Origin of the sequence: Escherichia sp. WS338 (assembly GCF_046486405.1) — a bacterium.
GTDB lineage: Bacteria > Pseudomonadota > Gammaproteobacteria > Enterobacterales > Enterobacteriaceae > Escherichia > Escherichia coli.
Genome location: NZ_JBJQLL010000015.1, coordinates 1 through 57,671, shown reverse-complemented (window position 1 = coordinate 57,671; position 57,671 = coordinate 1). Strand labels below are relative to the sequence as shown.

At 52.6% G+C, this 57,671-nt stretch carries 52 protein-coding genes and 3 pseudogenes (1 of these 55 running past the window's edge); 37 read left to right on the top strand and 18 right to left on the bottom strand.

What is annotated here, in order from left to right; genetic code table 11:
* Positions 1-762 carry the 3' portion of an EAL domain-containing protein gene (locus ACJHWT_RS14900; protein WP_000146391.1) on the top strand. 327 nt of this gene lie to the left of the window's left edge, so the window shows 762 of its 1,089 coding nt (coding positions 328-1,089); its start codon lies off the left edge, out of view; the stop codon is at positions 760-762.
* Positions 763-803: 41 nt separating this feature from the next.
* On the opposite strand, the gene ACJHWT_RS14895 is transcribed toward ACJHWT_RS14900, so the two are convergent.
* On the bottom strand, positions 804-1,736 hold the full coding sequence (locus ACJHWT_RS14895) for a LysR substrate-binding domain-containing protein (protein WP_001084390.1): 933 nt from the start codon (positions 1,734-1,736) through the stop codon (positions 804-806).
* A gap of 91 nt (positions 1,737-1,827) precedes the next feature.
* Positions 1,828-2,325, bottom strand: a complete 498-nt coding sequence (locus ACJHWT_RS14890) for a DUF1097 domain-containing protein (RefSeq protein WP_001013882.1) — start codon at positions 2,323-2,325, stop codon at positions 1,828-1,830.
* Positions 2,326-2,582: 257 nt separating this feature from the next.
* Between ACJHWT_RS14890 and ACJHWT_RS14885 the strand changes: the two genes are divergently transcribed.
* From ACJHWT_RS14885 to yahM, 14 genes and pseudogenes are all read left to right on the top strand, one after another.
* Positions 2,583-3,188, top strand: coding sequence for an ankyrin repeat domain-containing protein (locus ACJHWT_RS14885; RefSeq protein ID WP_000153095.1), 606 nt, complete (start codon positions 2,583-2,585; stop codon positions 3,186-3,188).
* A 39-nt stretch (positions 3,189-3,227) separates the two neighbouring features.
* Positions 3,228-4,091: a DUF2877 domain-containing protein gene (locus ACJHWT_RS14880; protein WP_001317645.1), complete on the top strand. Its 864-nt coding sequence runs from the start codon at positions 3,228-3,230 to the stop codon at positions 4,089-4,091.
* A complete protein-coding gene (gene fdrA / locus ACJHWT_RS14875) occupies positions 4,081-5,628 on the top strand; it encodes an acyl-CoA synthetase FdrA (RefSeq protein WP_000111802.1) in 1,548 nt (515 codons plus the stop codon). The genes ACJHWT_RS14880 and fdrA overlap by 11 nt, the downstream gene beginning before the upstream one ends.
* Positions 5,628-7,046 (top strand): DUF1116 domain-containing protein, encoded by a 1,419-nt coding sequence (locus ACJHWT_RS14870; protein WP_000075086.1) that lies wholly within the window; start codon positions 5,628-5,630, stop codon positions 7,044-7,046. Before fdrA ends, ACJHWT_RS14870 begins: the two co-directional genes overlap by 1 nt.
* On the top strand, positions 7,025-7,261 hold the full coding sequence (locus ACJHWT_RS14865; RefSeq protein WP_001695472.1) for a hypothetical protein: 237 nt from the start codon (positions 7,025-7,027) through the stop codon (positions 7,259-7,261). Before ACJHWT_RS14870 ends, ACJHWT_RS14865 begins: the two co-directional genes overlap by 22 nt.
* Before the next feature lie 31 nt (positions 7,262-7,292).
* The gene (locus tag ACJHWT_RS14860) at positions 7,293-8,243 is read left to right on the top strand and encodes a carbamate kinase family protein (RefSeq protein ID WP_000661660.1); all 951 of its coding nucleotides are present in this window, start codon (positions 7,293-7,295) and stop codon (positions 8,241-8,243) included.
* A 9-nt stretch (positions 8,244-8,252) separates the two neighbouring features.
* A complete protein-coding gene (locus ACJHWT_RS14855) occupies positions 8,253-9,635 on the top strand; it encodes an amidohydrolase family protein (RefSeq protein WP_000662408.1) in 1,383 nt (460 codons plus the stop codon).
* A gap of 298 nt (positions 9,636-9,933) precedes the next feature.
* Positions 9,934-10,344, top strand: coding sequence for an ASCH domain-containing protein (locus ACJHWT_RS14850; RefSeq protein ID WP_001317647.1), 411 nt, complete (start codon positions 9,934-9,936; stop codon positions 10,342-10,344).
* 253 nt (positions 10,345-10,597) lie between these two features.
* On the top strand, positions 10,598-11,581 hold the full coding sequence (locus ACJHWT_RS14845; protein ID WP_001042107.1) for an autoinducer 2 ABC transporter substrate-binding protein: 984 nt from the start codon (positions 10,598-10,600) through the stop codon (positions 11,579-11,581).
* 48 nt (positions 11,582-11,629) lie between these two features.
* On the top strand, positions 11,630-13,114 hold the full coding sequence (locus ACJHWT_RS14840) for a sugar ABC transporter ATP-binding protein (protein ID WP_000447342.1): 1,485 nt from the start codon (positions 11,630-11,632) through the stop codon (positions 13,112-13,114).
* A complete protein-coding gene (locus ACJHWT_RS14835) occupies positions 13,107-14,078 on the top strand; it encodes an ABC transporter permease (RefSeq protein WP_000818903.1) in 972 nt (323 codons plus the stop codon). Before ACJHWT_RS14840 ends, ACJHWT_RS14835 begins: the two co-directional genes overlap by 8 nt.
* Positions 14,075-15,031, top strand: coding sequence for an ABC transporter permease (locus ACJHWT_RS14830; protein WP_410232333.1), 957 nt, complete (start codon positions 14,075-14,077; stop codon positions 15,029-15,031). The genes ACJHWT_RS14835 and ACJHWT_RS14830 overlap by 4 nt, the downstream gene beginning before the upstream one ends.
* Positions 15,032-15,117: 86 nt before the next feature.
* A complete protein-coding gene (gene yahK, locus ACJHWT_RS14825; protein ID WP_000692759.1) occupies positions 15,118-16,167 on the top strand; it encodes an NADPH-dependent aldehyde reductase YahK in 1,050 nt (349 codons plus the stop codon).
* 621 nt (positions 16,168-16,788) lie between these two features.
* Positions 16,789-17,033: pseudogene (gene yahM / locus ACJHWT_RS14820) on the top strand (protein YahM).
* A 16-nt stretch (positions 17,034-17,049) separates the two neighbouring features.
* On the opposite strand, the gene ACJHWT_RS14815 reads toward yahM, so the two are convergent.
* Positions 17,050-17,721, bottom strand: coding sequence for a LysE family transporter (locus tag ACJHWT_RS14815; protein ID WP_000976973.1), 672 nt, complete (start codon positions 17,719-17,721; stop codon positions 17,050-17,052).
* A 146-nt stretch (positions 17,722-17,867) separates the two neighbouring features.
* Between ACJHWT_RS14815 and yahO the strand changes: the two genes are divergently transcribed.
* Entirely contained in the window at positions 17,868-18,143 is a 276-nt protein-coding gene (gene yahO, locus ACJHWT_RS14810) for a DUF1471 family periplasmic protein YahO (protein WP_000691953.1), read from the top strand.
* 100 nt (positions 18,144-18,243) lie between these two features.
* Here yahO and prpR read toward each other — a convergent pair whose 3' ends face one another.
* Positions 18,244-19,830, bottom strand: a complete 1,587-nt coding sequence (prpR, locus tag ACJHWT_RS14805; protein ID WP_000941040.1) for a propionate catabolism operon regulatory protein PrpR — start codon at positions 19,828-19,830, stop codon at positions 18,244-18,246.
* Between the two features lie 238 nt (positions 19,831-20,068).
* Here prpR and prpB point away from each other — a divergent pair, with 238 nt between their 5' ends.
* From prpB to codA, 6 genes are all read left to right on the top strand, one after another.
* A complete protein-coding gene (gene prpB, locus ACJHWT_RS14800; RefSeq protein ID WP_000052167.1) occupies positions 20,069-20,959 on the top strand; it encodes a methylisocitrate lyase in 891 nt (296 codons plus the stop codon).
* A gap of 159 nt (positions 20,960-21,118) precedes the next feature.
* Positions 21,119-22,288, top strand: coding sequence for a 2-methylcitrate synthase (prpC, locus tag ACJHWT_RS14795; RefSeq protein ID WP_001285916.1), 1,170 nt, complete (start codon positions 21,119-21,121; stop codon positions 22,286-22,288).
* A gap of 33 nt (positions 22,289-22,321) precedes the next feature.
* Entirely contained in the window at positions 22,322-23,773 is a 1,452-nt protein-coding gene (gene prpD / locus ACJHWT_RS14790; protein ID WP_001275863.1) for a 2-methylcitrate dehydratase, read from the top strand.
* Between the two features lie 39 nt (positions 23,774-23,812).
* Positions 23,813-25,699, top strand: coding sequence for a propionate--CoA ligase (gene prpE, locus ACJHWT_RS14785; RefSeq protein ID WP_000010311.1), 1,887 nt, complete (start codon positions 23,813-23,815; stop codon positions 25,697-25,699).
* 326 nt (positions 25,700-26,025) lie between these two features.
* Positions 26,026-27,285 carry a cytosine permease gene (codB, locus tag ACJHWT_RS14780; protein WP_000076233.1) on the top strand — a complete coding sequence of 420 codons (1,260 nt, stop codon included), beginning with the start codon at positions 26,026-26,028 and terminating at the stop codon, positions 27,283-27,285.
* On the top strand, positions 27,275-28,558 hold the full coding sequence (gene codA / locus ACJHWT_RS14775) for a cytosine/isoguanine deaminase (protein ID WP_001299008.1): 1,284 nt from the start codon (positions 27,275-27,277) through the stop codon (positions 28,556-28,558). The genes codB and codA overlap by 11 nt, the downstream gene beginning before the upstream one ends.
* Positions 28,559-28,690: 132 nt before the next feature.
* On the opposite strand, the gene cynR is transcribed toward codA, so the two are convergent.
* A complete protein-coding gene (gene cynR, locus ACJHWT_RS14770; RefSeq protein ID WP_000952496.1) occupies positions 28,691-29,590 on the bottom strand; it encodes a transcriptional regulator CynR in 900 nt (299 codons plus the stop codon).
* A gap of 108 nt (positions 29,591-29,698) precedes the next feature.
* On the opposite strand from cynR, the gene cynT reads away from it, so the two are divergent.
* Genes cynT through cynX form a run of 3 tightly spaced genes read left to right on the top strand, consistent with a single transcriptional unit; the run spans position 29,699 to position 32,046 of the window.
* Complete coding sequence (gene cynT / locus ACJHWT_RS14765; RefSeq protein WP_000658659.1) at positions 29,699-30,358, top strand: carbonic anhydrase CynT; 660 nt, start codon at positions 29,699-29,701, stop codon at positions 30,356-30,358.
* 30 nt (positions 30,359-30,388) lie between these two features.
* Entirely contained in the window at positions 30,389-30,859 is a 471-nt protein-coding gene (gene cynS / locus ACJHWT_RS14760; RefSeq protein ID WP_000616248.1) for a cyanase, read from the top strand.
* Between the two features lie 5 nt (positions 30,860-30,864).
* Entirely contained in the window at positions 30,865-32,046 is a 1,182-nt protein-coding gene (cynX, locus tag ACJHWT_RS14755; protein WP_001317649.1) for a cyanate transporter CynX, read from the top strand.
* Between the two features lie 102 nt (positions 32,047-32,148).
* Here the strand turns inward: cynX and lacA are convergent, their stop codons facing one another.
* The 5 genes from lacA to ACJHWT_RS14730 form a co-directional block, all read right to left on the bottom strand.
* A complete protein-coding gene (lacA, locus tag ACJHWT_RS14750) occupies positions 32,149-32,760 on the bottom strand; it encodes a galactoside O-acetyltransferase (RefSeq protein WP_001317650.1) in 612 nt (203 codons plus the stop codon).
* A gap of 65 nt (positions 32,761-32,825) precedes the next feature.
* Positions 32,826-34,079 carry a lactose permease gene (lacY, locus tag ACJHWT_RS14745; RefSeq protein WP_000291549.1) on the bottom strand — a complete coding sequence of 418 codons (1,254 nt, stop codon included), beginning with the start codon at positions 34,077-34,079 and terminating at the stop codon, positions 32,826-32,828.
* A 51-nt stretch (positions 34,080-34,130) separates the two neighbouring features.
* Positions 34,131-37,205 (bottom strand): beta-galactosidase, encoded by a 3,075-nt coding sequence (gene lacZ / locus ACJHWT_RS14740; RefSeq protein ID WP_000177889.1) that lies wholly within the window; start codon positions 37,203-37,205, stop codon positions 34,131-34,133.
* Between the two features lie 122 nt (positions 37,206-37,327).
* Positions 37,328-38,410, bottom strand: a complete 1,083-nt coding sequence (gene lacI, locus ACJHWT_RS14735) for a DNA-binding transcriptional repressor LacI (protein WP_000805866.1) — start codon at positions 38,408-38,410, stop codon at positions 37,328-37,330.
* A gap of 76 nt (positions 38,411-38,486) precedes the next feature.
* Positions 38,487-39,320, bottom strand: coding sequence for a DNA-binding transcriptional regulator (locus tag ACJHWT_RS14730; protein WP_021539084.1), 834 nt, complete (start codon positions 39,318-39,320; stop codon positions 38,487-38,489).
* Positions 39,321-39,510: 190 nt separating this feature from the next.
* Here ACJHWT_RS14730 and ACJHWT_RS14725 point away from each other — a divergent pair, with 190 nt between their 5' ends.
* The 8 genes from ACJHWT_RS14725 (at position 39,511) to ACJHWT_RS14690 (ending at position 47,809) form a co-directional block, all read left to right on the top strand.
* A complete protein-coding gene (locus ACJHWT_RS14725; RefSeq protein WP_001007436.1) occupies positions 39,511-41,175 on the top strand; it encodes a bifunctional 3-(3-hydroxy-phenyl)propionate/3-hydroxycinnamic acid hydroxylase in 1,665 nt (554 codons plus the stop codon).
* A gap of 1 nt (position 41,176) precedes the next feature.
* Positions 41,177-42,121, top strand: a complete 945-nt coding sequence (mhpB, locus tag ACJHWT_RS14720; protein WP_000543457.1) for a 2,3-dihydroxyphenylpropionate/2,3-dihydroxicinnamic acid 1,2-dioxygenase — start codon at positions 41,177-41,179, stop codon at positions 42,119-42,121.
* A 17-nt stretch (positions 42,122-42,138) separates the two neighbouring features.
* Positions 42,139-43,005: a 2-hydroxy-6-oxonona-2,4-dienedioate hydrolase gene (gene mhpC / locus ACJHWT_RS14715; protein WP_000121910.1), complete on the top strand. Its 867-nt coding sequence runs from the start codon at positions 42,139-42,141 to the stop codon at positions 43,003-43,005.
* 9 nt (positions 43,006-43,014) lie between these two features.
* Positions 43,015-43,824 (top strand): 2-keto-4-pentenoate hydratase, encoded by an 810-nt coding sequence (mhpD, locus tag ACJHWT_RS14710; protein WP_000160711.1) that lies wholly within the window; start codon positions 43,015-43,017, stop codon positions 43,822-43,824.
* The gene (mhpF, locus tag ACJHWT_RS14705; RefSeq protein ID WP_000044319.1) at positions 43,821-44,771 is read left to right on the top strand and encodes an acetaldehyde dehydrogenase; all 951 of its coding nucleotides are present in this window, start codon (positions 43,821-43,823) and stop codon (positions 44,769-44,771) included. The genes mhpD and mhpF overlap by 4 nt, the downstream gene beginning before the upstream one ends.
* Positions 44,768-45,781 carry a 4-hydroxy-2-oxovalerate aldolase gene (mhpE, locus tag ACJHWT_RS14700; RefSeq protein WP_001013518.1) on the top strand — a complete coding sequence of 338 codons (1,014 nt, stop codon included), beginning with the start codon at positions 44,768-44,770 and terminating at the stop codon, positions 45,779-45,781. The genes mhpF and mhpE overlap by 4 nt, the downstream gene beginning before the upstream one ends.
* Positions 45,782-45,956: 175 nt before the next feature.
* Entirely contained in the window at positions 45,957-47,168 is a 1,212-nt protein-coding gene (gene mhpT, locus ACJHWT_RS14695; protein ID WP_001317651.1) for a 3-(3-hydroxy-phenyl)propionate transporter MhpT, read from the top strand.
* Positions 47,169-47,269: 101 nt separating this feature from the next.
* Positions 47,270-47,809: a DUF2058 domain-containing protein gene (locus tag ACJHWT_RS14690; RefSeq protein ID WP_001096705.1), complete on the top strand. Its 540-nt coding sequence runs from the start codon at positions 47,270-47,272 to the stop codon at positions 47,807-47,809.
* 226 nt (positions 47,810-48,035) lie between these two features.
* Here ACJHWT_RS14690 and fghA read toward each other — a convergent pair whose 3' ends face one another.
* The 7 genes from fghA to ACJHWT_RS14655 form a co-directional block, all read right to left on the bottom strand.
* Positions 48,036-48,869, bottom strand: coding sequence for an S-formylglutathione hydrolase (gene fghA, locus ACJHWT_RS14685; RefSeq protein ID WP_000419035.1), 834 nt, complete (start codon positions 48,867-48,869; stop codon positions 48,036-48,038).
* 91 nt (positions 48,870-48,960) lie between these two features.
* Positions 48,961-50,070 carry an S-(hydroxymethyl)glutathione dehydrogenase gene (gene frmA, locus ACJHWT_RS14680; protein WP_000842102.1) on the bottom strand — a complete coding sequence of 370 codons (1,110 nt, stop codon included), beginning with the start codon at positions 50,068-50,070 and terminating at the stop codon, positions 48,961-48,963.
* 34 nt (positions 50,071-50,104) lie between these two features.
* Entirely contained in the window at positions 50,105-50,380 is a 276-nt protein-coding gene (gene frmR / locus ACJHWT_RS14675) for a formaldehyde-responsive transcriptional repressor FrmR (protein WP_001141271.1), read from the bottom strand.
* Between the two features lie 184 nt (positions 50,381-50,564).
* Positions 50,565-51,338 (bottom strand): YaiO family outer membrane beta-barrel protein, encoded by a 774-nt coding sequence (locus ACJHWT_RS14670; protein WP_065203492.1) that lies wholly within the window; start codon positions 51,336-51,338, stop codon positions 50,565-50,567.
* A 1-nt stretch (position 51,339) separates the two neighbouring features.
* Entirely contained in the window at positions 51,340-51,864 is a 525-nt protein-coding gene (locus ACJHWT_RS14665; protein ID WP_000582570.1) for an acetyltransferase, read from the bottom strand.
* Positions 51,865-51,898: 34 nt separating this feature from the next.
* Positions 51,899-53,095: a glycosyltransferase gene (locus ACJHWT_RS14660; protein WP_000860420.1), complete on the bottom strand. Its 1,197-nt coding sequence runs from the start codon at positions 53,093-53,095 to the stop codon at positions 51,899-51,901.
* 9 nt (positions 53,096-53,104) lie between these two features.
* On the bottom strand, positions 53,105-53,776 hold the full coding sequence (locus tag ACJHWT_RS14655; RefSeq protein ID WP_000362014.1) for a PIG-L deacetylase family protein: 672 nt from the start codon (positions 53,774-53,776) through the stop codon (positions 53,105-53,107).
* Positions 53,777-54,382: 606 nt separating this feature from the next.
* Here ACJHWT_RS14655 and tauA point away from each other — a divergent pair.
* The 4 genes and pseudogenes from tauA to tauD form a co-directional block, all read left to right on the top strand.
* Complete coding sequence (gene tauA, locus ACJHWT_RS14650; protein WP_001317652.1) at positions 54,383-55,345, top strand: taurine ABC transporter substrate-binding protein; 963 nt, start codon at positions 54,383-54,385, stop codon at positions 55,343-55,345.
* A 12-nt stretch (positions 55,346-55,357) separates the two neighbouring features.
* Positions 55,358-56,125, top strand: coding sequence for a taurine ABC transporter ATP-binding subunit (gene tauB / locus ACJHWT_RS14645; RefSeq protein WP_000939338.1), 768 nt, complete (start codon positions 55,358-55,360; stop codon positions 56,123-56,125).
* Positions 56,122-56,949 (top strand): taurine ABC transporter permease TauC, encoded by an 828-nt coding sequence (gene tauC, locus ACJHWT_RS14640; protein ID WP_000114579.1) that lies wholly within the window; start codon positions 56,122-56,124, stop codon positions 56,947-56,949. The genes tauB and tauC overlap by 4 nt, the downstream gene beginning before the upstream one ends.
* A pseudogene (tauD, locus tag ACJHWT_RS14635) lies at positions 56,946-57,497 on the top strand (taurine dioxygenase); the annotation flags it as partial. The gene tauC and the pseudogene tauD, both read left to right, overlap by 4 nt.
* A 94-nt stretch (positions 57,498-57,591) precedes the next feature.
* On the opposite strand, the pseudogene ACJHWT_RS14630 reads toward tauD, so the two are convergent.
* A pseudogene (locus ACJHWT_RS14630) lies at positions 57,592-57,671 on the bottom strand (IS200/IS605 family transposase); the annotation flags it as partial.

Here is a 57,671-nt window from a genome sequence, read left to right as displayed (position 1 = left end):
CCTGAAGCCATCAGTCTGGCGTTGGAAAACCACGAATTCAAACCGTGGATCCAACCGGTTTTCTGCGCGCAGACTGGGGTACTGACGGGCTGTGAGGTGCTTGTCCGCTGGGAACATCCACAAACGGGAATTATCCCACCGGATCAGTTTATTCCTCTGGCGGAGTCATCTGGTCTTATCGTCATAATGACTCGCCAGTTGATGAAACAGACTGCGGATATTCTGATGCCGGTAAAACATTTGCTGCCGGACAATTTCCATATTGGCATCAACGTCTCGGCGGGTTGTTTTTTGGCTGCGGGATTTGAAAAAGAATGCCTGAACCTGGTTAAGAAATTAGGTAACGATAAAATCAAACTGGTTCTCGAGCTAACGGAACGTAACCCTATTCCGGTAACGCCAGAAGCCAGAGCGATATTTGACAGCCTTCATCAGCACAACATTACCTTTGCGCTGGATGACTTTGGTACGGGTTATGCGACCTATCGTTACTTGCAGGCGTTCCCGGTCGATTTTATTAAGATCGATAAGTCATTTGTGCAAATGGCGAGCGTGGACGAAATCTCCGGTCATATTGTGGACAATATTGTCGAACTGGCGCGTAAGCCTGGTCTGAGTATCGTGGCGGAAGGGGTAGAAACCCAGGAGCAGGCGGATTTAATGATCGGCAAAGGCGTTCACTTTTTGCAGGGCTATTTGTACTCTCCGCCAGTACCGGGTAATAAATTTATCTCTGAATGGGTAATGAAAGCAGGTGGTTGATGTAAACCGCTATTCACAGCGCATCGGGAGGTTGGCAGCGATTAATTCTCCCGATGCAGTAAATCCTGATAGATCCCCGTTAATATGCCATTTGGCGAAAATTGTTTTTTAATCCACTGCGTCACCTGACCGGTGGCAGAGTGCTGGGTCGCCAGTAACATGCGTGAATCCTGGCGCGGATTATGGATTTGTCGGGTAACCAGCAGGGATTGTGCCATCGCCTCGCGGACCATGTAATCCGGCAAAAAACCAATTCCTTCGCCTAAAATCTGGCACTGACATTTGGTGTTGAAATCTGGCACCAGAATCGACTCCTGCCCATGCAGCAACCAGCCCACTTTTTTATTAATCGTATGCGCGGTGTCCTCCACCATAATATTAGGGTAGAGACGCAGCTGGCTTTCGGCGATGGGTTCCGGCACAAAGGCTAATGGGTGATCCGGGGCGATAGCAAAAGCCCAGCGAATTGCGCCAATCTCCGTGTAATCAATGCCGCCGCCGTCCAGCAGTGTGTCGGGCGCGCCGATAGCAATATTCGCCTGATTATTAATAATCGCATCCCAGACGCCGTTATACACTTCGGTCGTCACGGTAATCTGGCAGGTTGGAAACTGCTTTTTCAGTACCTGTAATAAGCGTGCGGTGTGTTTGGGCGTATAAAGCAGTTGGTTAATACAAATGCGCACCCGTGCTTCTATACCCTGCGAAATAGTATCGATGCTGCGTTTGATGGCGTGAAAATCATTCAGCAGGTCGGTAGCTTTGCGGAAAAAATAACGCCCGGACTCCGTTAACTCAATGCTTCGGGTACTGCGAGTGAACAGCACCACATCCAGCCCTGTTTCCATTCGCTTGATGGTGTAGCTAATGGCGGAAGTGGTTAAACCCAACTCTTCTGCGGCTTTACTGAAACTGCCAAAACGCGCAGCGGTAGTAAATGCCAACAGATTCTCTTCGGTAAAAATTGAGTTCATTAAACCATTCCCGCCATTATCGAATATGAATTTCTCCAGTCATGACTGTAGAGGTATCGGTTAAAGATAGATAATCATTTTTGAATAACTTTTAATACCCGTCGCGTTTAGTCGTCGCTTCGCTTAATTTTTGTCCGCCATATTCTGAAATTATCCCCACGCAGTTACCCGCCAGAAAACCCAGTAATGTCACCGTCCAGTTCATCCCGCTGGCAAAAAATAGCGTCATGCCGAGAAAGCCTCCGGGAATAAAAGACAATAAACCGAAACGTCCTTGCCAGACCACCACCGCCGAGAAGGGTACAGTCATAATCACGCTCGCCCAGAACGTGGACAATCCACTCACCGAGGCCAGCCAGCCGGCAGCCAGCGCGGCGAAAAACGCCCACACCATCCCGGAATAATTAACCGCCAGACTTCTGATAAACCCCGATTTACCGCCGCCTGCGGCATAAAAACTGCAAAAGGCGACGAAGCCAATGGTTCCTAATAATTCCCATCCCTGAGAGAGCCCGACATGTGAAGACACTAACTGCCAAAGCCCTGCACAAATACCGACGGTGACACCCGTTGCCGTGAGTCCGTTCATCTTGTTCCCCTCTGGTTAGACATGGACGAAAGCTACTCTTACATGTGCAGACTATAGAGAAATAAAACCTGATTGAGTGAAAGGGTATCGGGTCAAAGAAACAAATATTGCATTACCGCACACTGCGAAAAGATTGTTGAACATCATTCAACAAAAAGGCGAAATACGGCGAATTAAATTTAAGCGGGTTCTTTTATCAGATTATCGTTGCTATTCTCAATTCATCGAAAACAGCCACAAAAACCAGGGGAATCTGAATGACTATAAAAAATCTACCTGCCGACTATTTATTGGCTGCGCAACAGGGTGATATCGATAAAGTAAAAACCTGCCTTGCGCTGGGTGTCGATATTAATATCTGCGATCGTCAGGGGAAAACGGCAATTACGCTGGCAAGTTTATATCAGCAATATGCTTGCGTTCAGGCATTAATTGACGCCGGAGCGGATATTAATAAGCAAGATCAGATATGTTCAAATCCTTTTTTAATTAGCTGCCTGACCGGCGATTTAACCCTGTTACGGATTATTTTACCGGCTAAACCCGATCTTAATTGCGTCACCCGTTTTGGCGGTGTCGGCCTGACGCCTGCCTGTGAAAAAGGCCATTTAAGTATTGTAAAAGAGCTTTTGGCGCATACGGAGATTAACGTTAACCAGACCAACCATGTTGGCTGGACGCCGCTACTGGAAGCAATTGTGCTTAATGATGGCGGGATTAAACAGCAGGCGATTGTCCAGTTATTGCTTGAACACGGTGCCAGCCCGCACATGACGGATAAATATGGCAAAACGCCGCTGGAACTGGCGCAGGAACGAGGCTTTGAAGAGATTGCGCAGTTACTGATTGCCGCAGGTGCATAAACCGGGAGGCTTGCTATCAACACACCAGAAAGACGGTGTGTGTGGGCGCTAACTGCGGATGCTGATTTTCTGGCGCAGCGGGGGCAAGGTCAGGTTGAACAGGTCTTTGCCAGAGCGGTAAATATCGCACTTCCGGCCCGCCAGCAATTGCTGACGCTGCTTTGTGAAGAGTACGACAATGCGCCAAACAGTTGTCGGTTGGCACTCACTCACTTTGATGGTCTGTTCCGGCATGGTGATAAGGTTCAGTTTGACGATCAAGGCATTACGGTTGGTCAACATCTTCATATAGAGATGAGTCGTTGTCGGCGTTGGCTGTCCCCAACCTTGCAAATGGCCGCTGTGAATTTTCACCTTATCGCCTGGCAACAGTGGCATGACATTATTCATCAGCACCTGGGGGAAAATGAAACCCTGTTTAATTATTGCGGCGATAATCCGTTTTATCAGGCGTTAAATAAAGAATTACATATTAAACGACGGGCAGTTATTCAGGCCGTAAACGATAAACAAAATATCGCCTCAGCAGTCGCCAGTATGATGGGCTTAGGGATTGGCCTTACGCCATCAGCCGACGATTATTTAACAGGTCTGGCGCTTATTTTATTTATTTCCGGACATCCGGCGGAAAAATACAAAGAGGAATTTTATCTCGGTCTGCAACGCGGCAGAAATAATACCACGTTATTAAGTGCCATAACGCTGGAAGCCGCAGTACAACAACGCTGCCGGGAAAATATTCATCGTTTTATTCATAACATTATTTATGACATCCCTGGGCACGCAACTCAGGCAATAGAAAAAATTAAACATATTGGCTCCAGTTCCGGCTGCGACATGCTGTATGGCATGGCCGATGGTTGTGCGCTGAGCCAAACCTACGGAGGGAATTATGTCAGTTAAAATAGTCATTAAACCGAATACCTATTTTGATTCTGTCTCGCTGATGTCTATCTCCACACGTGCAAATAAACTCGACGGCGTCGAGCAGGCATTTGTGGCGATGGCGACCGAAATGAACAAAGGCGTGCTGAAGAATTTAGGGCTGCTGACGCCGGAGCTGGAGCAGGCGAAAAACGGCGACCTGATGATTGTCATCAACGGCAAAGCGGGCGCAGACAACGAGCAGTTGCTGGTGGAGATTGAAGAACTGTTCAACACCAAAGCGCAAAGCGGCTCGCACGAGGCGCGTTACGCCACTATTGCCAGCGCCAAAAAGCATATCCCGGAAAGTAACCTGGCAGTGATTTCGGTCAACGGTCTGTTTGCCGCTCGCGAAGCGCGTCAGGCGTTGCAAAACGATCTTAACGTGATGCTGTTTTCCGATAACGTCACAGTTGAAGATGAACTGGCGCTCAAACAACTGGCCCACGAAAAAGGGCTGCTGATGATGGGGCCAGACTGCGGCACGGCGATTATCAACGGCGCGGCGCTCTGCTTTGGTAACGCCGTGCGTCGCGGCAACATCGGTATTGTTGGCGCATCCGGCACCGGTAGCCAGGAACTGAGCGTCCGTATCCATGAATTTGGCGGCGGCGTTTCGCAACTGATTGGCACCGGTGGGCGCGACCTGAGCGAGAAAATCGGCGGCCTGATGATGCTCGACGCTATCGGGATGCTGGAAAACGATCCGCAAACTGAAATCATTGTGCTTATCTCCAAACCGCCTGCGCCTGCGGTGGCCCGCAAAGTGCTGGAACGCGCACGTGCCTGCCGTAAGCCAGTGGTAGTCTGCTTCCTCGGTCGTGGCGAAACGCCAGTGGATGAGCAGGGGCTACAGTTTGCTCGCGGCAGCAAAGAAGCGGCACTAAAAGCGGTGATGCTCTCCGGTATGAAACAAGAACATCTCGACTTGCATACCCTGAACCAGCCGTTGATTGCGGATGTGCGTGCGCGTCTGCAACCGCAGCAGAAATACATTCGTGGCCTGTTCTGCGGCGGCACGCTGTGTGACGAAACCATGTTTGCGGTGATGGAAAAACATGGCGATGTCTACAGCAACATTCAGCCCGATCCTGAATTCCGCCTGCAAGATATCAACCGCAGCGTCAAACATACCTTCCTCGACTTTGGCGATGACGATTTTACCAACGGCAAGCCGCATCCAATGATTGACCCGACCAACCGCATCAGCCGGTTGATCGAAGAAGCGCGCGATCCAGAAGTGGCGGTGATCGTGATGGATTTTGTGCTCGGGTTTGGATCGCATGAAGATCCGGTCGGTTCCACCATCGAGGCGATCAAAGAGGCGAAAGCGATCGCCGCTGCCGAAGGGCGCGAGTTGATCATTCTCGCCTATGTGCTGGGTACCGATCTCGATACGCCATCGTTAGAACAACAAAGCCAGATGTTGCTTGATGCCGGAGTGATTCTGGCCAGCAGCAGCACCAATACCGGATTGCTGGCGCGTGAATTTATCTGCAAAGGGGAGGAAGCCTGATGAGCCCGTCACTGTTTAGCCAACCGTTGAACGTTATTAACGTCGGTATCGCCATGTTTAGCGATGATCTGAAAAAGCAGCATGTAGAAGTGACCCAACTCGACTGGACGCCGCCGGGGCAGGGCAATATGCAGGTGGTGCAGGCGCTGGACAACATTGCCGATTCCCCGCTGGCGGACAAAATCGCCGCCGCTAACCAGCAGGCGCTGGAGCGCATTATCCAGTCGCATCCGGTGCTGATTGGTTTTGATCAGGCGATTAACGTGGTGCCGGGCATGACGCCGAAAACCATTCTTCACGCCGGGCCGCCGATCACCTGGGAAAAAATGTGTGGCGCGATGAAAGGCGCGGTCACCGGAGCGCTGGTGTTCGAAGGGCTGGCGAAAGATCTCGATGAGGCGGCTGAACTGGCTGCCTCCGGGGAGATTACCTTCTCGCCGTGCCACGAGCACGACTGCGTGGGTTCGATGGCGGGTGTTACCTCGGCCTCGATGTTTATGCACATCGTAAAAAACAAAACCTACGGCAACATCGCTTACACCAATATGAGCGAGCAGATGGCGAAGATTTTGCGTATGGGCGCTAACGACCAGAGCGTGATTGACCGCCTCAACTGGATGCGCGATGTGCAGGGGCCAATGCTGCGCGACGCGATGAAAATTATCGGCGAAATCGATCTGCGCTTAATGCTGGCGCAGGCGCTGCACATGGGCGATGAATGCCATAACCGCAATAACGCCGGGACGACGCTGCTGATTCAGGCGCTGACGCCGGGGATTATTCAGGCGGGTTATTCCGTCGAGCAACAGCGCGAAGTGTTTGAGTTTGTCGCCAGCAGCGACTACTTCTCCGGCCCGACGTGGATGGCGATGTGTAAAGCGGCGATGGATGCGGCGCACGGCATTGAATACAGCACTGTGGTCACCACCATGGCGCGTAACGGCGTCGAGTTCGGCCTGCGGGTCAGCGGCCTGCCGGGGCAATGGTTTACCGGCCCGGCGCAGCAGGTGATCGGCCCGATGTTTGCCGGTTATAAGCCGGAAGATTCGGGGCTGGATATCGGCGACAGCGCCATCACTGAAACCTACGGCATTGGCGGATTTGCCATGGCGACCGCGCCTGCAATCGTTGCGCTGGTGGGCGGCACGGTGGAAGAGGCTATCGATTTCTCCCGTCAGATGCGTGAAATCACTCTCGGCGAAAACCCCAACGTCACCATTCCGCTGCTCGGTTTTATGGGCGTGCCGTCGGCAATCGACATCACCCGCGTGGGCAGCAGCGGCATTCTGCCGGTGATCAACACCGCCATCGCCCATAAAGATGCGGGCGTCGGCATGATTGGCGCGGGCATTGTGCATCCGCCATTCGCCTGCTTCGAGAAAGCCATTCTTGGCTGGTGCGAACGTTACGGCGTCTGACCTGCAAAGTGCGCGTTGTCTCTGCCGGATGCGGCGTGAACGCCTTATCCGGCCTACGAGTGGCGCAAGAATCTGTAGGCCTGATAAGCGTAGCGCATCAGGCATTTGTCACGATTGCCGGATGCGGCGTGAACGCCTTATCCGGTCTACGAATGGCACAAGAATCTGTAGGCCTGATAAGCGTAGCGCATCAGGCAATTTGGCGTTGGTCATAACCCCATCACCCTCTGTAGCGGACATAAAAATATGAAAGAACTTGTGGTCGTTGCCATTGGTGGCAACAGCATTATCAAAGATAACGCCAGCCAGTCGATTGAGCATCAGGCGGAGGCGGTGAAAGCCGTCGCCGATACGGTGCTGGAAATGCTGGCTTCCGATTACGACATTGTGCTGACCCACGGTAACGGGCCGCAGGTCGGGCTGGATTTACGCCGCGCGGAGATTGCTCACGAGCGCGAAGGGCTGCCCTTAACGCCGCTGGCAAACTGTGTGGCGGATACGCAAGGTGGCATTGGCTATCTGATCCAGCAGGCGCTGAACAACCGGCTGGCCCGCCACGGCGAGAAAAAAGCCGTCACCGTGGTGACTCAGGTGGAAGTGGATAAAAACGATCCGGGATTTGCCCATCCCACCAAGCCTATCGGCGTATTCTTCAGTGAAAGCCAGCGTGACGAATTACAAAAGGCAAACCCTGACTGGCGTTTTGTTGAAGATGCCGGACGGGGCTATCGCCGCGTGGTCGCCTCGCCGGAACCGAAACGTATTGTCGAGGCACCTGCCATTAAGGCGCTGATCCAACAAGGCTTTATCGTAATTGGCGCGGGCGGCGGTGGAATTCCTGTGGTGCGCAGCGAAGCGGGAGATTACCAAAGCGTGGACGCGGTTATCGACAAAGATCTCTCTACCGCGCTACTGGCCCGTGAAATTCACGCCGACATTCTGGTGATCACCACCGGCGTCGAAAAAGTCTGTATCCACTTTGGCAAACCGCAGCAGCAGGCGCTGGATCGGGTGGATATTGCCACCATGACCCGCTATATGCAGGAAGGGCATTTCCCGCCGGGCAGCATGTTGCCAAAAATCATCGCCAGCCTGGCGTTCCTGGAACAGGGCGGTAAAGAAGTGATTATCACCACGCCGGAATGCCTGCCTGCGGCGCTGCGTGGTGAAACGGGCACCCATATTATTAAAACGTAAGGACGTAAGATGAAAGAAAACAATAGCCGCCGTGAGTTTCTGAGCCAGAGCGGTAAGATGGTCACCGCCGCCGCGCTGTTTGGTACCTCTGTGCCGCTCGCCCATGCGGCAGTCTCTGGCACAATCCATTGCGACGCGAATAACACCATGAAAATCACTGACCCGCACTACTATCTCGACAACGTGCTGCTGGAAACCGGTTTTGACTACGAAAACGGTGTGGCAGTACAGACCCGCACGGCGCACCAGACCGTAGAGATTCAGAACGGCAAAATTGTTGCCCTGCGCGAGAACAAGCAGCATCCGGACGCCACGCTGCCGCACTATGACGCTGGCGGTAAGCTGATGCTGCCCACTACCCGCGACATGCATATTCATCTCGACAAAACCTTTTACGGCGGGCCGTGGCGCTCGCTCAATCGTCCGGCAGGCACCACCATCCAGGACATGATCAAACTCGAGCAGAAAATGCTGCCGGAGCTGCAACCATATACTCAGGAACGGGCGGAAAAACTGATCGATTTATTGCAGTCAAAAGGCACCACCATTGCCCGCAGCCACTGCAATATCGAACCGGTTTCCGGCCTGAAAAATCTGCAAAATTTGCAGTCGGTGCTGGCGCGACGTCAGGCGGGCTTCGAGTGTGAAATTGTCGCCTTCCCGCAGCACGGTTTGCTGCTGTCGAAATCGGAACCTTTAATGCGTGAAGCAATGCAGGCGGGCGCGCATTACGTCGGCGGGCTGGACCCGACCAGTGTCGATGGCGCGATGGAAAAATCCCTCGACACCATGTTCCAGATTGCGCTGGACTATGACAAAGGCGTCGATATTCACCTGCACGAAACCACTCCGGCAGGCGTGGCAGCTATCAATTATATGGTTGAAACGGTAGAGAAAACGCCACAGCTGAAGGGCAAGCTGACCATCAGTCACGCCTTTGCGCTGGCAACGCTCAACGAACAACAGGTAGATGAACTGGCGCACCGGATGGTGGCGCAGCAAATTTCTATTGCCTCGACGGTGCCGATTGGCACGCTGCATATGCCGCTCAAACAGTTGCACGACAAAGGCGTAAAAGTCATGACTGGCACTGACAGCGTTATCGACCACTGGTCGCCTTATGGTCTGGGCGACATGCTGGAAAAAGCCAATCTGTACGCGCAGCTCTATATTCGTCCTAACGAACAGAACCTCTCCCGTTCGCTGTTTCTAGCCACTGGCGATGTATTGCCGCTGAATGAAAAAGGCGAGCGTGTCTGGCCCAAAGCGCAGGATGACGCCAGCTTTGTGCTGGTGGACGCCTCCTGTTCCGCCGAGGCGGTGGCGCGTATCTCGCCGAGAACCGCAACGTTCCATAAAGGGCAACTGGTGTGGGGGAGTGTGGCAGGTTGATGCGCATTTGAAACGCCTGCAACGGTGAATAGTAAGAGATTTAAGCCCCAGGGAGTGGGGCGGGAATGGTCTGCTAATGAATGATCCTGAACTTTATAATCTCCCGGCATAATTTCCAGGGGATTATTTGAGAGAAATACACAAAAGTGAGTTTTAACAAAGGTATTTATCAGGCCATAAATGTGACCTGCTTCGGATAAAAAAGATTCAGTATCGAAAAACCAATGATACTCTTGCTGATGGTTACCAACAGTAATTAAGATGTGATTTGTTTTTCCGTAATCGCGAAAATATTCTCATGACCATAAAAGAAAAAATCTTACAAAAATATCCCCATGCTTCCTTTTGTACTTTTGGCGATTCTGCAGCGTTGGCCGATCACCTCGCAACGTTGATTGCGACTGGTGTTAAAACAGCTTCCTGTGGTTCGCTGGCAGGATGTATTGAAGACAACGCATTTCCGATGATTGGTGAGTATAAGATTGTAGAAAATAGCCGTGGTGAGCCTGTATGTGTTATCAGAGTGATTGGCCTGCATTTACTGCGCTTTTCTGATGTCACCGCGGAGCTTGCCCGTAAGGAAGGTGAAGGTGACCTCAGTCTTGAATATTGGCGTAATGAACACCGTCGTTTTTTCCAGGCAGAAGGAAGCTATTCACCAGAAATGGACGTTATCTTTGAAGAATATGCCCTTATTGACGTTGTGTAGATAACTATTTATCTACGCGAAATAAACTCACACACATAAAATATCGCTAATTTTGTTTATTTTGCTATTTTTTACGTGATGAATGTCACACTTATTGTTGCTGCCCGTTTTGTCCATATTTATAACCATATTTTTAATAGCTGCCTGAAATAGGGCTGTTTATTCTGCATAAAAATATTCGAAAATTCTTATTCTCTCCAGCGCGCTAATTTGGGCGAACACTTCCTGACTACCCTGCAATGAGGCTGAAATGATGAATAAACGTTTTGTTATCAATATGGTGTCTTCGCTGTTATTAGGCGCTGCGCTAATTTCTGCGCCGCTCCAGGCAGCGGAAAAAGTCGTGGTGAATATCTCTAAAGTCGATGGTATGCCGTGGTTTAATCGCATGGGCGAAGGTGTGGTTGAGGCGGGTAAAGCCTTTGGTGTTAATGCGTCACAGGTGGGGCCTTCAAGTACTGATGCTCCGCAACAGGTTAAAATTATTGAGGATTTAATCGCCCGTAAGGTTAATGCAATTACTATCGTGCCAAACGATGCCAACGTGCTGGAACCGGTATTCAAAAAAGCGCGAGATGCCGGAATTGTGGTTCTGACCAACGAATCTCCCGGTCAGCCAAGTGCTAACTGGGATATCGAAATCATTGATAACGAAAAATTTGCCGCTGAATATGTTGAGCATATGGCGAAACGCATGGGGGGCAAGGGCGGCTATGTGATTTACGTGGGTAGTTTGACCGTGCCGCAGCATAACTTATGGGCTGACTTGCTGGTGAAATACCAGAAAGAGCATTACCCGGATATGCATGAAGTTACCCGCCGCATGCCGGTTGCCGAGAGTGTGGATGACTCACGTCGTACCACACTGGACCTGATGAAAACCTATCCTGACTTGAAAGCGGTTGTCTCCTTTGGTTCAAACGGCCCGATTGGCGCGGGACGTGCAGTGAAAGAGAAACGGGCGAAAAATAAAGTCGCAGTCTATGGCATGATGATCCCTTCACAGGCGGCATCACTGATTAAAAGTGGTGATATCACCGAAGGGATTACTTACGATCCGGCCTCTGCAGGTTACGCACTCGCGGCCGTCGCCAGCACGTTGCTGAAGGGTGAAGAGATCAAACCTGGATTAGAAATGCAGAATCTCGGTAAGGCTGACGTAGATATGGATAAGCGAATTATCCGTTTCCATAAGGTATTACTGGTCAACAAAGACAATATCGACTCACTTTATTAATCCATTTCTTCGGGGCGAAAGCCCCGATTCTTATTGCCAGGGGATGCTATGGAAACCTTCCTTTCCCTTCGTCATATCAACAAAACGTTTCATGCCACGCGAGCGCTGCGCGATGTTTCTCTCGACTTTATGTCGGGTGAGGTGCACTGCCTTGCCGGGCAAAACGGCTGTGGTAAATCGACGTTGATTAAAATTATGTCCGGTGTTTATCGCCCGGATGAGGGGGCGGAAATTACGCTTGGTGGGAAAAACTGGTCAAAGCTGACACCCGCCGCTTCGGTGGCGCAGGGGATTCAGGTGATTTATCAGGACCTCTCTTTATTTCCTAACCTGAGTGTCTGGGAGAATATCGCCGTGAATCACTATCACCACGGTCTGTTTGTTAACCGCCGTCGTCTGCGTGAGGTGGCGCAGGCGGCAATGACCAGTATTAACGTCACATTGCCACTGGATACGCTCGTTTCTGAGCTTTCAATTGCCCGCTGTCAGCTGGTGGCAATTTGCCGTGCACTGGCGCAGGACGCACGGTTGATCGTGATGGATGAACCAACCGCTTCGCTGACCCATCAGGAAGTGCAAGGGTTATTACAGGTGGTGCATCAATTGCGGGAACGCGGGATCTGCGTGGTCTTCGTCAGTCATCGTCTGGAAGAAGTGATGGAAGTTTCCGACCGTATTTCAGTGCTGAAAGATGGTGAGCTGGTCGGGACCTTTCCGGCCGCAGAGATGACCACAAAACAACTCAGTTTTCTGATGACCGGCCAGGAGTTCGAATATCAGGTACGAGAGTTGTGGCAGGGAAAATCCAGCACCCCGGTGCTGGAGGTGCGTAATTTAAGTCGTCATGGGGAATATCAAAATATTAACTTGCGGGTGGAAGCGGGCGAAGTGGTGTCGATTGTTGGCCTGCTTGGTGCGGGGCGCACGGAATTATGTCTGAGTCTGTTTGGTATGACCCGACCGGATGCTGGTGAGATCCTCATCAACGGTCAGCCGGTTACACTGCATAGTAACCAGGACGCCATCCGCCACGGTATTGGTTATGTTTCGGAAGATCGCATGTCGCGCGGTTTGGTGATGGCGCAATCTATTGAAGACAACATCATTAGCACTGTTTTTCACAAGGTAAAAGATCGCTTCGGCTTTCTGAGTGAAGCTAAAGTGCGTGACCTGGTGGACAGGCTAATCAAGGCATTGACCATCAAAGTCTCTGACCCACATCTCCCGGTGAATACGCTTTCCGGGGGTAACGCGCAGCGAGTATCGATCGCCAAATGGCTGGCGATTGGGCCACGACTGTTGATTCTCGATAGCCCGACTGTCGGTGTTGATATCGCCAACAAAGCAGGAATATACGGCATTATCAGCGATCTGGCGGCTCATGGCATTGCGGTATTGATGATCTGCGATGAAATTGAAGAAGCGTGGTATCAAAGCCACCGGATTTTGGTAATGCAAAAAGGTCAGATCACCCATAGCTTCCTGCCTGACAGCAGTTCTCAGGCCAGGATTGCGGAGGTGGTAAATGGCTGAACTGAAAAAACGCCATGAATTCTGGCTGGCATTACTGATTGTGGTGCTGTTTGTTGGCCTTGCCTGGCGCAGCGACGAGTTTCTGACATTCGGTAATTTGTACGATCTCGCCAATAACTATGCCATGTTGACTATTCTCGCCTGTGGTTTGTTTGTGGTGTTAATTTCCGGTGGGATTGATATTTCGTTTCCGGCAATGACCATCATTGCGCAATACGGCATGGTGCTGTTGCTGCAAAAAATGGGTGGCAACTTTGCTGTCGCGTTTGCCCTGGCGGGCGGCATCGGCATTTTACTTGGCTTAATAAACGCCTTACTGGTTAATCGCCTACGGGTGCCGTCTATCATCATCACTATCTCGACGCTGAATATTTTCTATGGCCTGCTGTTATGGTTGAGTAAAGGTGTGTGGCTGTACGACTTTCCGCCGTGGTTTGAGCAGGGGGTTATGTTGTTCAAGTACACCGATGCTGATGGCTATGACTATGGCCTTGGTCTGCCGCTGATCGCCATGATTACGGTGGTGCTGCTAACAGCGTTTATCATGAATTTCACCAGTGTAGGGCGCAAAATTTATGCCCTTGGCGGGAACCGCGAATCAGCCAGTCGCATCGGCTTTAGCGTGCTGAAACTGCAACTTTTCGTCTACGGCTATATGGGATTGATGTCTGGTGCTGCGGGTGTAGTGCAGTCGTGGACGGTGATGACTGTCGCCCCCGATTCTCTTCTGGGTTATGAGCTGACAGTACTGGCTGCGGTGGTGCTTGGCGGCACTAGTTTGCTCGGCGGGCGCGGCACGTTAACCGGTACTTTGCTCGGCGTGGTGTTGTTGGCAGTGATGCAAAACGGGCTAAATTTATTGGGAGTCTCGTCTTACTGGCAAACATTGATCACCGGCATCATCATCGTTGCCAGCATTAGTGCCACGGCGTGGAGTCAGCATCAGAACCGGAGTCTGCTATGAAAAAATCGTGGCGTAACAACGTTGAGTTTTACTTGATCGGCCTGCTGGTGCTAACTGTTGCAGCCTTCAGCATTACTATGCCGGAGATTTTCTGGTCGATAAGTAATTTCCAGTCCGTCGCTTCGCAAATGCCCGTGCTGGGCATTCTGGCGTTGGCTATGGCGGTGACCATGCTTTGCGGTGGCATTAACTTGTCAATTATAGCCACTGCTAACGCCTGTTCACTGGTGATGGCGTGGGTGGCGACTCAGTATCCACCGGGTATTGCTACGGTTGTCGCTACGCTGCTGGCGGGCGCTGGCGCGGCGGTGATAATCGGTTTATGTAACGGCGTATTGATTGCTGGTATTCGAGTGTCGCCAATTCTTGCAACACTCGGGATGATGACGTTGCTCAAAGGGGTAAATATTCTGGTGACAGGCGGTAGCGCCATTGCCAATTATCCCTCATGGGTGCTGTGGTTGAATCATGCACAGTGGTTCGGTATTCCGCTACCGATGTGGTTGTTTACCGCAGTGGCGCTGGGGCTGTGGATATTGCTGGAGAAAACGCCGCTCGGTAAATCCATTTATCTGATTGGTTCTAACGAACGAGCAACACTTTACTCCGGTATTAACACTCGTCTGGTGCTGATATGGGTGTATGTCATTTCCGCCTTGCTTTGTGCGGTAGCGGCATTTTTGATGATGTCGAAACTCAACTCGGCTAAGGCCTCTTATGGCGAATCGTACTTGCTGGTGTCAATCCTCGCGGCAGTACTCGGCGGGGTTAATCCGGACGGCGGCAGCGGGCGGATAATTGGTATGGTGCTGGCGCTGTTTCTTCTGCAAATTATTGAAAGCGGCTTCAATATTCTCGGTATAAGCCCCTACCTGACGATGGCCTTATGGGGAACGTTGCTGCTCTGTTTCATTCAGGCTCGCGGCATGTTAGGGCTGGATCGGGTGGTTTAAATATTGGCTATATTCAATGGACGCGTTTTGCCGCGATGACATATCAGGCATCGCCAAATACACATAGCTAATCAGGAGTAAACACAATGAAGATCAAAGCTGTTGGTGCATATTCCGCTAAACAACCACTTGAACCGATGGATATCACCCGGCGTGAACCGCGACCGCATGATGTCAAAATCGAAATCGCTTACTGTGGCGTCTGCCATTCCGATCTCCACCAGGTCCGTTCGGAGTGGGCGGGGACGGTTTACCCCTGCGTGCCGGGTCATGAAATTGTGGGGCGCGTGGTAGCTGTTGGTGATCAGGTAGAAAAATATGCGCCGGGCGATCTGGTTGGTGTCGGCTGCATTGTCGACAGTTGTAAACATTGCGAAGAGTGTGAAGACGGGCTGGAAAACTACTGTGATCACATGACCGGCACCTATAACTCGCCGACGCCGGACGAACCGGGCCATACTCTGGGCGGCTACTCACAACAGATCGTCGTTCATGAGCGATATGTTCTGCGTATTCGTCACCCGCAAGAGCACCTGGCGGCGGTGGCTCCTTTGTTGTGTGCAGGGATCACCACATACTCGCCGCTACGTCACTGGCAGGCCGGGCCGGGTAAAAAAGTGGGCGTGGTCGGCATCGGCGGTCTGGGACATATGGGGATCAAGCTGGCCCACGCGATGGGGGCGCATGTGGTGGCATTTACCACTTCTGAGTCAAAACGCGAAGCGGCAAAAGCCCTGGGGGCCGATGAAGTTGTTAACTCACGCAATGCCGATGAGATGGCGGCTCATCTCAAGAGTTTCGATTTCATTTTGAATACAGTAGCTGCGCCACATAATCTCGACGATTTTACCACCTTGCTGAAGCGCGATGGCACCATGACGCTGGTTGGTGCGCCTGCGACACCGCATAAATCGCCGGAAGTTTTCAACCTGATCATGAAACGCCGCGCGATAGCTGGTTCTATGATTGGCGGCATTCCAGAAACTCAGGAGATGCTCGATTTTTGCGCCGAACATGGCATCGTGGCTGATATAGAGATGATTCGGGCCGATCAAATTAATGAAGCCTATGAGCGAATGCTGCGTGGTGATGTGAAATATCGTTTTGTTATCGATAATCGCACACTAACAGACTGAAAAAATTAATAAACATCCTGTGGTTTAACATATTAACTTCGCTCCACTTAACTTTTTAGTTAAGGAGAGCGAAATAATATCAAAGTAGTGGTAAACCTATAGCGTAAATTCAGATTGTTAAATTAACTCCACTACTTTACACGTTAGTTATGAGCGATTTCTGATAGTGTATGGTTTAATCAGAGCTTTATTATCTGCGACGTTTATTTTTATTTAAGAGAGCCACCTGCAAGTTGTTATTCCACCAGAGAGTGAATCGCAAAGCAGGTCATCATTTCATCTGTATATCTGTATGCCAAATGGCATTCCCCCTCCTTTTTCGCCGATATTTTGTTGTGAACGGCGGAGTTTCGCTTAAAAAAGCACCAGTAGTGGTTTCGCAGCTATATGGTGTATAAAAAATGTTCTCATACAGATGTTTTGTGAATGTGTGGGTTGACATTCATATGAAAAAAATCATAATTCCATCATGTTTGTGTGGGGTCTTTTCTGTATCTTACGCATCGCACTCAAGCCTGACAGAAAATATGTTGTAAGGCTCATATCAAAAACCGCCATTAGCTCATCAGGAAGAGCAGACGACAACCAGGATTGTTGTATGGTACGGGGTTCGAGGCCTCGATGGCGGTCCAACTTTTCAAAACTTTTCTGAATCAGATCCCTTATTATCATCCCTGCAAAGTGGAACATTGCCATTGTTTGGCTATTCAGGACGGGTCAGAACAATGAAAAAAGCCCACACAGGGGAGAGTGGGCTGAAATGGGAAGCTAAAGACTCAAGTAAACTTATCGGAAATAAGGACCACGCATTACGGGGGCTATCATCGCCGATGGTTGGGATTCGGCAAATCAGGTTGATTACGTAGAGAGTAAATTATCTGCTCACCGCTGCGTCACCCCTTCGTAAATCAGGCGTAGCGCGAATACACCAATAATTGCACCAATAACCCAACTGGCAACGCGTTGCATACGCCCATAAGCACGACGCACTGCGGGCAAAGAAAACGCCTGACTAAGAAAGACTCGCCAGATAATTGATGCGAGCACAATCCCCGCCCAGGCCATTAATCGTGCCCATGTTGGTGTTTCGGCATGTAATGTTACTGAGAAAATACTGATAAAAAATAAAACGGTTTGCGGGTTAGAGAGATCGGTAATTAATCCACGGCGGAAAAAGACATACCAGGGGGCGCTAATCGGTTGTTGTAGTGTGCTCATTTGCGGTGTTGACTGGCGGCGCATGCTGCACCACGCAAACCATAAGAGATAAGCGCCGCCGACGATTCTGATAAGCGAAAAAATCTCCTCACACTGCGTAATTAGTGTTGCAAGACCAAACAAACCCAACCCGGAATAAAATGCATCGCCCAACGCCACGCCCAGTCCGGTCAGCACCCCTGCGCGTCGACCGGAAGCCAGGCTGGTTTGTACTACCACAAAGAGATTGGCTCCCGGATTAAAAAAAGTAATCACGAACAGTCCTACGGTCAGATAAACGGCGTGCAAAGGATCCATAGTGATTTCATCCATAAATAAGTGAAGTAACTTCATCATATTTCTACCAAAAATAATCGGGTGCGAGAGAGATCACAAAGTGTCTTATTTCCGATTACTGGCGTTTATGCCCTGACTGAACTAATTATTAATCAACCCAATAATGTGGGTGGGTGATAGTGTGATAACAACTCTGGAGCCGTAATATGAAAATAATCTCTAAAATGTTAGTCGGTGCGTTAGCGTTTGCCGTTACCAATGTCTATGCCGCAGAATTAATGACCAAAGCGGAATTTGAAAAGGTTGAATCGCAATATGAAAAAATAGGTGATATTTCAACCAGTAATGAAATGTCGACCGCAGATGCGAAAGAAGATTTGATCAAAAAAGCCGATGAAAAAGGGGCTGATGTGTTGGTACTGACCTCTGGTCAAACTGACAATAAGATCCACGGCACGGCAAATATTTATAAGAAGAAGTAATTCTGAATCCTATGTAAACATCCCCGATGCGTAAGTTTATCGGTGATCATCATCTATTGAAATTTATGCCGGATAAAGCGTTCGCGCTGCATTCGGCAGTTCAGCTTTTCAGCCGCCGCCAGAACGTCGTTCGGCTGATACCTAAATAATTCGCCGCTGCTGTCTTATCGCCATTAAATTTCTCCAGTGCCTGTTGTGCTGTCAGCAAGCCTGGAATGGGAGTCTTTGCCGACTTGCGCGCCAGTTCCGGCAGTAGCAGCTGCAAAAATTGCGGCGTTAAATCCGGCGTCGGTTCCACACTTAAAAATAACGCCAGTCGTTCCATCATATTGCGCAGTTCACGAATATTGCCCGGCCAGTCGTAGAGCAATAATAGAATCTGACAGGTCTCTAATCCCTGACGTAATGCGGCAGAAAAAGGGACAGAGAGTGCCGCCAGAGACATTTTCAAAAAGCTTTCCGCCAGCGGCAGAATATCCGCCACCCGCTCGCGTAGCGGCGGCAGTTGTAGACGCAAAATACTCAGCCGATAAAACAGGTCACGGCGAAACTGCCCTTGCTGCATATCTTCTTCCAGATTGCAGTGAGTGGCGCTAATGACCCGCACATCCACCGGAACAGGCTGATGCCCGCCGACGCGGGTGACCTCTTTTTCTTCCAGCACCCGCAGCAGCCGAGTCTGCAACGGCAGCGGCATTTCGCCTATCTCGTCAAGAAACAGCGTGCCACCGTGGGCGATTTCGAACAGCCCGGCGCGACCTCCGCGTCGCGAGCCGGTAAACGCCCCTTCCTCATAGCCAAACAGCTCCGCTTCCAGCAGCGATTCGGCAATCGCTCCGCAGTTGACGGCAACAAACGGATGCGACTTTTTGCCCTGTCGCGCATCGTGGCGGGCAAAATATTCCCGATGAATCGCCTGGGCCGCCAGCTCTTTGCCCGTCCCCGTTTCCCCCTCAATCAACACCGCCGCACTGGAGCGGGCATACAGCAAAATAGTCTGCCGCACCTGTTCCATCTGTGGTGATTGACCGAGCATATCGCCCAGCACGTAACGAGTACGCAGGGCGTTACGGGTAGCATCGTGAGTGTTATGGCGTAACGACATGCGCGTCATATCCAGCGCATCGCTGAACGCCTGGCGCACGGTGGCGGCGGAATAGATAAAAATTCCGGTCATTCCGGCTTCTTCTGCCAGATCGGTAATCAGCCCCGCGCCGACCACCGCTTCGGTGCCGTTGGCTTTCAGCTCGTTAATCTGCCCGCGCGCGTCTTCTTCGGTAATGTAGCTACGTTGGTCGAGGCGCAAATTAAAGGTTTTTTGAAACGCCACCAGTGCCGGAATGGTTTCCTGATAAGTGACAACGCCGATAGAAGAGGTGAGTTTTCCGGCTTTTGCCAGTGCCTGTAACACATCGTAGCCGCTCGGTTTAATCAAAATAACTGGCACTGACAGGCGGCTTTTCAGGTACGCGCCGTTAGAGCCAGCGGCGATGATGGCGTCGCAGCGTTCGTTTGCCAGTTTCTTGCGGATGTAGGTCACTGCTTTTTCAAAGCCAAGCTGAATAGGGGTAATGTTCGCCAGGTGATCAAACTCGAGGCTGATATCGCGAAACAGCTCGAATAAGCGCGTCACCGATACCGTCCAGATAACCGGTTTGTCGTCATTCAGCCGTGGTGGATGTGCCATAGCGCACCGCAAAGTTAAGAAACCGAATATTGGGTTTAGCCTTGTTTCATAATTGTTGCAATGAAACGCGGTGAAACATTGCCTGAAACGTTAACTGAAACGCATATTTGCGGATTACTTCATGACTTTATTTATAACAAATTGAAATTAAACATTTAATTTTATTCAGTCAATTGTGGCGCACCCCTTGCTTTGTCTTTATCAACGCAAATAACAAGTTGATAACAAAGGATGGGCTATGTCTCTACACTCTCCAGGTAAAGCGTTTCGCGCTGCACTGTCTAAAGAAAATCCATTGCAGATTGTTGGCACCATTAACGCCAACCATGCGCTGTTGGCGCAGCGTGCCGGATATCAGGCAATTTATCTCTCCGGCGGTGGCGTGGCGGCAGGGTCGCTGGGGCTGCCCGATCTCGGTATTTCTACTCTTGATGACGTGCTGACAGATATTCGCCGTATCACCGACGTTTGTTCGCTGCCGCTGCTGGTGGATGCGGATATCGGTTTTGGTTCTTCAGCCTTTAACGTGGCGCGTACGGTGAAATCAATGATTAAAGCCGGTGCGGCAGGATTGCATATTGAAGATCAGGTTGGTGCGAAACGCTGCGGTCATCGTCCGAATAAAGCGATCGTCTCGAAAGAAGAGATGGTGGATCGGATCTGCGCGGCGGTGGATGCGAAAACCGATCCTGATTTTGTGATCATGGCGCGCACCGATGCGCTGGCGGTAGAGGGGCTGGATGCGGCAATCGAACGAGCGGAGGCCTATGTTGAAGCGGGTGCCGAGATGCTGTTCCCGGAAGCAATTACCGAACTCGCCATGTACCGCCAGTTTGCCGATGCGGTGCAGGTGCCGATCCTTGCCAACATTACTGAATTTGGTGCCACGCCGCTGTTTACCACCGACGAATTACGCAGCGCCCATGTCGCAATGGCGCTGTATCCCCTTTCTGCTTTCCGCGCCATGAACCGCGCCGCTGAACATGTCTACAACGTCCTGCGCCAGGAAGGCACGCAGAAAAGCGTCATCGACACCATGCAAACCCGCAACGAGCTGTACGAAAGCATCAACTACTACCAGTACGAAGAGAAGCTCGACGACCTGTTTGCCCGTGGTCAGGTGAAATAAAAACGCCCGTTGGTTGTATTCGACAACCGATGCCTGATGCGCCGCTGACGCGACTTATCAGGCCTACGAGGTGAACTGAACTGTAGGTCGGATAAGACGCATAGCGTCGCATCCGACAACAATCTCGACCCTACAAATGATAACAATGACGAGGACAATATGAGCGACACAACGATCCTGCAAAACAGTACCCATGTCATTAAACCGAAAAAATCGGTAGCACTTTCTGGCGTTCCGGCGGGCAATACGGCGCTCTGCACCGTGGGTAAAAGTGGCAATGACTTGCATTACCGTGGTTACGATATTCTTGATCTGGCGGAACATTGCGAATTTGAAGAAGTAGCGCATCTGCTGATCCACGGCAAACTGCCGACCCGTGACGAACTCGCCGCCTACAAAACGAAACTGAAAGCCCTGCGTGGTCTACCGGCTAACGTGCGTACCGTGCTGGAAGCCTTACCGGCGGCGTCACACCCGATGGATGTTATGCGCACCGGCGTTTCCGCGCTCGGCTGCACGCTGCCAGAAAAAGAGGGGCATACCGTCTCTGGCGCGCGGGATATTGCCGACAAACTGCTGGCGTCACTTAGCTCGATTCTTCTCTACTGGTATCACTACAGCCACAACGGCGAACGCATTCAGCCGGAAACCGATGACGACTCCATCGGCGGTCACTTCCTGCATCTGCTGCATGGCGAAAAGCCGTCGCAAAGCTGGGAAAAGGCGATGCATATTTCGCTGGTGCTGTACGCCGAACACGAGTTTAACGCCTCCACCTTTACCAGCCGGGTGATTGCGGGCACCGGCTCTGATATGTATTCCGCGATTATTGGCGCGATTGGTGCACTGCGCGGGCCGAAGCACGGCGGGGCGAATGAAGTGTCGCTGGAGGTCCAGCAACGCTACGAAACGCCGGACGAAGCCGAAGCCGATATCCGCAAGCGGGTGGAAAACAAAGAAGTGGTCATTGGTTTTGGTCATCCGGTTTATACCATCGCCGACCCGCGTCATCAGGTGATCAAACGTGTGGCGAAGCAGCTCTCGCAGGAAGGCGGGTCGCTGAAGATGTACAACATCGCCGATCGCCTGGAAACGGTGATGTGGGAGAGCAAAAAGATGTTCCCCAATCTCGACTGGTTCTCCGCTGTTTCCTACAACATGATGGGCGTTCCCACCGAGATGTTCACCCCACTGTTTGTTATCGCCCGCGTCACCGGCTGGGCGGCGCACATTATCGAACAACGTCAGGACAACAAAATTATCCGTCCTTCCGCCAATTATGTTGGACCGGAAGACCGCCAGTTTGTCGCGCTGGATAAGCGCCAGTAAACCTCTACGAATAACAATAAGGAAACGTACCCAATGTCAGCTCAAATCAACAACATCCGCCCGGAATTTGATCGTGAAATCGTTGATATCGTCGATTACGTGATGAACTACGAAATCAGCTCCAAAGTAGCCTACGACACCGCACATTACTGCCTGCTCGACACGCTCGGCTGCGGTCTTGAAGCTCTCGAATACCCAGCCTGTAAAAAACTGCTGGGGCCAATTGTCCCCGGCACCGTCGTACCTAACGGCGTGCGCGTCCCCGGAACTCAGTTCCAGCTCGACCCCGTCCAGGCGGCATTTAACATCGGCGCGATGATCCGTTGGCTCGATTTCAACGATACCTGGCTGGCGGCGGAGTGGGGGCATCCTTCCGACAACCTCGGCGGCATTCTGGCAACGGCAGACTGGCTTTCGCGCAACGCGGTCGCCAGCGGCAAAGCGCCGTTGACCATGAAACAGGTGCTGACCGCAATGATCAAAGCCCATGAAATTCAGGGCTGCATCGCGCTGGAAAACTCCTTTAACCGCGTCGGCCTCGACCACGTTCTGTTAGTGAAAGTGGCTTCCACCGCCGTGGTCGCCGAAATGCTCGGCCTGACCCGCGAGGAAATTCTCAACGCCGTTTCGCTGGCATGGGTAGACGGACAGTCGCTGCGCACCTATCGTCATGCACCGAACACCGGCACGCGTAAATCCTGGGCGGCGGGCGATGCCACTTCCCGCGCGGTACGTCTGGCACTGATGGTGAAAACGGGCGAAATGGGTTACCCGTCAGCCCTGACTGCGCCTGTGTGGGGCTTCTACGACGTCTCCTTCAAAGGTGAATCGTTCCGCTTCCAGCGCCCGTACGGTTCTTACGTCATGGAAAATGTGCTGTTCAAAATCTCCTTCCCGGCGGAGTTCCACTCCCAGACGGCAGTTGAAGCAGCGATGACGCTCTATGAACAGATGCAGGCAGCAGGCAAAACGGCGGCAGATATCGAAAAAGTGACCATTCGCACCCACGAAGCCTGTATTCGCATCATCGACAAAAAAGGGCCGCTCAATAACCCGGCAGACCGCGATCACTGCATTCAGTACATGGTGGCGATCCCGCTGCTATTCGGGCGCTTAACGGCGGCAGATTACGAGGACAACGTTGCGCAAGATAAACGCATTGACGCCCTGCGCGAGAAGATCAATTGCTTTGAAGATCCGGCATTTACTGCTGACTACCACGACCCGGAAAAACGCGCCATCGCCAATGCCATTACCCTTGAGTTCACCGACGGCACGCGCTTTGAAGAAGTGGTGGTGGAGTACCCCATTGGTCATGCTCGCCGCCGTCAGGATGGCATTCCGAAGCTGGTCGATAAATTCAAAATCAATCTCGCGCGCCAGTTCCCGACTCGCCAGCAGCAGCGCATTCTGGAGGTTTCTCTCGACAGAACTCGCCTGGAACAGATGCCGGTCAATGAGTATCTCGACCTGTACGTCATTTAAGTAAACGGCGGTAAGGCGTAAGTTCAACAGGAGAGCATTATGTCTTTTAGCGAATTTTATCAGCGTTCGATTAACGAACCGGAGCAGTTCTGGGCCGAGCAGGCCCGGCGTATTGACTGGCAGACGCCCTTTACGCAAACGCTAGACCACAGCAACCCGCCGTTTGCCCGTTGGTTTTGTGAAGGCCGAACCAACTTGTGTCACAACGCTATCGATCGCTGGCTGGAGAAACAGCCAGGGGCGCTGGCATTGATTGCCGTCTCTTCGGAAACAGAGGAAGAGCGTACCTTTACCTTCCGCCAGTTACATGACGAAGTGAATGCGGTGGCGTCAATGCTGCGCTCACTGGGCGTGCAGCGTGGCGATCGGGTGCTGGTGTATATGCCGATGATTGCCGAAGCGCATATTACCCTGCTGGCCTGCGCGCGCATTGGCGCTATTCACTCGGTGGTGTTTGGTGGATTTGCCTCGCACAGCGTGGCGGCGCGAATTGATGATGCTAAACCGGTGCTGATTGTCTCGGCTGATGCCGGAGCGCGCGGTGGCAAAATCATTCCCTATAAAAAATTACTCGACGATGCGATAAGTCAGGCGCAGCATCAGCCGCGCCACGTTTTACTGGTGGATCGCGGACTGGCGAAAATGGCGCGCGTCAGCGGGCGGGATGTCGATTTCGCGTCGTTGCGCCATCAACACATCGGTGCGCGGGTGCCGGTGGCGTGGCTGGAATCCAACGAAACCTCCTGTATTCTCTACACCTCCGGCACAACCGGCAAACCTAAAGGCGTGCAGCGTGATGTCGGCGGATATGCGGTGGCGCTGGCGACCTCGATGGACATCATTTTTGGCGGCAAAGCGGGCGGCGTGTTCTTTTGTGCTTCGGATATCGGCTGGGTGGTAGGGCATTCGTATATCGTTTACGCGCCGCTGCTGGCGGGGATGGCGACTATCGTTTACGAAGGATTGCCGACCTGGCCGGACTGCGGCGTGTGGTGGAAAATTGTCGAGAAATATCAGGTTAGCCGCATGTTCTCAGCGCCGACCGCCATTCGCGTGCTGAAAAAATTCCCTACCGCTGAAATTCGCAAACACGATCTCTCGTCGCTGGAAGTGCTCTATCTGGCTGGAGAACCGCTGGACGAGCCGACCGCCAGTTGGGTGAGCAATACGCTGGATGTGCCGGTGATCGACAATTACTGGCAGACCGAATCCGGCTGGCCGATTATGGCGATTGCTCGCGGTCTGGACGACAGGCCGACGCGTCTGGGTAGCCCCGGCGTGCCGATGTATGGCTATAACGTGCAGTTGCTCAATGAAGTCACCGGCGAACCGTGCGGCGTCAACGAGAAAGGGATGCTGGTGGTGGAAGGGCCGCTGCCGCCGGGGTGTATTCAGACCATCTGGGGCGATGACGACCGCTTTGTGAAGACGTACTGGTCGCTGTTTTCCCGTCCGGTGTATGCCACCTTTGACTGGGGCATCCGCGATGCTGACGGTTATCACTTTATTCTCGGGCGCACTGACGATGTGATTAACGTTGCCGGGCATCGGCTGGGGACGCGCGAGATTGAAGAGAGTATCTCCAGTCATCCGGGCGTTGCCGAAGTGGCGGTGGTTGGGGTGAAAGATGCGCTGAAAGGGCAGGTGGCGGTGGCGTTTGTCATTCCGAAAGAGAGCGACAGTCTGGAAGACCGTGAGGTGGCGCACTCGCAAGAGAAGGCGATTATGGCGCTGGTGGACAGCCAGATTGGCAACTTTGGCCGCCCGGCGCACGTCTGGTTTGTCTCGCAATTGCCGAAAACGCGATCTGGAAAAATGCTGCGCCGCACGATCCAGGCGATTTGCGAAGGACGTGATCCTGGGAACCTGACGACCATTGATGATCCGGCGTCGTTGGATCAGATCCGCCAGGCGATGGAAGAGTAGGTCGGATAAGGCGCTCGCGCCGCATCCGACACCGTGCGCAGATGCCTGATGCGACGCTGACGCGTCTTATCATGCCTACAGGCCTGAACCGTAGGTCGGATAAGGCGCTCGCGCCGCATCCGACACCATGCGCCGATGCCTGATGCGACGCTTACCGCGTCTTATTATGCCTACCCACTGTTTTTACACCGATAATTTTTCCCCCACCTTTTTGCACTCATTCATATAAAAAATATATTTCCCCACGAAAACGATTGCTTTTTATCTTCAGATGAATAGAATGCGGCGGATTTTTTGGGTTTCAAACAGCAAAAAGGGGGAATTTCGTGTCGCAAGATAACAACTTTAGCCAGGGGCCAGTCCCGCAGTCGGCGCGGAAAGGGGTATTAGCATTGACGTTCGTCATGCTGGGATTAACCTTCTTTTCCGCCAGTATGTGGACCGGCGGCACTCTCGGAACCGGTCTTAGCTATCATGATTTCTTCCTCGCAGTCCTCATCGGTAATCTTCTCCTCGGTATTTACACTTCATTTCTTGGTTACATTGGCGCAAAAACCGGCCTGACCACTCATCTTCTTGCTCGCTTCTCTTTTGGTGTTAAAGGCTCATGGCTGCCTTCACTGCTGCTGGGCGGCACCCAGGTTGGCTGGTTTGGCGTTGGCGTGGCGATGTTTGCCATTCCGGTGGGCAAGGCAACCGGGCTGGATATTAATTTGCTGATTGCCGTTTCCGGTTTACTGATGACCGTCACCGTCTTCTTTGGCATTTCGGCGCTGACGGTTCTTTCGGTGATTGCAGTTCCGGCTATCGCCTGTCTTGGCGGTTATTCCGTGTGGTTGGCCGTTAACGGCATGGGCGGCCTGGACGCATTAAAAGCGGTCGTTCCCGCACAACCGTTAGATTTCAATGTCGCGCTGGCGCTGGTTGTGGGGTCATTTATCAGTGCGGGCACGCTCACCGCTGACTTTGTCCGGTTTGGTCGTAATGCCAAACTGGCGGTGCTGGTGGCGATGGTGGCCTTTTTCCTCGGCAACTCGTTGATGTTTATTTTCGGTGCAGCGGGCGCGGCGGCACTGGGGATGGCGGATATCTCTGATGTGATGATTGCTCAGGGTCTGCTGCTGCCTGCGATTGTGGTGCTGGGGCTGAATATCTGGACCACCAACGATAACGCACTTTATGCGTCGGGTTTAGGTTTCGCCAACATTACCGGTATGTCGAGTAAAACCCTTTCGGTGATTAACGGTATTATCGGTACGGTCTGCGCATTATGGTTGTATAACAATTTTGTCGGCTGGCTGACCTTCCTTTCGGCAGCTATTCCTCCGGTAGGGGGCGTGATCATCGCTGACTATCTGATGAACCGTCGCCGCTATGAGCACTTTGCGACCACGCGTATGATGAGTGTCAATTGGGTGGCGATTCTGGCGGTCGCGCTGGGGATTGCCGCAGGCCACTGGTTACCGGGTATTGTTCCGGTCAACGCGGTATTAGGTGGCGCGCTGAGCTATCTGATCCTTAACCCGATTTTGAATCGTAAAACGACAGCAGCAATGACGCATGTGGAGGCTAACAGTGTCGAATAACGCTTTACAAACAATTATTAACGCCCGGTTACCAGGCAAAGAGGGGCTGTGGCAGATTCATCTGCAGGACGGAAAAATCAGCGCCATTGATGCGCAATCCGGCGTGATGCCCATAACTGAAAACAGCCTGGATGCCGAACAAGGTTTAGTTATACCGCCGTTTGTGGAGCCACATATTCACCTGGACACCACGCAAACCGCCGGACAACCGAACTGGAATCAGTCCGGCACGCTGTTTGAAGGCATTGAACGCTGGGCCGAGCGCAAAGCGTTATTAACCCATGACGATGTGAAACAACGCGCATGGCAAACGCTGAAATGGCAGATTGCCAACGGCATTCAGCATGTGCGTACCCATGTCGATGTTTCGGATGCAACGCTAACTGCGCTGAAAGCAATGCTGGAAGTGAAGCAGGAAGTCGCGCCGTGGATTGATCTGCAAATCGTCGCCTTCCCTCAGGAAGGGATTTTGTCGTATCCCAACGGTGAAGCGTTGCTGGAAGAGGCGTTACGCTTAGGGGCAGATGTAGTGGGGGCGATTCCGCATTTTGAATTTACCCGTGAATACGGCGTGGAGTCGCTGCATAAAACCTTCGCCCTGGCGCAAAAATACGACCGTCTCATCGACGTTCACTGTGATGAGATCGATGACGAGCAGTCGCGCTTTGTCGAAACCGTTGCTGCCCTGGCGCACCGTGAAGGCATGGGCGCGCGAGTCACCGCCAGTCACACCACGGCAATGCACTCCTATAACGGGGCGTATACCTCACGCCTGTTCCGCTTGCTGAAAATGTCCGGTATTAACTTTGTCGCCAACCCGCTGGTCAATATTCATCTGCAAGGACGATTCGATACGTATCCAAAACGTCGCGGCATCACGCGCGTTAAAGAGATGCTGGAGTCCGGCATTAACGTCTGCTTTGGTCACGATGATGTCTTCGATCCGTGGTATCCGCTGGGAACGGCGAATATGCTGCAAGTGCTGCATATGGGGCTGCATGTTTGCCAGCTGATGGGCTACGGACAGATTAACGATGGCCTGAATTTAATCACCCACCACAGTGCCAGAACGTTGAATTTGCAGGATTACGGCATTGCCGCCGGAAACAGCGCCAACCTGATTATCCTGCCGGCTGAAAATGGATTTGATGCGCTGCGCCGTCAGGTTCCGGTACGTTATTCGGTACGTGGCGGCAAGGTGATTGCCAGCACACAACCGGCACAAACCACCGTATATCTGGAGCAGCCAGAAGCCATCGATTACAAACGGTGATCGGCTGGGCTGTGTGTTGACAAAGCGAGCGTAGTTTATGCCGGATGCGGCGTGAACGCCTTATCCGGCCTACGTAGAGCACTGAACTCGTAGGCCTGATAAGCGTAGCGCATCAGGCAATTGTGTCAGTGGTTACCGCGATTCATTTCCGCCAACAACCGCGCATTTATCCAACGCCATTTGCAAAAATGCCTTCGCGGCGGCAGTCTGCCAGCTATTTTTCCGCCGCAACAAAACCGCCGTTCTCTCCAGTAGTGGCGGGGCAAGAGAAATAGCTTTAAGCCCGTCATGTTGTGTGGCAATCGCTGCTGGTAACAATGTGGAAAGGGAAGTGCGGCGAATCAGCTCCAGAACCGCGCTAATTGAGTTCGCCTCAATGACCACCTGTGGATGCAGCCCCGCTTTCTCGCAGTAGTGGTCAATTTGCTCTCTGGTGGCAAATTCCGCGCTGAGCAGGACCAGTTTTTCATCATGCAAGCGACTCAACGCCACCTGTTCATGGACGGCCAGCGGATGATGTTGCGCCACGACTAACGCTAAACTTTCTGTCAGTAAAGGAATTGCCTCCAGCTCCGGCGAATGCACAGGCGCGAAGGCAATCCCAACGTCCAACTCGTCGCGGCAAAGCATATCTTCGATTTTCTCCTGCGACATTTCCTGTAGCTGGAGCGTGATGCCGGGATAGCGCGCATAGAAATCCGCCATTAAGGGGCCGATAAAGTAGCTCGTAAAGGTGGGGGTGACGGCGATACGCAGCGATCCTCGCGTCAGATCGGCAACATCATGAATCGCCCGTTTACCCGCCCCCAGTTCCTGTAACGCCCGGCTGGCGTACTGTCGCCAGACTTCTCCTGCATCAGTGAGACGAATCGTTCGCCCGCTACGGTCAAACAGCGGCACGCCTAAACTCTCCTCTAACTGGCGAATCTGCTGGGAAAGCGCAGGCTGGGAGACGTGCAACGCACTGGCGGCACGGGTGAAGCTGCCATGTTCAGCCACGGCAAGAAAATAATTGATATGTCGAGAGAGCATTCGCAACCTATAAGTAAATCCAATAGGACTCATCATAAATGAGACTTTTACCTTATGACAATCGGCGAGTAGTCTGCCTCTCATTCCAGAGACAGACAGAGGTTAACGGTGAAAGAGATTATTGATGGATTCCTTAAATTCCAGCGCGAGGCATTTCCGAAGCGGGAAGCCTTATTTAAACAGTTGGCGACACAGCAAAGCCCGCGCACACTTTTTATCTCCTGCTCCGACAGCCGTCTGGTCCCTGAGCTGGTGACGCAACGTGAGCCTGGCGATCTGTTCGTTATTCGCAACGCGGGCAATATCGTCCCTTCCTACGGGCCGGAACCCGGTGGCGTTTCTGCTTCGGTGGAGTATGCCGTCGCTGCGCTTCGGGTATCTGACATTGTGATTTGCGGTCATTCCAACTGTGGCGCGATGACCTCCATTGCCAGCTGTCAGTGCATGGACCATATGCCTGCCGTCTCCCACTGGCTGCGTTATGCCGATTCAGCCCGCGTCGTTAATGAGGCGCGCCCGCATTCCGATTTACCGTCAAAAGCTGCGGCGATGGTACGTGAAAACGTCATTGCTCAGTTGGCTAATTTGCAAACTCATCCATCGGTGCGCCTGGCGCTCGAAGAGGGGCGGATCGCCCTGCACGGCTGGGTCTACGACATTGAAAGCGGCAGCATCGCAGCTTTTGACGGCGCAACCCGCCAGTTTGTGCCACTGGCCGCTAATCCTCGCGTTTGTGCCATACCGCTACGCCAACCGACCGCAGCGTAACCTTATTTTTAAACCATCAGGAGTTCCACCATGATTCAGTCACAAATTAACCGCAATATTCGTCTTGATCTTGCCGATGCCATTTTGCTCAGCAAAGCTAAAAAAGATCTCTCATTTGCCGAGATTGCCGACGGCACCGGGCTGGCAGAAGCCTTTGTGACCGCGGCTTTGCTGGGTCAGCAGGCGCTTCCTGCCGACGCCGCCCGCCAGGTCGGGGCGAAGCTGGATCTCGACGAAGACGCCATTCTACTGTTACAGATGATCCCAGTGCGTGGCTGCATTGATGACCGTATTCCAACCGACCCAACGATGTATCGTTTCTATGAAATGTTGCAGGTGTACGGCACAACCCTGAAAGCGTTGGTTCATGAGAAGTTTGGCGATGGCATTATCAGCGCGATTAACTTCAAACTCGACGTTAAGAAAGTGGCGGACCCGGAAGGTGGCGAACGTGCGGTCATCACCTTAGATGGTAAATATCTGCCGACCAAACCGTTCTGACAGCCATGCGTAACCATCAAAAGACGTTCACGATGCTGCTGGTTCTGGTGCTGATTGGTCTTAATATGCGACCACTGCTCACCTCCGTCGGGCCACTGCTACCGCAATTGCGCCAGGCAAGCGGAATGAGCTTTAGCGTGGCTGCCCTGTTGACCGCTCTGCCGGTGGTTACCATGGGCGGGCTGGCGCTGGCCGGAAGCTGGCTTCATCAGCATGTCAGCGAACGTCGCAGCGTCGCCATCAGTTTGTTACTGATTGCCGTCGGTGCATTGATGCGTGAGCTTTACCCCCAAAGTGCGCTGCTGCTTAGCAGCGCACTGCTTGGTGGAGTGGGGATCGGCATCATTCAGGCAGTGATGCCTTCGGTAATTAAGCGGCGGTTTCAGCACCGTACGCCACTGGTGATGGGGCTGTGGTCCGCGGCTCTAATGGGCGGCGGTGGACTTGGTGCCGCCATTACGCCCTGGTTAGTTCAACATAGCGAAACCTGGTATCAAACACTCGCCTGGTGGGCGCTGCCTGCCGTTGTTGCGCTCTTTGCCTGGTGGTGGCAAAACGCCCGCGAGGTCGCCTCTTCTCACAAGACAACAACCACTCCGGTTCGCGTGGTATTTACTCCCCGCGCGTGGACGCTGGGTGTTTACTTCGGTCTGATTAACGGTGGTTACGCCAGCCTGATTGCCTGGTTACCCGCTTTCTATATTGAGATTGGTGCCAGCGCGCAGTACAGCGGTTCCTTGCTGGCGTTGATGACGCTTGGGCAAGCTGCGGGGGCATTGCTGATGCCTGCTATGGCTCGCCATCAGGATCGGCGCAAACTTTTGATGCTGGCGCTGGCGTTACAACTGGTGGGTTTCTGCGGCTTTATCTGGCTGCCGCTGCAATTGCCGGTCTTCTGGGCGATGGTGTGTGGTTTAGGTCTGGGCGGCGCATTTCCGCTCTGTTTGCTGCTGGCACTCGATCACTCTGCGCAACCCGCTATTGCTGGCAAACTGGTGGCGTTTATGCAGGGGATCGGTTTTATCATCGCCGGGCTTGCCCCGTGGTTTTCTGGTGTGCTGCGTAGTATCAGTGGCAATTACTTGATGGACTGGGCGTTTCATGCGCTGTGCGTCGTTGGGTTGATGATCATAACCCTGCGTTTTGCACCAGCACGTTTTCCGCAGCTGTGGGTCAAAGAGGCATGATGCGACGCTTGTTCCTGCGCTTTGTTTACGTTGGATGCGGCCTACGTAGATCACTGAACTTGTAGGCCTGATAAGCGGAGCGCATCAGGCAATTTTTATAATTTAAACTGACGATTCAACTTTATAATCTTTGTAATAATAGTGCTTATCCCGGTCGTTTATTTCGCGAATAACCCGGCAAGGAACGCCAGCAGCCACGACGTTTGGTGGAATGTCTTTTATGACGACACTACCCGCGCCAATAACAGAATTATCCCCGATGGTGACGCCTGGATTAATGACCACATGACTTCCGATCCAGACGTTATTGCCAATCGTTATCGGAAAAGAGTACATCTCACCGTTTTTTCTCAATTCATGGTGTACAGGGTGTCCCGTAACGGAAAGAGTAACATTGGGTGCAATCAATACGTTATCACCGATCGTTACCGTGTAGTCGTCTACAATGGTTAAATTGAAATTTGCATAAAAATTGCGGCCTATATGGATGTTGGAACCGTAAGAGAAATAGACGGGGGGTTCTACCCAGGCGTTTTCCCCTACCGTGGCAAACATTTCTTTAATCAGGCTTTCTCTTTTTTCAACTTCTGATGGATGCGAGTGATTAAACTCATACATTAACGTTTTCCCACGAAGTCTTTTTTCCGGTAAGCCTTCGCACATATCGGTAAATAGCTTGCCTGCTTTTATTCTTTCGGTCATTGGCATGTTCATTGCGATCATTCCGTCCTGATATGTTGGTCGGATAAGGCGCTCGCGCCGCATCCGACATTGATTGCTTAAGCGACTTCATTCACCTGACGACGCAGTAGAGAAAGCGGACCGGGGCCGCTAAGCGTGAACACGGAAATTAAGGTGAAGCCCAACGCCACCAGACCCAGCACCAGATAAGCGCCCTGGAAACCGATGCTTTCATACATATTGCCCGCCAGTACAGACATAAAAATCATCGCCAGTTGCTTAAAGAAGCAGAAACAGACCAGATAAATCGTCGCTGAAAAACGCACTTCAAACTGGCTGGTAATATATTTAAAGCAGCCCACCAGCAGGAACGGTACTTCAAACATATGCAGCGTTTTCAGAATAACCACTTCCAGCGCTGAGGTGGCGAACGATGAGCCAATAATACGTACAGACATAATAGTGCCAGCCAGCAGCAGGGCGTTTTTCCCACCGATGCGATTAATGATCAGTGGCGCAAAGAACATAATCGAGGCGTTAAGTAATTCGCCCATTGTCGTTACGTAGCCAAATACCCGCGTACCCTGTTCACCGGTGGCAAAGAACGAAGTAAAGAAATTAGCAAACTGTTGGTCAAAAACATCGTAGGTGCAGGAAACGCCAATAACATACAGTGACAAAAACCATAGTTTTGGCTGTCTGAACAGTTCCAGCGCCAGCTTAAGGCTAAATGCCGAATGGTTGGCACCTACCGCATTGGCAACCGTGGCGGAAGAGGGTGCATCCGTTTTGGCGAAAAAGAGCAAAACGGCGAGGATGAGTGCACAGCCAGAACCCAGCCAGAAAACAAACTGATTATTGATGGTGAACATGATGCCGACAATCGAGGCACACAGCGCCCAGCCAACACAGCCAAACATCCGCGCGCGACCAAATTCGAAATTACTGCGACGGCTGACTTTCTCGATAAATGCCTCTACTGCTGGCGCACCGGCGTTAAAACAAAAGCCAAGATAAATACCACCAACAATCGATCCTACTAAAATGTTGTATTGTAACAGTGGCCCGAAGATAAAAATAAAGAACGGCGCAAACATCACTAACATGCCGGTAATAATCCACAGCAGGTATTTGCGCAGCCCGAGTTTGTCAGAAAGCAGACCAAACAGCGGTTGGAATAATAGCGAGAACAGAGAAATAGCAGCAAAAATAATACCCGTATCACTTTTGCTGATATGGTTGATGTCATGTAGCCAAATCGGGAAAAACGGGAAGTAGGCTCCCATGATAAAAAAGTAAAAGAAAAAGAATAAACCGAACATCCAAAAGTTTGTGTTTTTTAAATAGTACATAATGGATTTCCTTACGCGAAATACGGGCAGACATGGCCTGCCCGGTTATTATTATTTTTGACACCAGACCAACTGGTAATGGTAGCGACCGGCGCTCAGCTGGAATTCCGCCGACACTGACGGGCTCCAGGAGTCGTCGCCACCAATCCCCATATGGAAACCGTCGATATTCAGCCATGTGCCTTCTTCCGCGTGCAGCAGATGGCGATGGCTGGTTTCCATCAGTTGTTGTTGGCTGTAGCGACTGATATTGAACTGGAAGTCGCCGCGCCACTGGTGTGGGCCATAATTCAATTCGCGCGTCCCGCAGCGCATACCGTTTTCGCTCGGGAAGACGTACGGGGTATACATGTCTGACAATGGCAGATCCCAGAGGTCAAAACAGGCCGCAGTAAGGCGGTCGGGATAGTTTTCTTGCGGCCCTAATCCGAGCCAGTTTACCCGCTCTGCGACCTGCGCCAGCTGGCAGGTCAGGCCAATCCGTGCAGGATGCGGTGTATCGCTCGCTACTTCAACATCCACACTGACGACCATCTCACCGTGTCCATCGATACGGTAGGTTTTCCGGCTAATAAATAAGGTTTTTCCCTGATGCTGCCACGCGTGAGCGGTCGTAATCAGCACCGCGTCGGCAAGTATATCTGCCGTGCACTGCAACAACGCCACTTCGGCCAGGTAATGGCCCGCCGCCTTCCAGCGTTCGACCCAGGCGTTAGGGTCAATGCGGGTCGCTTCACTTACACCAATGTCGTTATCCAGCGGTGCGCGGGTGAACTGATCGCGCAGCGGCGTCAGCAGTTGTTTTTCATCGCCAATCCACATCTGTGAAAGAAAGCCTGACTGGCGGTTAAATTGCCAACGTTTATTACCCAGCTCGATGCAAAAATCCGTTTCGCTGGTGGTCAGATGCGGGATGGAGTGGGACGCGGCGGGGAGTGTCACGCTGAGGTTTTCCGCCAGACGCCACTGATGCCAGGCGCTGATGTGTCCGGCTTCTGACCATGCGGTCGCGTTCGGTTGCACTACGTGTACCGTTAGCCAGAGTTGCCCGGTGCTTTCCGGCTGCGGTAGTACAGGCAGTTCAATTACCTGTTTACCTTGTGGAGCGACATCCAGAGGCACTTCACCGCTTGCCAGCGGCTTGCCATCCAGTGCCACCGTCCAGTGCAGGAGCTCGTTATCGCTATGACGGAACAGGTATTCGCTGGTCACTTCGATGGTTCGCCCGGATAAACGGAACTGGAAAAACTGCTGCTGGTGTTTTGCTTCCGTCAGCGCCGGATGCGGCGTGCGGTCGGCAAAGACCAGACCGTTCATGCAGAACTGGCGATCGTTCGGCGTATCGCCAAAATCACCGCCGTAAGCCGACCACGGGTTGCCGTTTTCATCATATTTAATCAGCGACTGATCCACCCAGTCCCAGACGAAGCCGCCCTGTAAACGGGGGTACTGACGAAATGCCTGCCAGTATTTAGCGAAGCCGCCAAGACTGTTACCCATTGCGTGGGCATATTCGCAAAGGATCAGCGGGCGCAGTTCTCCAGGCAGCGAAAGCCATTTTTTGACGGACCATTTCGGCACAGCCGGGAAGGGCTGGTCTTCATCCACGCGCGCGTACATCGGGCAAATAATATCGGTGGCCGTGGTGTCGGCTCCGCCGCCTTCATACTGCACCGGGCGGGAAGGATCGACAGATTTGATCCAGCGATACAGCGCGTCGTGATTAGCGCCGTGGCCTGACTCATTCCCCAGCGACCAGATGATCACACTCGGGTGATTACGATCGCGCTGCACCATTCGCGTTACGCGTTCGCTCATCGCGGGTAGCCAGCGCGGATCATCGGTCAGACGATTCATTGGCACCATGCCGTGGGTTTCAATATTGGCTTCATCCACCACATACAGGCCGTAGCGGTCGCACAACGTGTACCACAGCGGATGATTCGGATAATGCGAACAGCGCACGGCGTTAAAGTTGTTCTGCTTCATCAGCAGGATATCCTGCACCATCGTCTGCTCATCCATGACCTGACCATGCAGAGGATGATGCTCGTGACGGTTAACGCCGCGAATCAGCACCGGCTTGCCGTTCAGCAGCAGCAGACCATTTTCAATCCGCACTTCGCGGAAACCGACATCGCAGGCTTCTGCTTCAATCAACGTGCCGTCGGCAGTGTGCAGTTCAACCACCGCACGATAGAGATTCGGGATTTCGGCGCTCCACAGCGCCGGGTTTTCGACGTTCAGACGTAGCGTGACGCGATCGGCATAACCACCACGCTCATCGATAATTTCACCGCCGAAAGGCGTGGTGCCGCTGGCGACCTGCGTTTCACCCTGCCACAAAGAAACCGTCACCCGCAGCTCATCGCGCAGTTCGCCGCACATCTGAACTTCTGCCTCCAGTACCGCGCGGCTGAAATCATCATTAAAGCGAGTGGCAACATGGAAATCGCTGATTTGTGTGGTCGGTTTGTGCAGCAACGAGACGTCACGGAAAATGCCGCTCATCCGCCACATATCCTGATCTTCCAGATAACTGCCGTCACTCCAGCGCAACACCATCACCGAGAGGCGGTTTTCTCCGGCGCGTAAAAATGCGCTCAGGTCAAATTCAGACGGCAAACGGCTGTCCTGGCCGTAACCGACCCAGCGCCCGTTGCACCACAGATGAAACGCCGAGTTAACACCATCAAAAATAATTCGCGTCTGGCCTTCCTGTAGCCAGCATTCATCAATATTAAATGTGAGCGAGTAACAACCCGTCGGATTCTCCGCGGGAACAAACGGCGGATTGACCGTAATGGGATAGGTCACGTTGGTGTAGATGGGCGCATCGTAACCGTGCATCTGCCAGTTTGAGGGGACGACGACAGTATCGGCCTCAGGAAGATCGCACTCCAGCCAGCTTTCCGGCACCGCTTCTGGTGCCGGAAACCAGGCAAAGCGCCATTCACCATTCAGGCTGCGCAACTGTTGGGAAGGGCGATCGGTGCGGGCCTCTTCGCTATTACGCCAGCTGGCGAAAGGGGGATGTGCCGCAAGGCGATTAAGTTGGGTAACGCCAGGGTTTTCCCAGTCACGACGTTGTAATACGACGGCCAGTGAATCCGTAATCATAGTCATAGCTGTATCCTGCGTGAAATTGTTATCCGCTCACAATTCCACACAACATACGAGCCGGACGCATAATGTGTAAAGCCTGGGGTGCCTAATGAGTGAGCTGACTCACATTAATTGCGTTGCGCTCACTGCCCGCTTTCGAGTCGGGAAATTTGTCGCGCCAGCTGCATTAAAGAATCTGCCAACGCCTGGGGAGAAGCGGTTTGCGTATTGGGCGGAAGGGTGGTTTTTCTTTCCACCAGTGAGACGGGCAACAGCTGATTGCCCTTCACCGCCTGGCCCTGAGAGAGTTGCAGCAAGCGGTCCACGCTGGTTTGCCCCAGCAGGCGAAAATCCTGTTTGATGGTGGTTAACGGCGGGATATAACACGAGCTGTCTTCGGTATCGTCGTATCCCACTACCGAGATATCCGCACCAACGCGCAGCCCGGACTCGGTAATGGCGCGCATTGCGCCCAGCGCCATCTGATCGTTGGCAACCAGCATCGCAGTGGGAACGATGCCCTCATTCAGCATTTGCATGGTTTGTTGAAAACCGGACATGGCACTCCAGTCGCCTTCCCGTTCCGCTATCGGCTGAATTTGATTGCGAGTGAGATATTTATGCCAGCCCGCCAGGCGCAGACGTGCCGAGACAGAACTTAATGGGCCCGCTAACAGAGCGATTTGCTGGTGACCCAATGCGACCAGATGCTCCACGCCCAGTCGCGTACCGTCTTCATGGGAGAAAATAATACTGTTGATGGGTGTCTGGTCAGAGACATCAAGAAATAACGCCGGAACATTAGCGCAGGCAGCTTCCACAGCAATGGCATTCTGGTCATCCAGCGGATAGTTAATGATCAGCCCACTGACGCGTTGCGCGAGAAGATTGTGCACCGCCGCTTTACAGGCTTCGACGCCGCTTCGTTCTACCATCGACACCACCACGCTGGCACCCAGTTGATCGGCGCGAGATTTAATCGCCGCGACAATTTGCGACGGCGCGTGCAGGGCCAGACTGGAGGTGGCAACGCCAATCAGCAACGACTGCTTGCCCGCCAGTTGTTGTGCCACGCGGTTGGGAATGTAATTCAGCTCCGCCATCGCCGCTTCCACTTTTTCCCGCGTTTTCGCAGAAACGTGGCAGGCCTGGTTCACCACGCGGGAAACGGTCTGATAAGAGACACCGGCATACTCTGCGACATCGTATAGCGTTACTGGTTTCACATTCACCACCCTGAATTGACTCTCTTCCGGGCGCTATCATGCCATACCACGAAAGGTTTTGCGCCATTCGATGGTGTCAACGTAAATGCACGCCGCTTCGCCGTCCGGCCACCAGAATAGCCTGCGATTCAACCCCTTCTTCGATCTGTTTTGCCACCCGTTGTAGCGCCGGAAGATGCTTTTCCGCTGCCTGTTCAATGGTCATTGCGCTCGCCATATACACCAGATTCAGACAGCCAATCACCCGTTGTTCACTGCGCAGCGGTACGGCAATAGAGGCGATCTTTTCTTCTTGATCCCAGCCGCGGTAGTTCTGTCCGTACCCCTCTTTGCGCGCGCGCGCCAGAATGGCTTCCAGCTTTAACGGTTCCCGTGCCAGTTGATAGTCATCACCGGGGCGGGAGGCTAACATCTCGATTAATTCCTTGCGTTCTTGTTCCGGGCAAAAGGCCAGCCAGGTCAGGCCCGAGGCGGTTTTCAGAAGCGGTAACCGTCGCCCGACCATTGCCCGGTGAAAAGATAAGCGGCTGAAACGATGGGTAGTTTCGCGTACCACCATTGCATCAACATCCAGGGTGGACACATCTGTCGGCCATACCACTTCGCGCAACAGATCGCCCAGCAGTGGGGCCGCCAGTGCAGAAATCCACTGTTCGTCACGAAATCCTTCGCTTAATTGCCGCACTTTGATGGTCAAACGGAAACTATCATCGGAGGGACTACGCCGGACATATCCCTCTTCATGCAGCGTCTCCAGTAGTCGCCGCACAGTGGTGCGATGCAGGCCGCTGAGTTCCGCCAGCAGCCCGACGCTGGCACCGCCATCAAGTTTATTTAACATATTTAATAACATTAGACCGCGGGTTAAGCCGCGCACGGTTTTGTATGCCGTCTGCTCATTGTTCTGCATATTAATTGACATTTCTATAGTTAAAACAACGTTGTGCACTTGGTGCACATTCGGGCATGTTTTGATTGTAGCCGAAAACACCCTTCCTATACTGAGCGCACAATAAAAAATCATTTACATGTTTTTAACAAAATAAGTTGCGCCGTACTGTGCGCGCAACGGCATTTTGTCCGAGTCGTGAGGTACTGAAATGGCAATACAACATCCTGACATCCAGCCTGCTGTTAACCATAGCGTTCAGGTGGCGATCGCTGGTGCCGGTCCGGTCGGGCTGATGATGGCGAACTATCTCGGCCAGATGGGCATTGACGTGCTGGTGGTGGAGAAACTCGATAAGTTGATCGACTACCCGCGTGCGATTGGTATTGATGACGAGGCGCTGCGCACCATGCAGTCGGTCGGCCTGGTCGATAATGTTCTGCCGCACACTACGCCGTGGCACGCGATGCGTTTTCTCACCCCAAAAGGTCGCTGTTTTGCTGATATTCAGCCAATGACCGATGAATTTGGCTGGCCGCGCCGTAACGCCTTTAATCAGCCTCAGGTCGATGCGGTGATGCTGGAAGGATTGTCGCGTTTTCCGAATGTGCGCTGCCTGTTTTCCCGCGAGCTGGAGGCCTTCAGCCAGCAAGATGACGAAGTGACCTTGCACCTGAAAACGGCAGAAGGGCAGCGGGAAACGGTCAAAGCCCAATGGCTGGTGGCCTGTGATGGTGGGGCAAGTTTTGTCCGTCGCACCCTGAATGTGCCGTTTGAAGGTAAAACTGCGCCAAATCAGTGGATTGTGGTAGATATCGCCAACGATCCGTTAAGTACGCCGCATATCTATTTGTGTTGTGATCCGGTGCGCCCGTATGTTTCTGCCGCGCTGCCTCATGCGGTACGTCGCTTTGAATTTATGGTGATGCCGGGAGAAACCGAAGAACAGCTGCGTGAGCCGCAAAATATGCGCAAGCTGTTAAGCAAAGTGCTGCCTAATCCGGACAATGTTGAATTGATTCGCCAGCGTGTCTACACCCACAACGCGCGACTGGCGCAACGTTTTCGTATTGATCGCGTACTGCTGGCGGGCGATGCCGCGCACATCATGCCGGTATGGCAGGGGCAGGGCTATAACAGTGGCATGCGCGACGCCTTTAACCTCGCATGGAAACTGGCGTTGGTTATCCAGTGGAAAGCCCGCGATGCGCTGCTCGATACCTATCAACAAGAACGTCGCGATCACGCCAAAGCGATGATTGACCTGTCCGTGACGGCGGGCAACGTGCTGGCTCCGCCGAAACGCTGGCAGGGTACGTTACGTGACGGCGTTTCCTGGCTGTTGAATTATCTGCCGCCAGTAAAACGCTACTTCCTCGAAATGCGCTTCAAGCCGATGCCGCAATATTACGGCGGTGCGCTGGTGCGTGAGGGCGAAGCGAAGCACTCTCCGGTCGGCAAGATGTTTATTCAGCCGAAAGTCACGCTGGAAAACGGCGACGTGACGCTGCTCGATAACGCGATCGGCGCGAACTTCGCGGTAATTGGCTGGGGATGCAATCCACTGTGGGGGATGAGCGACGAGCAAATCCAGCAGTGGCGCGCGTTGGGCACACGCTTCATTCAGGTGGTGCCGGAAGTGCAAATTCATACCGCACAGGATAACCACGACGGCGTACTACGCGTGGGCGATACGCAAGGTCGCCTGCGTAGCTGGTTCGCGCAACACAATGCTTCGCTGGTGGTGATGCGCCCGGATCGCTTTGTTGCCGCCACCGCCATTCCGCAAACTCTGGGTAATACGCTGAATAAACTGGCGTCGGTAATGACGCTGACCCGCCCTGATGCCGACGTTTCTGTCGAAAAGGTAGCCTGATATGCACGCTTATCTTCACTGTCTTTCCCACTCGCCGCTGGTGGGATATGTCGACCCGGCGCAAGAGGTACTCGATGAGGTCAATGGCGTGATTGCCAGCGCCCGCGAGCGTATTGCGGCTTTCTCCCCTGAACTGGTGGTGCTGTTTGCGCCAGATCACTACAACGGCTTTTTCTATGACGTGATGCCACCGTTCTGTTTAGGCGTTGGAGCGACGGCAATTGGTGATTTCGGCAGTGCGGCAGGTGAGCTGCCCGTGCCTGTTGAGCTGGCGGAGGCCTGTGCGCATGCCGTCATGAAGAGCGGAATCGATCTTGCCGTTTCTTACTGTATGCAGGTGGACCACGGGTTCGCCCAGCCGCTGGAGTTCCTGCTCGGTGGGCTGGATAAGGTGCCGGTTCTGCCTGTGTTCATCAACGGTGTCGCCACGCCGTTGCCCGGTTTCCAGCGTACCCGCATGTTGGGGGAAGCCATTGGACGTTTCACCAGCACTCTCAATAAACGCGTGCTGTTCCTTGGGTCCGGTGGGCTTTCCCATCAGCCACCGGTACCAGAACTGGCGAAAGCCGATGCCCATATGCGCGACCGTCTGTTGGGGAGCGGGAAAGATTTACCCGCCAGTGAGCGCGAATTGCGTCAGCAGCGGGTGATTAGCGCCGCTGAGAAGTTTGTTGAGGATCAGAGAACGCTGCATCCGCTCAACCCGATTTGGGATAACCAGTTCATGACTTTGCTGGAGCAGGGACGCATACAGGAACTGGATGCCGTCAGTAACGAAGAGCTTTCCGCCATTGCCGGAAAGTCGACACATGAAATCAAAACCTGGGTCGCCGCTTTTGCCGCTATTTCTGCGTTTGGCAACTGGCGTAGCGAAGGGCGTTATTACCGCCCAATCCCGGAGTGGATTGCCGGATTTGGCTCGTTAAGCGCCAGAACAGAGAACTGAATATGCAGGAGAAGATGATGAGTTATCAGCCACAAACCGAAGCCGCCACCAGCCGTTTTCTGAATGTAGAAGAAGCGGGTAAAACGCTGCGCATCCATTTTAATGACTGCGGACAAGGCGACGAAACTGTTGTCCTGCTGCATGGTTCCGGCCCGGGTGCTACTGGCTGGGCGAACTTCAGCCGCAATATCGATCCGCTGGTAAAGGCGGGCTATCGGGTGATCCTGCTGGATTGTCCGGGTTGGGGTAAGAGCGATTCGATCGTTAATAGTGGTTCACGATCGGATCTTAATGCGCGAATCCTGAAAAGCGTGGTGGATCAACTGGATATCGCCAAAATCCACCTGCTGGGCAACTCGATGGGCGGCCACAGTTCTGTGGCGTTCACCCTTAACTGGCCGGAGCGCGTCGGCAAACTGGTGCTGATGGGCGGCGGTACGGGCGGCATGAGTTTGTTTACGCCGATGCCAACCGAAGGTATTAAGCGACTGAATCAGCTTTATCGTCAGCCGACTATCGAAAACCTGAAGCTGATGATGGATATCTTCGTTTTTGATACCAGCGATTTGACCGACGCCCTGTTTGAAGCGCGCCTGAATAATATGCTGTCGCGCCGCGATCACCTGGAAAACTTCGTTAAGAGCCTGGAAGCCAATCCGAAACAGTTCCCGGATTTTGGCCCACGTCTGGCGGAAATCAAAGCGCAAACCCTGATTGTCTGGGGGCGCAACGACCGCTTTGTGCCGATGGATGCGGGTCTGCGTCTGCTGTCCGGCATTGCCGGTTCTGAACTGCATATCTTCCGCGACTGTGGTCACTGGGCGCAGTGGGAACATGCCGACGCTTTCAATCAACTGGTGCTGAATTTCCTCGCACGCCCTTAAGGAACGGTCATGACGAAGCATACTCTTGAGCAACTGGCGGCGGATTTACGTCGCGCCGCAGAGCAGGGCGAAGCGATTGCGCCGCTGCGCGATCTGATTGGTATCGATAACGCTGAAGCGGCCTACGCCATTCAGCACATCAATGTGCAACACGACGTCGCTCAGGGACGGCGAGTGGTGGGGCGCAAAGTGGGGCTGACGCATCCGAAAGTGCAGCAACAACTGGGCGTTGATCAACCGGATTTCGGGACATTATTTGCCGACATGTGTTATGGCGATAACGAAACCATTCCTTTTTCCCGTGTTCTGCAACCCCGCATTGAAGCGGAGATTGCACTGGTGTTGAACCGCGATCTACCCGCAACCGATATCACCTTCGACGAATTGTATAACGCCATTGAATGGGTACTTCCGGCGCTGGAAGTGGTGGGGAGCCGCATTCGCGACTGGTCGATTCAGTTTGTCGATACCGTGGCAGATAACGCTTCCTGCGGGGTGTATGTCATCGGCGGTCCGGCGCAACGTCCGGCGGGGTTAGACCTGAAAAACTGCGCCATGAAGATGACGCGTAATAACGAAGAGGTTTCCAGCGGGCGCGGCAGCGAATGCCTGGGACATCCGCTTAATGCCGCCGTCTGGCTGGCACGCAAAATGGCCAGCCTGGGTGAACCGCTGCGCGCCGGAGATATCATTCTTACCGGGGCATTAGGTCCGATGGTGGCGGTGAATGCGGGCGATCGTTTTGAAGCCCATATTGAAGGCATAGGTTCAGTTGCTGCGACATTTTCAAGCGCAGCCCCAAAAGGAAATCTGTCATGAGTAAGCGTAAAGTCGCCATTATCGGTTCAGGCAACATTGGCACCGATCTGATGATTAAAATTTTGCGTCACGGCCAGCATCTGGAGATGGCGGTGATGGTCGGCATTGATCCTCAGTCCGACGGTCTGGCGCGTGCCAGACGTATGGGCGTCGCCACCACCCATGAAGGGGTGATCGGGCTGATGAACATGCCTGAATTTGCTGATATCGACATTGTATTTGATGCGACCAGCGCGGGTGCGCATGTGAAAAACGATGCCGCTTTGCGCGAAGCGAAACCGGATATTCGCTTAATTGACCTGACGCCTGCTGCCATCGGCCCCTACTGCGTGCCGGTCGTTAACCTCGAGGAGAACGTCGCTCAACTGAACGTCAACATGGTCACCTGCGGCGGCCAGGCCACCATTCCAATGGTGGCGGCAGTTTCACGCGTGGCGCGTGTTCATTACGCCGAAATTATCGCTTCTATTGCCAGTAAATCTGCCGGACCTGGCACGCGTGCCAATATCGATGAGTTTACGGAAACCACTTCGCGCGCCATTGAAGTGGTGGGTGGCGCGGCAAAAGGGAAGGCGATTATTGTGCTTAACCCAGCAGAGCCACCGTTGATGATGCGTGACACGGTGTATGTATTGAGCGACGAAGCTTCACAAGATGATATCGAAGCCTCAATCAATGAAATGGCTGAGGCGGTGCAGGCTTACGTACCGGGTTATCGCCTGAAACAGCGCGTGCAGTTTGAAGTTATCCCGCAGGATAAACCGGTTAATTTGCCGGGCGTGGGGCAGTTCTCCGGACTGAAAACGGCGGTCTGGCTGGAAGTCGAAGGCGCAGCGCATTATCTGCCTGCCTATGCAGGCAACCTCGACATTATGACTTCCAGTGCGCTGGCGACAGCGGAAAAAATGGCCCAGTCACTGGCGCGCAAGGCAGGAGAAGCGGCATGAACGGTAAAAAACTTTATATCTCGGACGTCACGTTGCGTGACGGTATGCACGCCATTCGTCATCAGTATTCGCTGGAAAACGTTCGCCAGATTGCCAAAGCACTGGACGATGCCCGCGTGGATTCGATTGAAGTGGCCCATGGCGACGGTTTGCAGGGGTCCAGCTTTAACTATGGTTTCGGCGCACATAGCGACCTTGAATGGATTGAAGCAGTGGCGGATGTGGTGAAGCACGCCAAAATCGCGACGTTGTTGCTGCCAGGAATCGGCACTATCCACGATCTGAAAAATGCCTGGCAGGCTGGCGCGCGGGTGGTTCGTGTGGCAACGCACTGCACCGAAGCTGATGTTTCCGCCCAGCATATTCAGTATGCCCGCGAGCTCGGAATGGACACCGTTGGTTTTCTGATGATGAGCCATATGACCACGCCGGAGAATCTCGCAAAGCAGGCAAAGCTGATGGAAGGCTACGGTGCGACCTGTATTTATGTGGTGGATTCTGGCGGTGCGATGAACATGAGCGATATCCGTGACCGTTTCCGCGCCCTGAAAGCAGTGCTGAAACCAGAAACGCAAACCGGCATGCACGCTCACCATAACCTGAGTCTTGGCGTGGCGAACTCTATCGCGGCGGTGGAAGAGGGCTGCGACCGAATCGACGCCAGCCTCGCGGGAATGGGCGCGGGCGCAGGTAACGCGCCGCTGGAAGTTTTTATTGCCGCCGCGGATAAACTGGGTTGGCAGCATGGGACCGATCTCTATGCGTTAATGGATGCCGCTGACGACCTGGTGCGTCCGTTGCAGGATCGACCGGTACGAGTCGATCGCGAAACGCTGGCGCTGGGATACGCTGGTGTTTACTCGAGCTTCCTGCGTCACTGTGAAACGGCGGCGGCGCGTTATGGCTTAAGCGCGGTGGATATTCTCGTTGAGCTGGGCAAACGCCGGATGGTTGGCGGCCAGGAGGATATGATCGTCGACGTGGCGCTGGATCTGCGCAACAACAAATAATGATGACTGCCGAGAACGTGCATTTTGTATGCCCATCCCAGCACGACTGCCGGATGCGGCGTAAACGCCTTATCCGGCCTATATTTCGCCCGTAGGCAGTCATTAAATGGTTCTGATTACGCGGCTGACAATGTATCAGCCGCGATTCACCTGCACTCGCAACGAGGTTCATCTTATGTCGACTCGTACCCCTTCATCATCTTCAACCCGCCTGATGCTGACCATCGGGCTTTGTTTTTTGGTCGCTCTGATGGAAGGACTGGATCTTCAGGCGGCTGGCATTGCGGCGGGTGGCATCGCCCAGGCTTTCGCACTCGATAAAATGCAAATGGGCTGGATATTCAGCGCCGGAATACTCGGTTTGCTACCCGGCGCGTTGGTTGGCGGAATGCTGGCGGACCGTTATGGTCGCAAGCGCATTTTGATTGGCTCAGTTGCGCTGTTTGGTTTGTTCTCACTGGCAACGGCGATTGCCTGGGATTTCCCCTCACTGGTCTTTGCGCGACTGATGACCGGTGTCGGGCTGGGGGCGGCGTTGCCGAATCTGATCGCCCTGACGTCTGAAGCCGCGGGTCCACGTTTTCGTGGGACGGCAGTGAGCCTGATGTATTGCGGTGTTCCCATTGGCGCGGCGCTGGCGGCGACACTGGGTTTCGCGGGGGCAAACTTAGCATGGCAAACGGTGTTTTGGGTAGGTGGTGTGGTGCCGTTGATTCTGGTGCCGCTATTAATGCGCTGGCTGCCGGAGTCGGCGGTGTTCGCTGGCGAAAAACAGGCCGCGCCTCCACTGCGTGCGTTATTTGCGCCAGAAACGGCAACCGCGACGCTGCTGCTGTGGTTGTGTTATTTCTTCACTCTGCTGGTGGTCTACATGTTGATCAACTGGCTACCGCTGCTTTTGGTGGAGCAAGGATTCCAGCCATCGCAGGCGGCAGGGGTGATGTTTGCACTGCAAATGGGTGCGGCAAGCGGGACGTTAATGTTGGGCGCATTGATGGATAAGCTGCGTCCAGTAACCATGTCGCTACTGATTTATAGCGGCATGTTAGCTTCGCTGCTGGCGCTGGGAACGGTGTCGTCATTTAACGGTATGTTGCTGGCGGGATTCGTCGCGGGGTTGTTTGCGACAGGTGGGCAAAGCGTTTTGTATGCCCTGGCACCGTTGTTTTACAGTTCGCAGATCCGCGCAACAGGTGTGGGAACAGCCGTGGCGGTAGGGCGTCTGGGGGCTATGAGCGGTCCGTTACTGGCCGGGAAAATGCTGGCATTAGGCACTGGCACGGTCGGCGTAATGGCCGCTTCTGCACCGGGTATTCTTGTTGCTGGCCTGGCAGTGTTTATTTTGATGAGTCGGAGATCAAGAATGCAGCCGTGTGCCGATGCCTGACGCGCCTTATTAAGCAGGGGCGAAAGGGACTTGCCCCCAATACACCTACGGCGTTTACAGGTATACTCGCTAAAAATTATTCAGCGGGTTTGGAAACAAAGATGGCAAAACTTACCTTACAAGAGCAGTTGCTCAAAGCAGGATTAGTCACCAGCAAAAAAGCAGCGAAGGTGGAGAGAACGGCGAAAAAATCGCGCGTTCAGGCGCGTGAAGCTCGGGCGGCGGTAGAAGAAAATAAAAAGGCACAGCTTGAGCGTGATAAACAGCTTAGCGAACAGCAAAAACAAGCGGCGTTGGCGAAAGAATATAAAGCCCAGGTGAAGCAGCTCATTGAAATGAACCGAATCACCATTGCCAATGGCGATATTGGTTTTAACTTCACTGACGGCAATCTGATTAAGAAGATTTTTGTCGATAAGCTCACACAGGCGCAGTTGATTAATGGTCGTCTGGCGATTGCCCGCTTGTTGGTCGATAACAATAGCGAAGGTGAATACGCCATTATTCCCGCTAGTGTTGCCGATAAAATTGCTCAGCGTGATGCCAGCAGTATTGTGTTGCACAGCGCGCTCAGCGCCGAAGAGCAGGATGAAGACGATCCGTATGCCGACTTCAAAGTGCCTGATGATTTGATGTGGTAAACATAGATAAGCCGTGCAGTGATGCCTGATGCGACGCTTACGCGTCTTATCAGGCCTACGGTTTACGGGCGAAGTGTAGGCCGGATAAGGCGTTCACGCCGCATCCGGCAGCCGTGCGCAGATGCCTGATGCGACGCTTTTCGCGTCTTATCAGGCCTACGGCTTACGGGTGAAATGTAGGCCGGATAAGGCGTTTACGCCGCATCCGGCATGCGTGCGCGGATGCTCAACGCATATTCAGTTTATTGGCGTGGTACGCAATATGCTCGCCAATAAAACTGGAGACAAAATAATAGCTGTGATCATAACCCTCGTGATAACGGATTAACGTTTTGATATTCATCTCCTGGCAGATCTTTTCAAGATTTGGAGTCCGCAGCTGTTCTGCGTAAAAATCATCACTCAACCCCTGATCAACCATTATTTCCGCAACGCGTTGACCTTGTGAAATAAGACTCACCGGATCGTAATCCAACCAGGCATCTTTATTTTCACCAAGATATGCGGTAAAGGCTTGCTGTCCCCACGGTACTTGCGATGGGGAGACAATGGGCGAAAACGCCGAGACGCTGACATATTCATCTGGGTTACGTAACGCCAGCACCAGCGCGCCCAGCCCGCCCATAGAATGACCTGAGATAGACTTTCTGGTCGTTGCCGGAAAATGTTGCATCACTAAATCCGGCAGCTCGTTGTGGATATAATCATACATTTTGTAATGTTCATTCCACGGCGCTTGCGTTGCGTTCAGGTAAAACCCGGCACCTTGCCCGAGATCGTAACGGTCGGCATCTGCGACATGACTGCCTCGCGGACTGGTGTCTGGCGCAACAACAATAATGTTGTGCTCCGCCGCGTAACGTTGCATCCCCGATTTAGTAATGAAATTCTGCTCGTTGCAGGTCAGGCCTGAAAGCCAGTACAGCACCGGTAATTTTTCATTCGCGGCTTTTGGTGGGAGATAGACGCCGACATTCATTTCACATTTCAGTGATGGGGAATAATGCCGATACACATTTTGCCAGCCGCCAAAGCTAGCATGTTTTTCAATGAGTTCCATCAGTCATTATCTCATGGTTAATCCCCCGGGCGGCTGCCCGGGGAGAGTATTAAGAACCCCGTCTGAACTGGACGGGTAAACCTGCGGGAAATCAGTAACGAATTACGGTTCGAATGGATTTGCCTTCATGCATCAGGTCGAAGGCGTCATTAATTTCATCCAGGCTCATGGTATGCGTGACAAACGGTTCCAGATCGATATCGCCTTTCATCGCATCTTCAACCATACCCGGTAACTGGGAACGACCTTTCACGCCGCCAAACGCGGAACCTTTCCATACGCGACCGGTGACCAACTGGAATGGACGGGTGGAGATTTCCTGACCAGAACCAGCTACCCCGATGATCACCGACTGACCCCAGCCGCGGTGCGCACTTTCCAGCGCCGCACGCATCACGTTGACGTTACCGATGCATTCAAAGGTATGGTCGATACCCCATTTGTTGATATCCAGCAGGACATCTTTAATCGGTTTGTCGTAGTCATTCGGGTTAATGCAGTCGGTAGCACCGAAGCGACGCGCCAGATCGAATTTCTTCGGGTTCGTATCAATAGCGATAATCCGTCCCGCTTTCGCCTGACGCGCGCCCTGAACCACTGCCAGACCAATCGCGCCAAGACCAAATACGGCAACAGAATCACCTGGCTGGACTTTAGCCGTGTTGTGTACCGCACCAATACCGGTGGTCACGCCACAGCCCAGCAGGCAGACGTGTTCGTGGTTTGCTTCTGGATTAATTTTGGCCAGAGACACTTCCGCGACCACGGTGTATTCACTGAATGTAGAGCATCCCATGTAGTGATAAAGCGGCTGCCCGTTGTAAGAAAAACGGGTGGTGCCGTCTGGCATCAGGCCTTTACCCTGGGTTTCGCGAACCGCAACACAGAGGTTGGTTTTGCCGGAACGACAGAACTCACACTCGCCGCACTCTGCGGTGTAAAGCGGGATCACATGGTCGCCAGGTTTGACGCTGGTTACGCCTTCACCGACTTCAACCACAACGCCGGCCCCTTCGTGACCGAGAACTACCGGGAATACACCTTCCGGGTCATCGCCGGAGAGGGTAAATGCATCGGTATGGCAAACGCCGGTATGGGTGACTTTAATCAGCACTTCACCTTTTTTCGGTGGTGCAACGTCAATTTCAACGATTTCCAGCGGTTTACCGGGAGCAAATGCAACGGCAGCACGTGATTTCATCTCTCGCTCTTCCTCAATATGGTAATAGATTCAGCTATTTAAGATAGGCACGAACCAGTTCAATAGTGTCGTCAACGGATTGGCTGACTTCGCGGCTGTAGCAGTCATTTCGGTCAAACGTTTCCCGGATATGGCTTTCAAGCACTTCTGCCATCAGCCCGTTAGCCGCGCCCCGAACGGCAGCGATCTGTTGGAGTATGGCACGGCATTCGGCATCACCCTCCAGCGACCGTTCCAGAGCATCAATCTGCCCCCGAATACGACGAACTCGAGTAAGGACCTTTTTCTTCTCTTCCGGAGTACTGGGCATTTCGCACCTCATCATCTGCACGCAATATACTATAGGGGGGTATGCTATATGTCAATACATACCCCCCTATAGTATATAACACTGGAGAATAAAATTTATCCGGTGAATGTAGTCGGATAACAAAAAGGAAAGAGGGGCCTAATCGACAGGGAAGGCCGCCCCGGATAGCGGGCGGCAGAAGGAATTAGAATTTCCAGGTCAGATGGGCTGCAAGTTGCAGACCGTTATAATCATCGGTTGGGGTGTCGTACCACACTTTACCTGCCGTCAGCCCGAGATTAAGTTGCTCAGTCAGCGGTTGAATACGTTGCAGACTGACGCTCTTCATGCTGCCGTAGCGTGTTTCTGGCGTCCAGTCATAGGTGTAAGCGCCTGTTCCGCGGCTTAGCCATAGTTGCGTATAACCAGTGCCGCGCGGGTCATTCAGACGCACGGAAATCATATTGCTGTAACTACCACCTGCATCGCTGGAGTCATAATGGGTATAGCGGTAGCTGGAGATCACCGGGCCAGTATAGAATGATATGCCGCCTTGCCAGGCATCGACTTCGACATCATCGTAATATTTAGTGTAGCGATAACCGGTCGTGAAAAGCGTTTTTGGCAACAGGGCCAGGTTAATATCCTGACGAAAATCCTGGCGGGCAAAGACCGGCGTATTATCCGCAAAGGCAATACCCGTTCGGGTTGTCAGCCAGTTATTCCATTTATACCAGACCGCACCCTGACCGCGAGTGGCATTGAAATATTCAGTTTCATAATCACGACGCCCCTGGGAAAGATTAAAAAGCAGCGTTGCGTTTTCAACTTTCGCCACCAGTTCAGCATACGCTAAATTACGGTTGCCATGATCGCCAGAATAATCGGTAAAATCGTAGCCCGCGGTAATGGAAGTTAACCCGGCATAAACGGGTAATGCGCTAAAAATTGCCGCCGCTAATAACGTCCGTTTTATCATTTTAATCTCCTGTACGGATAAGTTCTTGTCGGAGTGAATAAGTTCCGGTAGGTAAATTACGTTCTACAATCACGCGCGGGCCAAGTTGCGTGTTCGGGGAAATAATTCGCCCAGGCAAAATAATAACTTGTACGCCAAGGCGTGAACGCTGCCCGATATAACAACCTAATTTATCGCATCCGGTAGCGATAATTCCCTCTGGAGTTCGAACAGACACGGGCTGTTCATCCAGACGATGATTACTGGTTCGTACTTGTGCGCCCAAATATGCCTGGTTTGCAACTACCGAGTCGGCAATAAAGCATTGCGGACCAATCGTTGCTTCCGCTTCAATAACCGCATTTTTAATTTCGGTGGCAAAACCAATTTTTACGCCATTGCTGATTATTGTGCCAGGACGAATAAACGCATAATTACCTATCAGGCAGTTTGCGCCAATCACTACCGGACCCTGAATAACGGCACCGTGGCAAATACGGGTATTCGCGCCGATAACAACCTCACCGGCACTTTCATCAATAATCACCTGGTCTGCAATCTGAATATTTTTCTCTTTAACATTAAGCTTCAGATAGTTTTTCAGTTCCTGTGACAGAAGGGTGGGAATAAGCGGTTGACGCTTCCACCAGTGCGGAATAGCGGGTGGGTTTGTCGCGCTGAGGTTCGCGTCCAGTAAAAAAGGCAATAAGTCCATAAATAATCCAGATGGCATAAGCTAATAATACATACACAACGGAAAGCGGTGCTAAAGGCACCAACAACCAGCAACGATGAAACCAGGCGCTAAATGCACCAATAACACAAACTACGCCGACCCAGATAAGCGGGAACATTGCCAACACCACACCATGTGGCCCGGTGGTGATGAATTCATTAAACCAGGTAGTGAGATAAATCCCAACGCCATAAAGCACAACCAACAGCATAGGAAATATACTGAAGATACCGAAGCGGCTAAATAAAAGTCTTTTATGCAGGCGCATACAGACCGCGTAGCCCACAATCCAACGCCGCCAGCGACGCCATTCCTCACGCGGGCTGTTGCATTCCTGTGGGTATACGATGCAGCGATTCGCCTGCCGAATACGATAGCCGTTTGCCACCAATGTCCAGGTGAGATCAAGGTCTTCGACTTTAGTACGATCAGAGAAACCGAACTTACGCAATACATCAGTACGGAACATCCCGCAGGCACCGCTGATAATAAACGGTGCGCCGCCCAGGAGCTGCTGTAGCGTGCGCTTCATAACAATCATCGGCAACTTTACGGTCGCGCGGATGTGCGGTAACAGACCCGCGCCTTTCAACGCAGTAGAGGGAATGCCGCCTACGGCATCAGCACCGCGCTCTATTTCTGCCAGCATATAGCCCATTCCGTCTTGATCGGGCGGAACATAGGTGTCGGCATCACTTAAAAAAACCTGATCGCAGGTGGCGTAATTGAGGCCATTCATTAGCGCACCACCTTTACCGGTATTTTTTTGCGTGACGGCAATAAAGCGGTCGCCCCATTTGCGTTTGACTTCCGCCATGACCGCTTCGGTATTGTCCGTGGAGCCGTCGTTAACGCAAATTACCCGGCAGAAATAAGGGTTACGCAGCAGATTATCCAGTGACTGCGCCAGACACGGGCCTTCGTTATAAGCAGGTATAATGGCGTCAATACAGCCTTTCTTTTGGCTGGGCTTACGCCTTAACGTACTCAGAAACCATAGCAATATTGCTACGGCCATACATATAAAGATCCAGGTTTTCATGCAATTTGCTCAAAGAATCATTTTATGAATAACAAAACCTTCACCCAGATCGCTATTGACCTGTTGCCCGCGAAATTGAGCAACTGCACGCAGACGCTCCGGGCGCATATAATCTCGCTGGCTCTGACTTTTATGTTTTTTTAACGCAGTCAGTTTAAGAGAAAAATATTCTTCTTTCACGGATTCAAAAACCTGAGGCATAAATGAAAGCCAGGTACTTGGTGTTTCATAGCCGAGAATTTGCGGAATAGCGCGACAGGCAACCATTGAGGCTTGATAGACTGCAAGATGATCCTGATGGCGGTCAGCATCATGCATGGTATATACACGTATAATTTCAACATCAGAGGGAATTTGATTTTTTATGATATTTTCCAGGGCAGAAATCATATCATTGAGCTGTAAATGAGCGCGGGTGTCAGCAAAATTAAGATGAATAGTTTGGTGGCACCCTAATATCTTTAGAGCGTTGCGTGATTCTTCGTGGCGATCGATTATTCCATCTACGCCAGAATTACCGGTAGTCATCACCACGGTAGCAATATAAATTCCTTTTTGCGCAAGGCGAGCTAGCGATGCGCCACAGCCTAATTCTATATCGTCAGGATGCGCGCCAATGGCAAGGATACCCTTTCTTTTATTTGCCGAAGAAAGGATCGCTGAATCTAAAACCTTATCCACTTTATGACACTCCATTTTATTTATTATACTACAAGCACAACGACGCCCGCAGAGACGTAACCTCTGACGCAGACAGATGCTAATTTTTAAGTGTTAAAAATAGCTGATAGCTGAAAAACAAGGGGCTGCCAGGTACGGGGATAAGACTGTGTAATCTTTATGTAGTTCATATGTTAAGTGTTTGTGTGTTTGGTTTGTATGGTTATTTTGTTTTATATATTGTATTTAAATGTGATTTAGTTTGTCAATTAATTGCATATTAAAAATATGTTCTATGCACAAATATGGGTTATATACATTATGTGAATGTATTATGTGGTTGATTGAGAATGATACAGTTATATATGCAATGTGAATATAATGGTTTCATTATATGTATTGCTGTTAATAAAATAAAAGACATTATAATCTGCTTGTTTATGTATTAATAAAATGAAGTGCAGTAACTTACTGAATTGTCAGAGTGGGTGTAATTGCATATTTAATCTTTCCTTTGCCACTTTTTCGCTAAGAATAAAATCATCTGTGCGATAACAACTAATTCTTTTAATGAATGTTTTTATTCCTGAATACTGCTCCCATAACAAGACAGGGGAGCAGACAATCATGGCAATTTCATCGCGTAACACACTTCTTGCCGCACTGGCATTCATCGCTTTTCAGGCACAGGCGGTGAACGTCACTGTGGCGTATCAAACTTCAGCCGAACCGGCGAAAGTGGCTCAGGCCGACAACACCTTTGCTAAAGAGAGCGGGGCGAGCGTTGACTGGCGTAAGTTTGACAGCGGAGCCAGCATCGTGCGGGCGCTGGCTTCGGGCGACGTGCAAATCGGCAACCTCGGTTCCAGCCCATTAGCGGTGGCAGCCAGCCAACAAGTGCCGATTGAAGTCTTCTTACTGGCGTCAAAACTGGGTAACTCCGAAGCGCTGGTGGTAAAGAAAACTATCAGCAAACCCGAAGATCTGATTGGCAAACGCATCGCCGTACCGTTTATCTCCACCACCCACTACAGCCTGCTGGCGGCGCTGAAACACTGGGGTATTAAACCTGGGCAAGTGGAGATTGTGAACCTGCAGCCGCCCGCGATTATCGCTGCCTGGCAGCGGGGAGATATTGATGGTGCTTATGTCTGGGCACCGGCGGTTAACGCGCTGGAAAAAGACGGCAAGGTGCTGACCGATTCTGAACAGGTCGGGCAGTGGGGTGCGCCGACGCTGGATGTTTGGGTAGTGCGGAAAGATTTTGCCGAGAAACATCCAGAGGTCGTGAAAGCGTTCGCCAAAAGCGCCATCGATGCTCAGCAACCGTACATTGCTAACCCAGACGCGTGGCTGAAACAGCCTGAAAACATCAGCAAACTGGCGCGGTTAAGCGGCGTGCCTGAAGGTGACGTTCCGGGGCTGGTGAAGGGGAATACCTATCTGACGCCGCAGCAGCAAACGGCAGAACTGACCGGACCGGTGAACAAAGCGATCATCGACACCGCGCAGTTTTTGAAAGAGCAGGGCAAAGTCCCCGCCGTGGCGAATGATTACAGCCAGTACGTTACCTCGCGCTTCGTGCAATAAAAGGAGGCGCAGATGCTGCAAATTTCTCATCTTTACGCCGATTATGGCGGCAAACCGGCACTGGAAGATATCAACCTGACGCTGGAAAACGGCGAGCTTCTGGTGGTGCTGGGGCCGTCTGGCTGCGGCAAAACTACGTTGCTGAATTTGATTGCTGGTTTTGTGCCTTATCAGCATGGCAGCATTCAACTGGCGGGTAAGGGTATTCAGGGACCGGGAGCAGAGCGTGGCGTAGTTTTTCAGAATGAAGGGCTGTTACCGTGGCGCAATGTACAGGACAACGTGGCGTTCGGCCTGCAACTGGCAGGTGTAGAGAAAATGCAGCGACTGGAAATCGCACACCAGATGCTGAAAAAAGTCGGGCTGGAAGGCGCAGAAAAACGCTACATCTGGCAGCTTTCCGGTGGTCAACGTCAGCGGGTGGGGATTGCCCGCGCGTTGGCGGCAAATCCCCAGCTGTTATTACTCGACGAACCGTTTGGTGCGCTGGACGCCTTCACCCGCGACCAGATGCAAACCCTGCTGCTGAAACTCTGGCAGGAGACGGGCAAGCAGGTGCTGTTGATTACCCACGATATAGAAGAAGCGGTGTTTATGGCGACTGAACTGGTTCTGCTTTCACCCGGCCCAGGCCGTGTGCTGGAGCGGCTGCCGCTCAACTTTGCTCGCCGCTTTGTTGCCGGGGAACCGAGCCGCAGCATCAAGTCCGATCCACAATTCATCGCCATGCGCGAATATGTTTTAAGCCGCGTATTTGAGCAACGGGAGGCGTTCTCATGAGTGTGCTCATTAATGAAAAACTGCATTCGCATCGGCTGAAATGGCGCTGGCCGCTCTCGCGTCAGGTGACCTTAAGCATTGGTACGTTAGCGGTTTTGCTCACTGTATGGTGGGCAGTCGCGGCGCTGCAACTGATTAGCCCGCTGTTTTTGCCGCCACCGCAACAGGTACTTGCAAAACTGCTCACCATTGCCGGGCCGCAGGGATTTATGGACGCCACGCTGTGGCAGCATCTGGCAGCCAGCCTGACGCGCATTTTGCTGGCGCTACTCGCGGCGGTGTTGATCGGTATTCCGGTCGGGATCGCCATGGGGCTAAGCCCGACGGTGCGCGGCATTCTGGATCCGATAATCGAGCTTTATCGTCCGGTGCCGCCGCTGGCTTATTTGCCGCTGATGGTGATCTGGTTTGGTATTGGCGAAACCTCGAAGATCTTACTGATCTATTTAGCGATTTTTGCGCCGGTGGCGATGTCGGCGCTGGCGGGGGTGAAAAGCGCGCAGCAGGTTCGCATTCGTGCCGCCCAGTCGCTGGGTGCCAGCCGTGCGCAGGTGCTGTGGTTTGTCATTTTGCCCGGCGCGCTGCCGGAAATCCTCACCGGATTACGCATTGGTCTGGGTGTGGGCTGGTCTACGCTGGTGGCGGCGGAGCTGATTGCCGCAACGCGCGGTTTAGGATTTATGGTTCAGTCAGCGGGTGAATTTCTCGCGACTGACGTGGTGCTGGCGGGGATCGCGGTGATTGCGATTATCGCCTTTCTTTTAGAACTGGGTCTGCGCGCGTTACAGCGCCGCCTGACGCCCTGGCATGGAGAAGTACAATGAGTGAACGTCTGAGCATTACCCCGCTGGGGCCGTATATTGGCGCACAAATTACGGGGGCCGACTTAACGCGCCCGTTAAGCGATAATCAGTTTGAACAGCTTTACCATGCGGTGCTGCGCCATCAGGTGGTGTTTCTGCGCGATCAAGCTATTACGCCGCAGCAGCAACGCGCGCTGGCCCAGCGTTTTGGCGAGCTGCATATTCACCCTGTTTACCCTCATGCTGAAGGGGTTGACGAGATCATCGTCCTGGATACCCATAACGATAATCCGCCGGATAACGACAACTGGCACACCGATGTGACATTTATTCAAACGCCACCCGCAGGGGCGATTCTGGCGGCGAAAGAGTTACCCTCGACCGGCGGCGATACGCTCTGGGCCAGTGGTATTGCCGCATATGAGGCGCTCTCTGTTCCCTTCCGCCAGCTGTTGAGCGGGTTGCGTGCGGAGCATGATTTCCGTAAATCGTTCCCGGAATACAAGTACCGCAAAACCGAGGCTGAGCATCAACGCTGGCGTGAGGCGGTCGCGAATAAATATCCTCCGGCATAGCCGGAGGTTTTTCAAATGCGCCTATAAGGCTCTCTTACCAGCCGCGCCCTAACAGGTGCACACGATCTGACATTTGCATCCAACTTCGTTACTTACGGCCCGTAAACGGGCTGCCCGGATAGGGAATCGATAACTGCTCTCCCATTTTATCCTCTTCAAGCTGGTGCT

Coding starts and splice junctions, on each gene's coding strand:
- ACJHWT_RS14845 (WP_001042107.1), top strand. CDS start 10,598: ATGAATAAACGTTTTGTTATCAATATGGTGTCTTCGCTGTTATTAGGC.
- mhpB (WP_000543457.1), top strand. CDS start 41,177: ATGCACGCTTATCTTCACTGTCTTTCCCACTCGCCGCTGGTGGGATAT.
- tauA (WP_001317652.1), top strand. CDS start 54,383: ATGGCAATTTCATCGCGTAACACACTTCTTGCCGCACTGGCATTCATC.
- ACJHWT_RS14725 (WP_001007436.1), top strand. CDS start 39,511: ATGGCAATACAACATCCTGACATCCAGCCTGCTGTTAACCATAGCGTT.
- prpE (WP_000010311.1), top strand. CDS start 23,813: ATGTCTTTTAGCGAATTTTATCAGCGTTCGATTAACGAACCGGAGCAG.
- yahO (WP_000691953.1), top strand. CDS start 17,868: ATGAAAATAATCTCTAAAATGTTAGTCGGTGCGTTAGCGTTTGCCGTT.
- tauB (WP_000939338.1), top strand. CDS start 55,358: ATGCTGCAAATTTCTCATCTTTACGCCGATTATGGCGGCAAACCGGCA.
- fghA (WP_000419035.1), bottom strand. CDS start 48,869: ATGGAACTCATTGAAAAACATGCTAGCTTTGGCGGCTGGCAAAATGTG.
- mhpC (WP_000121910.1), top strand. CDS start 42,139: ATGAGTTATCAGCCACAAACCGAAGCCGCCACCAGCCGTTTTCTGAAT.
- mhpF (WP_000044319.1), top strand. CDS start 43,821: ATGAGTAAGCGTAAAGTCGCCATTATCGGTTCAGGCAACATTGGCACC.
- frmR (WP_001141271.1), bottom strand. CDS start 50,380: ATGCCCAGTACTCCGGAAGAGAAGAAAAAGGTCCTTACTCGAGTTCGT.
- lacA (WP_001317650.1), bottom strand. CDS start 32,760: ATGAACATGCCAATGACCGAAAGAATAAAAGCAGGCAAGCTATTTACC.
- yahK (WP_000692759.1), top strand. CDS start 15,118: ATGAAGATCAAAGCTGTTGGTGCATATTCCGCTAAACAACCACTTGAA.
- ACJHWT_RS14890 (WP_001013882.1), bottom strand. CDS start 2,325: ATGAACGGACTCACGGCAACGGGTGTCACCGTCGGTATTTGTGCAGGG.
- ACJHWT_RS14830 (WP_410232333.1), top strand. CDS start 14,075: ATGAAAAAATCGTGGCGTAACAACGTTGAGTTTTACTTGATCGGCCTG.
- ACJHWT_RS14885 (WP_000153095.1), top strand. CDS start 2,583: ATGACTATAAAAAATCTACCTGCCGACTATTTATTGGCTGCGCAACAG.
- ACJHWT_RS14730 (WP_021539084.1), bottom strand. CDS start 39,320: ATGCAGAACAATGAGCAGACGGCATACAAAACCGTGCGCGGCTTAACC.
- prpD (WP_001275863.1), top strand. CDS start 22,322: ATGTCAGCTCAAATCAACAACATCCGCCCGGAATTTGATCGTGAAATC.
- mhpE (WP_001013518.1), top strand. CDS start 44,768: ATGAACGGTAAAAAACTTTATATCTCGGACGTCACGTTGCGTGACGGT.
- ACJHWT_RS14660 (WP_000860420.1), bottom strand. CDS start 53,095: ATGAAAACCTGGATCTTTATATGTATGGCCGTAGCAATATTGCTATGG.
- cynX (WP_001317649.1), top strand. CDS start 30,865: ATGCGTAACCATCAAAAGACGTTCACGATGCTGCTGGTTCTGGTGCTG.
- mhpT (WP_001317651.1), top strand. CDS start 45,957: ATGTCGACTCGTACCCCTTCATCATCTTCAACCCGCCTGATGCTGACC.
- prpC (WP_001285916.1), top strand. CDS start 21,119: ATGAGCGACACAACGATCCTGCAAAACAGTACCCATGTCATTAAACCG.
- ACJHWT_RS14855 (WP_000662408.1), top strand. CDS start 8,253: ATGAAAGAAAACAATAGCCGCCGTGAGTTTCTGAGCCAGAGCGGTAAG.
- ACJHWT_RS14835 (WP_000818903.1), top strand. CDS start 13,107: ATGGCTGAACTGAAAAAACGCCATGAATTCTGGCTGGCATTACTGATT.
- prpB (WP_000052167.1), top strand. CDS start 20,069: ATGTCTCTACACTCTCCAGGTAAAGCGTTTCGCGCTGCACTGTCTAAA.
- cynR (WP_000952496.1), bottom strand. CDS start 29,590: ATGCTCTCTCGACATATCAATTATTTTCTTGCCGTGGCTGAACATGGC.
- ACJHWT_RS14860 (WP_000661660.1), top strand. CDS start 7,293: ATGAAAGAACTTGTGGTCGTTGCCATTGGTGGCAACAGCATTATCAAA.
- mhpD (WP_000160711.1), top strand. CDS start 43,015: ATGACGAAGCATACTCTTGAGCAACTGGCGGCGGATTTACGTCGCGCC.
- ACJHWT_RS14840 (WP_000447342.1), top strand. CDS start 11,630: ATGGAAACCTTCCTTTCCCTTCGTCATATCAACAAAACGTTTCATGCC.
- frmA (WP_000842102.1), bottom strand. CDS start 50,070: ATGAAATCACGTGCTGCCGTTGCATTTGCTCCCGGTAAACCGCTGGAA.
- fdrA (WP_000111802.1), top strand. CDS start 4,081: ATGTCAGTTAAAATAGTCATTAAACCGAATACCTATTTTGATTCTGTC.
- ACJHWT_RS14870 (WP_000075086.1), top strand. CDS start 5,628: ATGAGCCCGTCACTGTTTAGCCAACCGTTGAACGTTATTAACGTCGGT.
- prpR (WP_000941040.1), bottom strand. CDS start 19,830: ATGGCACATCCACCACGGCTGAATGACGACAAACCGGTTATCTGGACG.
- ACJHWT_RS14850 (WP_001317647.1), top strand. CDS start 9,934: ATGACCATAAAAGAAAAAATCTTACAAAAATATCCCCATGCTTCCTTT.
- lacZ (WP_000177889.1), bottom strand. CDS start 37,205: ATGACTATGATTACGGATTCACTGGCCGTCGTATTACAACGTCGTGAC.
- ACJHWT_RS14690 (WP_001096705.1), top strand. CDS start 47,270: ATGGCAAAACTTACCTTACAAGAGCAGTTGCTCAAAGCAGGATTAGTC.
- lacY (WP_000291549.1), bottom strand. CDS start 34,079: ATGTACTATTTAAAAAACACAAACTTTTGGATGTTCGGTTTATTCTTT.
- tauC (WP_000114579.1), top strand. CDS start 56,122: ATGAGTGTGCTCATTAATGAAAAACTGCATTCGCATCGGCTGAAATGG.
- ACJHWT_RS14815 (WP_000976973.1), bottom strand. CDS start 17,721: ATGATGAAGTTACTTCACTTATTTATGGATGAAATCACTATGGATCCT.
- cynS (WP_000616248.1), top strand. CDS start 30,389: ATGATTCAGTCACAAATTAACCGCAATATTCGTCTTGATCTTGCCGAT.
- ACJHWT_RS14895 (WP_001084390.1), bottom strand. CDS start 1,736: ATGAACTCAATTTTTACCGAAGAGAATCTGTTGGCATTTACTACCGCT.
- ACJHWT_RS14670 (WP_065203492.1), bottom strand. CDS start 51,338: ATGATAAAACGGACGTTATTAGCGGCGGCAATTTTTAGCGCATTACCC.